This is a genomic window from Sphingomonas sp. KRR8, assembly GCF_023559245.1.
GTDB lineage: Bacteria > Pseudomonadota > Alphaproteobacteria > Sphingomonadales > Sphingomonadaceae > Sphingomicrobium.
In genome coordinates this window covers 1,125,378-1,179,679 of record NZ_CP097462.1, presented here as the reverse complement: position 1 = coordinate 1,179,679, position 54,302 = coordinate 1,125,378, and the positions used below count along the sequence as shown (strand labels likewise).

The window sequence follows — 54,302 nt, the reverse complement described above, 5'->3', positions numbered from 1 at the left end:
AGGTCTGCGCCACGGATGGCGCTGGATCATATCCGAACGTCGACATCGTGATCGCAAACAGAGGTGACGAAACGCAGCAAATCGAGGAGCTGCATGCGGTAGTTCGAGATCAGCGTGGCCATATGCTCGAGCGGCGCATTCTGTGGCAGCAAAGCCTCGGCTTGTTATCAGGTGGTGGTCAGCTGAAGCCTAAATCGACGAACATCATCTATAACCCCTTCAGCTTTGCAGGTGACGTGGTCGGCAAGACTTTGACCTTCGAGGTGTTGCTGGCGGGAAAACGCGTGCCTCAGTCGGTCAGTACCGTGCCCGCGCGGTGCAGGAACAGCTACGTGCTGAAATTCCCAATTGCCGGCCGCGCGCTCATCTACGACGGCTACGATCAACTGTCCCACCATCGGCGCGGAGCTTATGATGACGACTGGTCTAAGCAGATGGGCATCCGCGACAACTTCCAACGCTTCGGCCTGGACATTGTTGTTGTCGACGAGACCGGCCGATACTTTTCAGGGGATGGCAGCCGGATGGACCAGTGGTTCGGCTGGGGAAAGCCGGTTCGCGCCGCCGCAAGTGGCGAGGTAGTTGCGGTTCACGATGGGCAGCCTGATAACGTCGTTATTGGTACGGTTGACCATTGGCTCGACCGCCCCTCGCGAAGCAATCCGATGTCCAGCTACGGGAACTACGTGCTGCTGCGGCACGCTCCTAGGGAGTTTACTCTCGTCGGGCACCTGAAGAACGGCAGCGTAGTTGTAAGACCCGGGGAGTTCATCCACACTGGCCAGCGATTAGGCGCGATGGGCAACTCTGGCGCCTCCGGCGGTGTGCATACACACTTCGAACGACGCTCTGCTTTCGGCTTGGCGGGCGTGACCACCAAGCCAGCTTACTTTACCGAATTGACGCAGGTCGGACGGGCGCCGGCAAAGTATCCCGTCGTCGTCGGGACGGGAGATGTTGTGGTTGCTCGCTAGAGGCACATCGCCTGACTTCCGGATCTGGCATACATGTAACTCGTATGTCTGCTTTCGACCCATTGCGGACATTCCTTCAGGAGCCGCGTTTTGCATGGCTGCATTCGTGAGCGAGGCGGGTCAGCGTGTCTCTGGCTCGCGGAAGCTGCTCGATCTTGGTCGTGAGTGCTTCGACACGCGCTAGGGTGAGCTGACGAGCCCGGGCTGCGATCTCCGCTTCCATCAGGCTCCAGAAGTTCTCTGATCTCCTCGAGAGTGAAGCCGGCCGCTTGCGCCTTCCGGATGAATTTGAACCTGCGAACGTCCTCACCACCCTAACGCCGGATACCTTGCTCCCGCGTTGGCTCGCTCAATAGACCTCTGCGCTGATAGAAGCTGATTGTCTCAACGCTGACGGCTCCAGCCGAAGCGAGTTTGCCCATCGTGAGCCAAGAAAGTCCTTGAGCCCGTACCATGGTACGGACCCTATATAGGCGCTGAGTTGATTACAACGGAGAGCGACATGTCTGACATGGCCAATCATCCCACCGCCACGAAGAGGGCTGTGCTCTACCGCATGGTGATGCCAACCCACACCTGCCCGTACGGCCTCAAGGCGAAGGACCTGCTTAAGCGCTCGGGCTACGAGGTAGAGGATCATCACCTGACGACGCGTGAGGAAACGGACGCGTTCAAGAGTGAGCACAACGTCCCGACGACTCCGCAGGTCTTCATCGGGGGCGAACGGGTAGGAGGTTATGATGACCTCAGGCGGTTCCTAGGCAAGCGACTAACGGACCCGAAGGCTACCACCTACCGGCCTGTAGTCGCTCTCTTCACCATGACAGCCCTCATGGCCATGGCGGCGAGCTATGCGGTGACAGGTGACGTGCTTTCGGCGCGTACCGTTCAGTGGTTCATCGCCATGTCAATGACGGTCCTTGCATTGCTCAAGCTGCAGAACGTCGAAACGTTCGCGACCATGTTCCTGAACTACGACCTGCTGGCAAAGCGGTGGGTGCGCTACAGCTACATCTATCCCTTCGCAGAAGGCGCGGCTGGCGTGTTGATGGTAGCCGGAGCGCTAACCTGGCTCGCTGTGCCGGTTGCTTTATTCATCGGCACTGTGGGAGCCATCTCCGTCTTCAAGGCAGTATATATCGACAAGCGTGAGCTGAAATGTGCGTGCGTCGGCGGTTCGAGTAACGTGCCACTTGGCTTCATTTCGCTGATCGAGAACCTGATGATGATCGGAATGGCGATCTGGATGGTGGCGATGTGAAGGGTTATGTGGGGCCGGTGCAAACGCTCGCTGCCAAATTGCTGCTTCTATTAGCGGTGCTGCTTATGCCGCTTGGCATGGCGTCGGCGGCTGCAACGGTGCCAGCTACCGATCACCAAGCTGCGATGGCCGGCATGGTGATGCAGCATTGTCCCGAACAGACGAACAAACGACATGGTAGCGATACCTTAGCGCCTTGCTCAATGGCCTGTGCTTCGGCCTTGCCCGCCCAAGATGCGGCCCACGGTGAGGCCCCCCGCACTGCCCGCCAGGTAGCATACCAAGTCGCGCGTTTGGCTCTGAGGGGGATTGAGATCGAGACCTCTACCCCTCCTCCAAAGACTGCCTGAGCTTCGAACGACCCAACGAAACTCAGGAGAACGACAATGATCACTTTGGTTATCGCCGCAGCCGCTGCTGCTGCTCAGCCCTCAACTCCCGCGCATTCGATGTCGGGCATGCACGCACAGCATGCACAGCATCGTGCCGCAGCCCCCAAGGACTGCTGCAAGGATTGCTGCAAAGACATGGCCAAGAAGCACTAAGGCCACGCAGTCCGCTAGTTGAGAAACCAGGGCAGGGGCGGCGCGCAATCGCGTCGCTCCTGTTTGGAGATGCACCGTGAGAATGAGTTTGCTTGTCGCCGTCAGCGCCTTCGCGCTGACGCCAGCCGCCGCGCATGCGCAGCACATGAACATGCCTGGCATGACGATGCCGATGCCTTCGAAGGCGTCCGCCAAAAAGGCGGCTCCCAAGAAGGTGACTACCAAGAAGAAGCCCGCAGCTAAGTCGACGGCTGGGACTAGGAAGCGTACTGCCAAGGCGACTGTCGGGGGAAGGTCGGCTCCCAAGAGTTCGGCGACCCCTTCAAGCCACGAGCCCATGGCTCACGGCATGACCATGCCGTTGGATCATCGTTCGATGCAGATGTCGCTGCCGACTCAAGAAGGCGCAGCGACATCGCCCGAACACTCAGCGATGCAGCACAGCATGACGATGCCCCCGCCGGCTGGTTCGAGCAGCGAGATGACCATGCCAATGGATCACGGGCAGATGGACCACTCGCAGATGGATCACGGCTCCATGGCTCAGATGAGCATGCCAATGAACGGGCACGGTCATCACATGGCGATGAACGGTGCGTTCGGCTCCTATCCGATGGAACGGGAAAGCTCAGGCACGGCGTGGCAACCCGATACGTCCGAGCACGAAGGTATGATGGCTATGTCGGGAGACTGGACGCTCATGGCTCATGGCGTGCTCAATCTTGTTGCCGATCATCAGGGTGGCCCTCGCGGCGCCGACAAGGTGTTTCCCTCAGGCATGCTCATGGGCATGGCGCGCCGTCCGCTCGGCAATGGAACGCTGCAGTTCAAGGCGATGCTCAGTCCTGACCCCGTGATGGGCCCGAGGGGCTATCCCTTGCTGCTCGCCAGCGGAGAGACGGCCAATGGCCGCGACCGGCTGATCGATCGGCAGCATCCCCATGACCTCTTCATGGAGTTGTCGGCGTCAGCGTCGCAGAACATCGGCCCGAAAAGCAGCGTCTTCGTCTACGCCGGACTTCCAGGCGAGCCGGCGTTTGGACCGCCGGCCTTCATGCATCGCGAGGCCATCATGGACTCGCCTGAGGCTCCGATCACGCATCACTGGCTTGACTCGACGCACATCAGCTTCGGCGTTCTAACGGCTGGCATAGTGCTAGACCGCTTCAAGGTTGAGGCCAGCCGCTTCAATGGCAGGGAGCCCGACGAGCACCGCTGGAACATTGAAACAGATCCGCTGGATTCGACCGCGGTTCGGGCATCTTGGAACCCCACTCGTACCTTGGCTCTCCAAGGCAGTTGGGGTCACTTCGTGGACCCTGAGGAGCTTGAGCCCGGCGTGAACCAGAAGAGGTGGTCGGCAAGCGCCTTGTGGGCGGATGAAGTCGCTCCCGGTTGGAAGCTTGCCGGCACTCTGGCCTGGGGTCGAAAGACTGCGCACGGGCATAGCGACGACGGCTTTGCTGCAGAGGCCTCTCTGAAGCGCCGGCAATGGACTGTCTTCGGCCGCGCTGAGCTGACGGAAAACCGTGAGCTGATCGATGTCGAGGATGGCCCTTCCTATCGGGTGGGCAAAGCCTCCCTAGGCGCCGTTCGCGACTTCAGGATCGCTGACCATCTCTCGTTCGGCGTTGGCGGGCTGGCCTCCGTTAACTTTGTCCCTGATGCCCTCGCACCTCTGTACGGCGGGCATCATCCGCTCGGTGCAATGGGCTTTGTCCGACTGAAGCTCAACTGAGGATAGAGCGATGGCACTGCTAAAGCGACATTTCCCGAGCGCTGCTTTCGTGGCGCTCTTTCTGATCCTCATGGCTGCGTTCGGCGGTATCTTCATCTATGCCGGTATCTACAACATCGGAGCTGACGCGCCGCACTCTCAGCTTGTCTATGGCTTGCTGAGGCAGTTACGGGAGCGTGCCATCGCGCGCCAATCGAGCGACATCGTTGCACCCAAGGATCTAGCAACGCCGGCTCGGATCGAAGCGGGGGCTGGCCTCTACCAGGAGATGTGCACGAGCTGCCATCTCGGGCCAGGCGTTGAGCCGTCGGAGCTGAGCCAAGGCCTTTACCCGGCAGCTCCAAACCTAACGACGACTGCCGCACGCTCAGCTGCTCAGCAGTTCTGGATCATCAAGCATGGGGTGAAGCTCAGTGCCATGCCTGCTTGGGGCAAGACCCACAATGATGAGCTGATCTGGGACATGGTGGCTTTCATCCGGCAGCTACCCAAGATGTCTCCGAAACAATACAGGGCGGCGATCGCGAGTGCTCCCGCTGATCACGACGAGATCATGACTGCTCATGGCATGGATACCGAAGCTCCTGTCGCTGGTCCGGATCACGCGCGTCAGGCAGGTCATGGCGAGCACGAGCAAGAGCACGAGCACGAGCACTCAGCGGAGCAAGTACACTGAAGCGGAACGTCCGCTTCCGACCCATTGCGGACATTTGCTCCACCTTGCAGTGTGCGCACGAAATGAGGAGGCGTGATGATCCTGCCGCTTTTGTTCGCCGCACTTGCAACCGGGCCGACCGATTGTCCGCCAAAGATGAAGGGCGTCGTGTGCTTCCACCAGGCACACATTCATTGCCCGCCCAACATGACGCTGACGCCAGCCGGATGTTGGGACGGACATCGATTGTTCGTTTACCGTTACACGACGAAGCGGACAACTTCAGCCGTGGTTGGAGTTCGTCACCGCTCTTAGAGCCACGCCTCGGCAATGAGGGCACCCGTATCGTGATGTCCGCTTTCCACCCATAGCGGTCGTCGGGTTTGAAGGCCGGGTGACTGTGACCACGCGCCTTGAACTGGCCGTTAGCAGAAGGTCGGTTCTCAAGCCTTGAAGCGCAGGAGCTGACCTTCGTTGAGTTGATGGTTCATGTCGTTGATCGACCGCTCCCGACGCTCCGCTACACGCCGGTCATGGGCATAGCCGTCCTTGAGGAACCATAGCTCTCGCGATCCGCTTGGCACAGATGAAACCTACCGCAGCTCTTTGTGCCATCATGGGGATGGTTGCCGGCTGCAGCGCCCCGTCGGACGAGCCGGCCATTGCGGAGTCTCGTTCCATTGGGCAAGCGCCCAACAGCGCGGAAGACATCGAAACTAATATGAACGTTGCGGCTTCGACAGAGAATGTCGTCACGCCTGCCGTTGCCCGTGTGGAGCCGAGGCTCGCACTCGATCCCGAAGGCCTGCGTTGGTTCATGCCGCAAAACGGCAGTGCTCGTCCGCTTCCATTCGGCTCCGAGCAAGCCGAAGTTCTCAATTCTATTGAGCGCGTCCGTGGCAAGGCCGCAATGGGCACGAACGTAGATTGCGGCGCAGGTCCGGTTCAGTATGCCAGTTGGGCGGACGGCCTTAGCCTCGTGTTCAGGGATGGGAAATTCTCTGGATGGGGGATCGACAGCCGCGCCCGGCGCGCAATCGTCACCGCAGACGGCATCGGCATCGGCACCACACGCGCCGAGCTGGAGGACGCAATCGGTCCGCCGGTGGTCGTCCGCCAGAGTAGCCTTGGCAACGAATTTACTGCCGGAGACTATCACGGCCTGTTCGGCGGGACACAGGCTAATGCCCGCATCACGGACATGTGGGCCGGCGTGAGCTGCGTTGCTCGCTGATGTCCTGCTGATGCACCGTTGTATGATACCGGTGTTCAGCCAGGTCGAAGGCTCCGACTAATAAGATCAATCGGCGGACTATCCTTTGTAGTCCGGCCACAAGAAAGCGTTTGGTCAGCGGACGCTGAATTGTCCGCTTCCGTCCCGTTTCGCTGCGGGCTTGGCAGTCCCGCAGCGTGCATCCGTCAGCACTCGAGGCCCGCAAAACGAGAAACGAGAGCCCCCCAAAAGGCCCCATGTAGCGCGAGACCTCGCGAGAGCGTGAGAGACGATCGCGGAGGCTTCTACTAGAGCGAAACGGAGGCCATTGAGACCCTCCGAAACCACCAGAAGCAAAGGGTTGGAGCGGGTAGCGGGAATCGAACCCGCGCGTTCAGCATGGGAAGCTGACAGGCTACCATTACATCATACCCGCCCATCGTGGGGCCAAGCGCCGAGCGGCCGATTGCCACAGCGGAGCGCATAAGAAAAGGGGCGCCGCGGTCTCCCGCGGCGCCCCTGTTTCCTGTCCGCCCGAGCGAACCCGTCGGTCGGCCTAGAGGCCGACGTTCAGGGTCGCCAGGAAGGTGCGCGGTCCACCGATCGAGAAGTTCGGATTGTCGCCCTGACGGATTTGCGTCGAGATGTTGCCGTAGTAGAACTTGTCCGTGAGATTGGTCACGTTCAGCTGCAGGTAGGTCTTCTTGAAGCCCAGCGGCGCGGCCGAGAGGCGGACGTCAGCGTCGACCAGCGTGTAGGCCGGGGTGCGGACATCGTTCACGTCGGTGGCGAAGCGCGAGCCAACCCGCTTGGCCTGGATGCCGGCCGAGACCCAGCCGAAGTCGACCTCGGCGCGGCTGCCGACCTGCCACTTCGGGGTTTCGGTGACGAACTTGCCGGCGGTGGGGGCGCAGGTCGTGACCGGACCCGAGGCGACCGTCGGGGCAACGCCGTTGCAGTAGAACAGGCCGCTGGGCAGCGCCGTTCCGGCAGCGACGGTGCCGATCAGCACGTCCTGCTTCAGCTTGGCGTTGGTGTAGCTCGCCATGCCGATCAGCGACAGCCAGCGGGTCGCCTTGCCGGCAATGCTGGCGTCGAAGCCGTAGCTCTTCACCTTGCCGACGTTGCGGTCGATGCTGATGCCCTGCTCCTGGTCGAAGGAGGTGACGATCCGGTTCTTGTAGTCGATCTTCCACGCGCTGACCTGCGCCTGGATACGGCTGTTGGTGTAGCGGGCACCGAGGTCGAACGCGTTGGTCGACTCCGGCTGCACATTCACCACCGGCGCGCGGTAAAGGTTGTCGGTACGCGGCGACGAGAAGCCCTTGGCATAGCTGCCGAAGACGCTGACCGCCGGGGTGAAGTTGTAGGTGAAACCCATGTTCGGCAGGATCTTGCCGTACTTGTAGCGGGCTTTGAACGGCGCGTAGACGAAGGTGTACTTGCGCGCGAGCGTGCCAGTCGCCTGCGACGGGATCACGTCACCCGGGTTCACGTAGATCGGGATGGTGAAGTCCGGGGTTCCAGCCGGCTGAGCCGTGATCGTGGTGCCGCGCGCCAGGATGTTCTGGCTGGTGCAGTAGGCAAAGCCATCCGTCGCCTGGATCGGGCAGAAGGTCTGGATGTTGCGGATGAAGAAGGGACGGCGGATGCCGACCTCGACCCGCAGCTTACGATCGAAGAAGCGACCGATATACTGACCCGAGATCTGGTGCAGGATGGCATAGCTCAGGCGGTCACGCTGCTGGAACTTGAAGCCCGAAGCGTCGACCACCTGGCCGGCCTCGCGGCCGCCGAACGGGCTCAGCGGGAAGCCGTTGGCGTCGAGGAAGCCCCACTCACCGGTCTGGCGGTGACGGGCACGGTCGTAGGTGTAAGCGACACGGATGCGCTGGTCGCGGTTGACCTCCCACAGCAGCGAGCTGGTCAGACCGAGGCGGTGCGTGTTGGTGTTGTTCGGCGTGAAGAAGCGGATCGTGTCCGGCTGGGTCGCGGTGCCGCCGAAGTTGCCGTCGCCATTATAGTCGACGCCACCAAGCGTGGTCGCGCCACGAACGCGCTGGCTGGTCTCCGCAATGGTGGTCGAACCGCCGCCGTTGGCCAGCACATACTGATAGCTCGGGTCGACGGTCAGTAGCAGGCCCTGACCAAGCGTGAAGCGAGACGAGCCACGGATGTTGCCGGTGTTCGACGGGTTGATACGCACGCCGTAGAAGTTCGAGCAGCTCGCCGAGTTCAGCGGGTTGTTGGCCGTCGAGCCGTCAATCGCCGGCGCATTGGTGCCCGTGCCGTTCGGACCGGTGCCGCCATTGTCGTTCTGCTGGCCGGGGCCGGGGATCGTGCGATTGCAGCTGGCGAGGTTTTCGAACGCGTTCGGACCACGGCCAAGCAGCGCGTCCTCAACCGCGCCCGACGGCACCAGCAGGGTGAACGGGGTGGTGGAGGTCGGGGCCGCCGGCAGGACAGTGCCGTTCACTGCGCTGTAGATGCCGCGCAGGTCGGTCAGCGACGGGTTGCGATAGAAGTTGTTGCGGTTCTCGTTGTAGTGGCCGGCGAGCGAGATGAAGTCGCCGTTGTTGCCCAGGTCCTGGTAGATGCGGGCGTTGAACTGCTTCTTCTTGATCTGGCCCGGGCCCTTGAACTTGTCGTTGATCGCGCGGCTGGCGCTGATGAACGCGCGGGTGCCCCACGGACCGAACTCACCCGTGTCGAACTCGGCGAACACGCGGCGGTAGTTGAAGTCGCCTACCGAGCCGACCAGGCGCACGCCCATCTTCCGGCTGGGAACGATGGTGCGATAGTTGATGGTGCCGCCGGCGGCCGAAGCGGTCGGCGAGTCGACGTCGGTGACGCCGAGGCCAACGTTGATCTGCTCCACCAGTTCGGGATCGAGCTGCTGGTTGGAGAAGATGGCGTAGTTGCCGCTGTCGTTGAGCGGAACGCCGTCGAAGGTCACGCTGATGCGGTTGCCGTCGAAGCCGCGGATGCGGATGTTACCGCCCGAGCTGCCGTACGGGTCGGAGTTGGTGAAGTTGACGCCGGGGACGAGGTTCAGCGAGTTCAGAAGCGTGTTGCCCGGAACCTGGCGGCTGATGAACTCCTGGTTCACCTGCGCCTTGGCCTTGGTCGTGTCGGGAACGGTGACGCCGTCCACCTGCCGCACGCGCGTGCCGGTGACCGTGATCGTGTTCTCTTCTTCGGTCGCGATCGTACCGGTCGACTGGGCGTAAGCGGCGGTCGGAAAGGCGACCAGCGCGCAGGTGGTGAGCAGCAGCTTTTTCACGAAGAGCATCCCCGAAGATGAATTTGAAAGTCGTCTCGCATCAGCGAGTGCAAGGGGGCCGCTAGGGAAGGTTTAAGACAGCGGGGTGACTTCCAGCAGGAAGCCACCGCATTGCCCTAACACTGTTGCTTTTGAACAACGTCCCCAGCCGCCCCCCGGCGACTCGTGCGCGTCCTACAGCAGTCGTTTATGACTCAATCAAGACTGCGGAGCGTCCAGGCGGCGCCCAAGCCACACGAAAAAGTAGATGAGTGGCGGAACGAGCACAATCGACAGCGTGACCTTGGCGAGCATCTGCCCCAGCAGCAGCTCACCGATCGGAAACACCCCGTAGAAGGCGATCCCGATGAAGATCAGCGTGTCGACGATCTGGCTGAGGCCGGACGCGACGGCCGAGCGCAGCCACAGCAGGCGTGACCCTTCCTGGCCCTTGAGGCGCGTGAAGATGGTAACGTTGAGCAGGGTCGACAGTCCGTAGGCAACGATCCCGCCAAGCCAGATGCGCGGCGTGCCGTTCATCATCGTTTCGAACGCGGACAGGCGAGCCGGGTCCATCGCTGGCGCGGCCGGGACGTTGAGCACCAGAATGGTGAGGGCCAAGCTGACCAGCAGTGGGATGAAGCCCCACAGCACCAGGCGGTTGGCGGTTTCGCGGCCGTGCAGTTCGGCGATGGACGAGCTGGTCACGACCAGCAGCAGGAAGGCGAAGATGCCTGCCTCGACCGCGAGCGGGCCGAGCGCCACCTGCTTGTTGCCGAGCACGCCCGCGATGCAGACCATTCCGCCGTAGAAGATGGAGAGCAAGAAGAGCGAACGGGGGATCGCCGGCGTGGCTGGCGCGGGTTGGGTCACGGGTTCCATGGCGCGGGAGGCGTAACGGCTCCGCCGCCGTACGCAAGGGCAGGCGCGTTCGTCAGTGGTCGTGACGCTCGTGCGCGCAAGGATCGACGGCGTGTTGGCCGGCCACTTCGATCTGGATGGTGGTGTGGTGGATGTCGGCGACCGCGGTGAGGCTGTCGCGCGCTGCCTCCAGCAACTGGTCGCGGTCAGTGGCAGCATGGACGGCAAGCTGCACGGTCAGTGCGGTCTCGGTGGTGCTCAACGGCCAGATGTGGAGATGGTGCACGGATTCGACACCCGGCAGACCGGCGAGGGCGGCCCGGACCTTTGCCGGTTCGATCTTCTTCGGGACCCCGGCCAATGTCAGCAGCACGGATTCCTTGAGCAGGCCCCAGGTCCCCCACAGGATGACGGCGGCCACCAGCAGCGATGCCGCCGGGTCGATCCAGCGCTGGCCGGTCAGCAGGATCAGCAGGCCGGCGACGACCACCGCGGCCGAGACCGCCGCATCGGCCGCCATGTGGAGATAGGCGCCGCGGATGTTGATGTCGTGGTCGCGGCCGCTGGCGAACAGCCAGGCGGTGATGGCGTTGACCGCGATGCCCGCGGCGGCGACCCACATCACGACTCCGCCGTTGGCGCTTTCGGGCTCGAACAGGCGGCGGCCTGCCTCCGCGAAGATCGCGCCAACGGCGAGCAGGAGCAGCAGGGCGTTGAGCAGGGCCGCAAGAATCGACGCCTTCTTGAGACCGAAGCTGTAGCGTTCGGAGGCGCGACGCCGGGCCAGCACCGACGCTCCCCAGGCGATCAGCAGACCAAGGACGTCCGACAGGTTGTGCCCGGCGTCAGCCAGCAGCGCCATCGAGTTGGCGAGGATTCCATAGCCCGTTTCAACCAGGACGAAGCCGAGGTTGAGCAGGATTCCGATCAGGAACGCCCGCCCGAAATCGATCGGGCCGTGCTGATGGTCATCGTCATGATGGTGGTGCGCGCCGGACATCGGGCCTTGCATAGAGGGGCGGACGCTTCGCACAACCTTCCGGCACATTAACTAAGTTCGGCAATCTCTCGCTAACCCAGCCTGCTTACTCCGCATTGACGGGGGCCGTGTCGCGTCGCGAGGTGAAGCATGAATGCCTTCGGAAAAGCATCGGGTGGAGGACGCCGCACGGCGAGCCGCGAAAATGCGCCGTTGCTTGTTCTGATCAGCACGCTGACCCGGACGCTGGAGGCGGTGCTTGTGGACCTGTCGGCCACGGGCGCCAGGCTCACCGGCTGCGAACTGCCGCCGGTCGGCGAAGAGCTTTATTTTTCTGTGCTGAAGCTGAAAACGGTGGCCGTGGTACGCTGGCGCAGCGCGACCGAATGCGGCCTTCAATTCTACGAGCCCTTGCCTCAGGCCGAGGTGACGGAAGTCCGCCGCGCCGTCGCCAAGGGCGCCGGCCTTGATCCAGCGGTCAAGGCCGCGCTCGACGACTGGGTGCTTGGGCTGGCACGTTGATTGTCGACCCCTAACAGGGTTCAAAAAAGCGCGCCATTCAGCGCTAAGTGAACGCCAGCCAGACTCCTGATTAAGATATGTTCAGAGCCAGCGGTTCGTTGCTGCAGCGAATCCAACCTGAGCGTAGGAACGGCGTCGCTGCCGATACAAGCGGCGGCAAAGCTCGGGAGAAGAACATGCGGATCATTCTCGCACTTACCGCCGCCGGCCTCATGTCCACTGGGGCCATCGCGGCTGGCGCGCCCGCCACGCCAGCCCCTGCCAAGGCGGCGGCGCCGGCCAAAGCGGCGCCCGCCAAGGCGCCCGCCAAGAAAGCTGCGCCGCGCCCACTGAGCGGAGCGGCGGCCGCTTCGCACGCGGCCAAGGTCGCCGCGACGCGCTCCTCGGTCGTCACGACCAAGACGGCGACCGGCAAGACGGTGCGCTATGATTGCCGCAAGGCCGGCAATCAGAACAAGAAAGCCTGCGGCAAGTAAGCAGGCTGGGCGGGCGGAGCGCGATCGCTCCGCCCGCGCCATCGCGGTGAGCGGACGAGCAACCGCAACAGCTTATCGGCATCCGGCTTTCTTGACCCTTTTGTGTCAGCCGCTTAACCGCGCCGGCCAATGCCTTCCCACCGCTTCGACGTGCTCGCCATGGGCGACGCCATCGTGGACGTCATCGCGACCTGCGATGACGACTTCCTGCGCACGCACGACTTGCCGAAGGGATCGATGCAGCTGCTCGAGCCCGAGGCCGCGGACCAGCTCTATGCGGCGATGGGCAGCGCCAGGGAAACCAGCGGGGGTTCAGCCGCGAACAGCATGGCCGGGCTGGCGGCGATGGGCGCCCGCGCCGCGTTCATCGGGCAGGTCGCCGGGGATCAGCTCGGCAGCATCTTCGCCCATGACATGCGGGCGCTCGGAGTGGCGTTCGACACGCCGCCAATCGATGCCGGGCTGCCCACCGGGCGCTGCCTGATCCTGGTCACGCCCGACGCGCAGCGGACGATGAACACCTGTCCCGGCGCCTCGCACCGGCTGGCGCCGGACGCGCTGGACGAGGCGCTGATCCGGGACTCGGCGGTGCTGATGCTCGAAGGCTACCTCTTCGGTCCGGAGTTACCGCGCGCGGCCCAGCTCAGGGCAGTGGAGATCGCCCATGCCGCCGGCAACCAGGTGGCATTCACCCTGTCCGAGAGCGTCTGCCTTGCCGGGCGCAAGGACGGCTTCATGGGCCTGATCGAGAGCGGCGGCGTCGACCTTTTGTTCGCCAACCAGGACGAGGTCTGCCAGCTGACCGGCGCCGCGGACCTGGACGGTGCGCTGGCCAGCCTGGGCCGGCATGTGCCGACGCTGATCGTCACCCGCGGCGCGGCCGGAGCGACCGCGGTGGAAGCGGGTGAGCGGACCGACCATCCGGCCGTGCCGGTGCAGCAGCTGGTCGATACCACCGGAGCCGGCGACCTGTTTGCCGCGGGCGTGCTTGCGGCGCGCACGAAGGGCTATGGAATCGACCGGCAGTTGCTGACGGGCGCGATTGCGGCGGCCGAAGTGATCAGCCATTTCGGCGCGCGCCCGCTCGCCGACCTCAAGGAGCTCGTGAAGCTGTGATCCGCCGAGTGGCCGTTTATTGCGGCAGCGCCATGGGCGCCGATCCCGCCTTCGCTGACATGGCCCGTGACCTTGCCGCCGAGATGGTCCAGCGCGGCCTCGGCCTGGTCTATGGCGGCGGCCGGCTCGGGCTGATGGGCATCGTTGCCGACGCGGTTCTGGCCGGCGGCGGCGAGGTGCATGGGGTCATTCCGCAGGCGCTGGTCGACAAGGAAGTGGCCCACACCGGCTGCACCACGCTGCACACGGTGGCCGGAATGCACGAGCGCAAGGCCAAGATGACCGAGCTGTGCGACGGCTTTGTCGCGCTTCCGGGCGGCATCGGCACGTTGGACGAACTGTTCGAGGCGTGGACCTGGAATGCTCTTGGTTACCACGCCAAGCCGTTCTGCCTGCTCGACGTGCATGGCTTCTGGTCGGGGCTGTCGGGCTTCATGGACCATGTCTCGGCCAGCGGGTTCCTGAGCACGGGCCGGCGGGCGCAGCTGCTGGAGGCGACGGCGCCGGCGGAAGCGCTCGACAAGCTGGACGAAGCCGCGCGAAACGCTACGCAGGGCATGGTCTGGTAAGAGCCGGGGGAGGGCTCGCACGAAAATGAATCACCTGTCTGGCCTGCTCGGCGTGGGCGCGATCCTGCTGCTCGCCTTCCTGCTGTCGAGCGACAAGCGCGCGATCCGCCCGCGCGTCGTCGGCGCCGCCTTTGCGCTGCAGGCCGCGATCGCCTTCCTGGTGCTCTATACCCCGTGGGGGCGCGAGGGCATCCTGGGCATGAGCCGGGGCGTGTCCAACCTCCTCGGCTACGCCAACCAGGGTACGGAATTTCTGTTCGGTCCGTCGGCGACCAACCCGCTGGCCAAGACCTTCGCGCTTGGCGCCTTGCCCGTGATCATCTTCTTCGCGGCGCTGGTCTCAATCCTTTACTATCTCGGCATTATGCAGCGGGTGGTGCGCTGGGTCGGCGGCGCGATCGGCTGGATCACTGGCATCGGCCGGGTCGAGGCGCTGGGCAGTGCCGCCAACATCTTCGTCGGCCAGTCGGAAAGCCCGCTGGTCGTGCGGCCCTACCTCGCCGCGCTTCCCCCGGCCAAGATCTTCACCCTGATGACCGTCGGAATGGCCGGCGTAGCGGGCACGATCCTGGCTGCCTACGCCAGCCTGCTCGGACCGCAATATCTGCCGTTCCTGCTGGCGGCCGCCTTCATGTCGGCGCCCGGCGGCATCCTGATGGCCAAGATCATCATGCCGGATCCGGTCGAGCCGGTGGCGGCGCCGACGCCCGAGCTGGCGGTTGCGGAGGCAGGGCCGCCGCACGAGACGATCGAGATCGCCGAGACGTTCGAAGAGGGCGAGAAGCCGGCCAACATCATCATGGCCGCCGCGCAGGGCGCTCAGACTGGCGTCAAGCTGGCGGTGGCCGTCGGCGCGATGGTGCTGGCGTTCGTGGCGCTGGTGGCGCTAGCCAATGGGCTACTGGGCGGCGTCGGCGGCTGGTTCGGCGTTCCGGACCTCAGCTTCCAGCGATTGGTCGGTTACGTCTTCCAGCCGTTCATGTATCTGATCGGCGTGCCGTGGAACGAGGCGGGCGTCGCCGGCGGTCTATTCGGCACCAAGATCGTCCTGAACGAATTCGTCGCCTTCATCGATCTGGGCAACTCCGGCGGTCCGGCCGCGGCGCTATCGGCGCGCAGCCGGGCGATCGTCACCTTCGCGCTGTGCGGATTCGCCAACTTCTCAAGCATCGCCATTCAGATGGCGGTGACCGGCGGGTTGGCGCCAAACCAGCGGCCGGTGATTGCCCGACTGGGGATACGGGCGCTGATCGCCGGAAGCCTCGCCAATCTGATGAGCGCGGCACTGGCCGGGATCATGATGGCTTGATTTCAATCATTTGAAGCCGGGCCTGCTTGGGATTAAGGCCAGGCAATGAGCACTGACCTTTTAACCGCCGACAAGATCGCCTCCGTTTCTCTCGCCGAAGCGGACCGCGACCGTGACGCCTTCGCGCAAGCCCTTGGCCGCAGCTTCGAGGAGTATGGCTTCGCCATCCTTGCCGACCACGGCATCCCCGACGAACTGATCGCGCGTGCGGAGGAGAAGGCCAAGGCGTTCTTCGCCCTGCCGGAGGAGGTGAAGCGCAAATATGCGCTCAGCCATGGCGGCGCCCGCGGATACACGCCGTTCGGCATCGAGACCGCCAAGGGCCACAAGGCGCACGACCTCAAGGAATTCTGGCACGTCGGGCGCGAACTGGCGGCCGGGCACAAGTTCCGCGACGTCATGGACGACAACGTCTGGCCGACCGAGGTGCCGGGCTTCAAGGAGACCTTCCTCGAGCTCTACGACACGTTCGACCGAACCGGCCTGACCGTCCTGTCGGCGATCGCCCGCTACCTCGGCATCGACGAGGACTATTTCCGCGACACGGTGCGCGATGGAAACAGCGTGCTGCGCCTGCTTCACTATCCGCCGCAGACGGAGCCGACCGGCGAGCATATCCGCGCCGGCGCGCACGAGGATATCAACACCATCACCCTGCTGCTCGGCGCCGAGGAAGCGGGCCTGGAGCTACAGACCCGCGATGGCCGCTGGATCCCGGTCAGCCCGCGCCCGGGCGAGCTGGTGATCAACATCGGCGACATGCTTCAGCGGCTGACCAACGGCAAGCTTCGCTCGACCCCGCACCGGGTGGTCAATCCATCGCCGGACCGTGCGAGCAATGCGCGTTACTCCATGCCCTTCTTCCTGCATTTCCGCCCCGACTATATGATCGAGGCGCTGCCCGGCACGGTGCCGGCGGGCGAGGAGCCGAAGTGGCCGCCGATCAGCAGCCACGACTACCTCCTGGAACGCCTGCGCGAGATCAAGCTGGCCTGACGGTTCAGGTCCTGGCGGCGATTCGAGCCTCGTGCTCCGCGCGGCCGAAGGGAAAGCGCAGGTAGGCGAGGGCGGCGCACGTCGCGAGCAGCGCGCCCAGACCCAGATAGATGAGCGTGAGACGGTCGAGGACCGGCACCGGCACGCTGCCCGGGTGCGCCTGCTTCGGGAAACCGGCCGCGGCGAGGAGGACTCCGGCAAGGAAGATGCCGAGGCCGCTAGTGCACTTCTGGACGAAAAAGCCACCGGCGAAGAACAGCCCTTCGTTGCGGCGGCCGGTGGTTGCTTCGCTGTCCTCGACGACGTCGGCCAGCATGGCGCTGCCGAGGATGAAGGTGCTGACGCCGCACCCGGTGCTGAGGATCAGTGACCCCAGTACCATGACCAGGCTGGCGGTGGTCGCCGGCTCCGGAAACCAGCCGATCAGCCGCAGCAGATAGGGCGTGGCTGCCGCGGCGTAGGCCGCAATCGCCATCAGCGCCGCGCCCCTGGCCTTGCCCAGGCGGAGACTGAGAGGCTTGGCGATGGTGAAGGCGACCAGCACGCCGGCGAACAGGGCCACGGCGACGAACAGGAACTCGGCGCCCTTGAACAGCCAGACGTAGCTGTAGAAATAGTTGGACAGCGCGTAGTTGAGGCCCTGGTTGGTGTAGGAACACAGCCCGCCCAGCAGCAGGATCATGAAGCCGCGATTGCGTCCGGCGCTCAGCATCTCCTGGAAGGCGGCTCCTACCCCCGGCGCGACCGCGCCGGCCTGCAGCAGCCGCGGAATTTCGCGGTGCGTGGCAAGCGCGCTCACGAGAATGGCAACGCCCATCGCCAGCGCCCCGGTCAGCGCCATGCCGTGATATCCGGGCCGATAGAGCAGTCCGTTGGGGAAGCCTGGGCGCGGGGCCAGGAAAAGCACGTAGGCGGAGGCCAGCATCAACAGTCCGCCGGCCCAGCCGAACAGATAACGGTAGGCCATGATCCGCGTGCGCTCGTCATAGTCGCTGCTCAACTCCGGCGTGAGCGCAACCGACGGCACTTCGTAGCAGCTGACCGCCGCGCGAACCCCGATGGCGGCCACGAACAGCCAGACGAGCAGTCCGCCCTGGCCTAGCGCCGCGGGCGGGGACCAGAGCAGCATCCAGCCGATCATGATCGGCAGCGCGGCCGCATACATCCAGGGGTGGCGCCGCCCCCAGCGCGAGCGCGTGCGGTCGCTGAGGATGCCGACCATCGGGTCGATGAAGGCATCGAGCACCAGCGCCGCCATGATCACCAGCCCGACGGACGCCGACGGGAGCCCGAGAACCTGATTGTAGAATAAGAGCAGGAAGGTGCCGAAGCCGCTGTCCTTGACCCCGTAGGCGACGGCGCCGAGCCCGTAGGCAAGCAAGACGCCGCGGCCCAGCCGGCGATCGGCGGGTGCCTGCAACGAACGGACGCGCTCCATTGGGTGATGGTGTCGCAAGGCGTTCCGGGGCGCAAGGGGAGGGCAACTGGCCCGGTCCCCGTCCCGTGGCGGCACAGATCGTAACCTGTGCGAACGAGTCGTTACCGGCGTGGTTACGCCGTCTTTACGCCGGATCCTTACGGCTCGCCTCTGATCTAGTGCCAGACGCGCGTGAAGAGGGGTTCAGGAACGGGAATGGCGGCCATGAGTGTGTTGAAAAGCGATGCGGTCCGGGCGCCAATCACCCCGCCAGCGAGCGCCCCGGCCAATGCGCATGCCGCCCGGCTTGCGGCGGCCGGCAGCGCCGGTCACCCGTTCGCGGCCGAGTTGTTGGGCACGCACGGGGTTCCCTCCGGGCGTGATCTCGACGATTGCGTGCACCTGCTCGCCAGCATCTACGGGCGCCAGCCCAGCCCCATCGACCTTGCCCTGCTGCGCGCGCCGGCCGGCCCGGTCCGCAGCTGGCTGAGCGGCGCGGCCGACGCCTTTGAGCGCGAGCGGCTGTTCCTGCTGCGTTTGTCGGCCCTGGTCGGCCCGGCCCCGTCGACCCCCGGTCATGCCGAGACAGAGGCGGCGATGCTTGCCCAGCGTCACGCCCTCGAGACGCTGGCCCAGTCGGAGCGGCAGGGCTGCGCGCTCGGCACCGCGACGGCGCTGGTCAGCGACTGGCGCGCGATCCGCTCCATGCTTGATCAGGCCGCACGGCGCGTCGGCTGCGACGTGCCGCCCGGCGCCTTGCCGGACGAGACTTCGATCGCCGACGTCATTGGAGCGGCGTCGACGTCGGCCAGCACCGATCGTGCGATCCGGTTCGGGGCCGAGCAGCTGTTGCTCCAGCACCGCGCCTTTTTCGACCTGCTGGAAGCGCGCGCCGACGCGCGCGAAGGCTTCTAAACCGACCTGCTTGGCCCTAGGAAGCGCGTCATGCGCTTCGAAGGTACCTCTGAATACGTCGCCACGCCCGACCTCAAGGTCGCCGTCAACGCTGCCGCCACCTTGCGCCGCCCGCTGCTCGTCAAGGGCGAGCCAGGGACGGGCAAGACCGTGCTGGCGGAGGAGATCGCCAAGGCGCTGGGTGCGCCGCTGATCACCTGGAGCATCAAGTCGAGCACCAAGGCGGCGCAGGGCCTGTACGAATATGACGCGGTGGCCCGGCTGCGCGACGGCCAGCTCGGCGACCCGCGGGTGCATGATATCAAGAACTACATCCGGCCCGGCAAATTGTGGGAGGCCTTCACCTCACCGCAGCTGCCGGTGCTGCTGATCGACGAGATCGACAAGGCCGACATCGAGTTTCCCAATGACCTGCTGACCGAACTCGATCGGATGGAGTTCTTCGTCTACGAGACCGGCGAGACCGTGAAGGCGGCGGAGCGCCCGATCGTGGTCATCACCTCGAACAACGAGAAGGAACTGCCCGACGCCTTTCTGCGGCGGTGCTTCTTCCATTATATTTCCTTCCCCGACCGGGCCACGATGGAGCGGATCGTCGACGTGCACTTTCCCGGCATCCAGAAGATCCTGGTCGGGAAAGCGCTGGAGATTTTCTACGACGTCCGGGACGTGCCGGGGCTGAAGAAGAAGCCTTCGACCAGTGAGCTGCTCGACTGGCTCAAGCTGCTGCTGCACGAAGACATGCCCCTCGACGTGCTGCAGGACAGGGACCCGACCAAGGCGATTCCGCCGCTGCACGGCGCGCTGCTCAAGAACGAGCAGGACGTAATGCTGTTCGAGCGGCTGGCGTTCATGGCGCGCCGCAAGGGGTAGTGACGGCTGCTCCTGCCTTGCGCAGGAGCCGGGCGTCTACTTCGTGCTCCAGACGGCGAGTTCGTTGCCGCCCGGATCGATGAAGTGGAAGCGGCGGCCGCCCGGAAAGGCGAAGATCGGCCGGGCGATCACGCCGTTGGCATCGATCACCGACTGGAACGCCGCCTCAAGGTCGTCGACGCGGATAACCGGAAGCGGGCTGGCGAGTGCATCGTCGGGCTGGCCGTTCAACCCGACGTCGGTCGTGCCGGTTCCGGTTGCGCTGTAATCGGGACCATAGTCGGTGAAGGTCCAGCCGAACGCTCTGGTGTAAAAGGCACGCGTCAGTTCGTGGGCCGTCACCGACGGCAATTCAACATAATCGATGCGGGCGTCCTGCATGGCGTCAGTAACGCCGGATCAGGCCGGCGAGGCGGCCCTGGATCCGCACTCGATTCTCCTCATAGCGCTGCGGCGAATAGGCGCCGTTCGCGGGATCAAGGCGGACCATCTTGCCTTCGCGACGGAAGGTCTTGAGGGTCGCTTCCTCGCCATCGATCAGCGCCACGACGATCTCTCCCTCGCGCGCTTGGTCGACCTTGCGGATGAGTGCGAAGTCGCCATCGAGAATGCCTTCGTCGACCATCGAGTCGCCGGAGACCTCCAGCGCATAATGCTCGCCCGGGCCGAGGAGGGCGGCGGGAACAGCGAATTGCTCGGTGCCTTGCAGCGCCTCGATCGGAGTGCCGGCGGCGATCCGGCCGTGCAGGGGAATCTCGATCGTGTCGTTGGCCGGGATACGGACCGGCTTGAGCTCGGGCGCTTTCGCCTCTGTCGCGGCACTGGCCCCACCGGGCTGGTCGGGCATCCGCAGCACCTCGAGGGCGCGGGCGCGATTGGGCAGCCGGCGGATGAACGCCCGTTCTTCAAGTGCGGAGATGAGCCGGTGAACGCCCGACTTGCTCTTGAGCTCGAGCGCTTCGCGCATCTCGTCGAACGAGGGCGAGACACCCGTCTCGCTCACCCGTTCGTGGATGTACTGCAATAGTTCGCGCTGCTTGACCGTCAGCATGCCCGAGGCTCCATCGTGAACAGACAGAGAACGCTTACGGAACGAGGACCTTGCTTGTCAACAGCATATGTCCAGAAAGCGGCTGAGGAGGGCGTGACCATGTTCGCTGGCGACACTCTCCGGGTGGAATTGCACTCCGTGGGCTGGAGCGTTCCGATGCGCGACCGCCTGGATCACGCCGTCCGGTGAATGCGCCGTCGCTTCCAGCTCATCCGGCAGAGTGCCGAGCGCAAGCGAGTGGTAGCGCGTGACGGTGAGTGGGGACGGCAGCCCCTCGAACAGACCGGTGCCGACGTGGCTGACGGGCTCGGCCTTGCCGTGCACTGGCGCGACCCGAATGACCTCCGCTCCGCAGGCGAGGCCAATCGCCTGCAGCCCGAGGCAGACCCCGAGTAGCGGCCTCCGCGCATCGATGCAGGCGCGGGCTAGCGGAACGGAGATGCCGGCATCCTCCGGCCGGCCAGGTCCGGGGCAAAGCAGGATCCCATCGGCGGTGCGCTGCATGGCGTCGGCGACGCTCACGCCATCGCTCTGCACCACGTCGACGGCGCCGCCGAGGGTCAGCAGATAGTCGACCAGCGTGAAGCTGAAGCTGTCGTGATTATCGACCACCAGCAGCCGCACGGCGCGGCGCATGGGCTCAGCCGCCGACGAGCAGACGCTTGCGGGCCTCGGCGATCGCGGCTTCGTTGCGGCTGACGCCAAGCTCCTTCTGCGCGGCGTCGAGGAACTGCACGGCGATCTCTTCGCCCGTCTGCCGGCTCAGGTCGCTTTGCGTCTGGGTAATCAGCCCCGGCTGGCCAAGCGCATCGCCCGGCGTCGTCTTGGCGAGCTGGACGATGAAGAAGCCCTGACCCTGCGGGGCGGCGACCATCCGGCTCTTGCCCGGGGTCAGGCTGAACAGCATCTGCAACGGCGCCGGGACTTGGCCCTGCAGCTGCGCGAGCTGGATCCGCCGCACCTTGAGCGGGGCAGGAGCGGGCGCACCAGTGATACCCTGCTCCTTGATCGCCTGGGCCAGCGGCATTCCGCGAGTGACCTTGGCGAGCACCGCGGTTGCGGCGGCCTTGGCACCATCCTCGGCGCGCTTGGCGAGGAAATCAGCGGCCACTCGATCCCGGATCTGCGCCAGCGGCGCCGGCGTGGCCGGGGTCACCTGACCAAGTGCCAGGACGGCATAGCCCGCATCATTGGCAAGCGTCTCCACCAGCGGATCGTCGCCCGCCTGCATCGAGAAGGCGTCCTTAAGCAGCTGGGTCTTGTACTCGGGCGGAAGCTGGAAAGTCGGCTGCGCCATCGATTGACCATTGGCGACCAGCGGCGGGGTCTGGGTGACCGGCAGCTTGTTGGCCTGGGCGACCTCGTCGAAGGTGCGGTTCTCGCTGATCCCGTCCTCGACCTTGGCGACCAGGTCGGTCAGCGCGCTCTTGCGCTTGTCGACGGCGAGCTTGGCGATGATCTCGGGCCGCGCCTCGGCCAGGCTCTTGCCCGGCTTGCGGTCGATCCGTTCCACCTTGATCACATCGTAGCCGGTGCTCGACTTGATCGGGCCGACCACCGCACCGGCGGGCGCGGCGAAGACGGCCGCGGCGACCTGGGGTCCGGCCAGCGTAGTCAGGTCCGCCCGGCTCTGCGGCCCCAGGCTGACGTCGGCGGCGGAAAAGCCGGCCGGCTGGGCAGCGGCGGCAAAGGTGCCACCCGCCTTGGCTCGAGCGGCCACCTGGTTCGCCTGGTTCTGGTCGGCGATCGAGGCGCGGCTCAGCACCCGGCTCTCACCGCCCGCATAGGTCGCGGCATTCTGCTGATAGTAAGCGGCGATTTCCTGGTCGGTGGGCTGCACGCCGGCGACCGTCTCCGGGCTGATGCGGGCGATGCGCAGCACGCGCTGCTCCGGCACGACGTAGCGATTGCGGTTCTGGGCGTAGAAGGCCTGAAGCTCGGCATCGGTCGGCGCCGCGCCGGCCTTGAATGCCGCGCTTGGGATCACCGCCACCTGGCCTTCGCGCTCCTCAAGCAGCATCGAGGCGTAGGGACGGGCGACGCCCAGCGGCATGCGCATGTTGGCAGCGACCGGCGCCAGCAGCATCCGCTGCAGGAGCAGCACGACCACCTCGTCACGGAGCTGCGCGTCCGTCAGCCGCTGCTGCTGGAGGAACTGGGCATAGGACGCCTCGCTGAACCTGCCGTCGAGCCCGCGCGTGGCGGGGATCTTCACGATTTCGGCGTCGATGGCCTTCTTGGGTGGCATCATGCCATGCGCGATCGCATAGGCCTTGAGCGTCTTGGCCTGGATGAGGCCGTTGACGATCTGCTCGAACTGCGGGGCGAGGTCGGCGTAGGTGGCGTCGGGCTTCTGCTGGCGCAGCTGCGCCAACTGGCGCTGCATGGTCTGCGACAGCTCGGCCTCCGTGACCTGCTCCTTGCCGACCTTGGCGAGCACGCCCTGGTTGAACCCGCCGCTTCCGAACGACTTGAAGTTGTTCACGTCGGCTACAGCGAAGCTGGCGAGCATGATGACCAGGAACAGGATGCCGATGGCGGCGCCGCCCTTGGACTTCGAGAGACGGCGGAAGAAGGACAGCATGAAGGGCGTGGCTCGCGTTGGCGGGAATGGAATTGCCGAGCGCTTTAGAGAGCGGATGGCTTCCCTTCAATATGGCGGGCTTGCTAGGCGCCACGGCGAACAGGGAAGGGAACAGGAATGTCGCGTCGCAAGCTGGTCGCCGGAAACTGGAAGATGCACGGCACCTCGGCCGACCTGGGTGAAGTGCGCGGCATTGCCGAGGCGGCCCGGCGGCTGGACGGGCAGGTGGATGTCGCCCTGTGCGTGCCCGCCACGCTGATCCACCGCGCGGCCGAGGGGGTGCCTGGCTTCGCCATCGGCGCGCAGGACATCCATATGGCGGACAAGGGTGCTCATACGGGCGACATCTGCGCGGCCATGCTTCACGACGCGGGAGCGAGGCTGACCATCGTCGGCCATAGCGAGCGGCGGGATGCGCACCGCGAGGACGACACGACCGTCCGTGCCAAGGCGGAGGCGGCGCTTCGATCGGGGCTGAAGGTCATCCTGTGCGTGGGCGAGAGCGACGCGGAGCGCGACGCGGGGCGAGCGCTCGAAGTGGTGACCGCGCAGCTTCGGGCCAGCCTGCCGTCGGAGGGCGCCACGGCGGTCAATTTCGCCGTCGCCTATGAGCCCATCTGGGCGATCGGGACTGGCAAGGTGCCCGTGACCCATGACATTGCGGAGATGCACGCCGCGCTGCGCGCGACACTCGTCGAGGCGCTCGGCGAGGAGGGAGCGGGCGTGCGGCTGCTTTATGGCGGCTCGGTCAAGGCCAGCAATGCGGCGGAGATCTTTGCCGTCGAGGACGTGGACGGCGCCTTGGTCGGCGGTGCGAGTCTGACGGCCGCCGACTTCGTGCCGATCGTGGAGGCGGCCGCGGCTTAGCCGTGCCAACCCTTACCGGAGCAGGACGAGCAGCCTGCGTTGAAAGTCGGACCATCCGCCGCTAAGTGCCGGCGCGAACCTTCTTCTCCCGAAAGTCAGACCAACCCCCATGTTCACCTTCCTCCTCATCCTCGAAGCGCTGGTTGCACTGGCCCTGTGCACGGTGATCCTGATGCAGCGTTCGGAAGGCGGCGGGCTGGGCGTGGGCGGCAGTTCGGCGGGACTGATGACCGCGCGCGGCGCGGCCGACTTCCTGACCCGGGCGACGGGCATTCTCGGCGCTATGTTCGTGGTCCTGTGCATCGCTCTCGCGGCCTATTCTGGCACCCGTACCAACGGCCAGACGATCGACGCATCGGTCGCGAATCAGGCGGCGCCGATCAGCCCGCTTGAGCCGGGTGGAACCCCGCTGTCGGGTCCGCCGGCCGGTCCCAACACCTCGCCGCCGAACAACGCCGCGCCGGGCAGCCGCGCGCCGGCGATGCAGCCTGCTCAGCCGAGCAACGGTTCGGTCCCGCTCGCTCAGTAAGCGCTCGCGGCCAACAATATTTGCATGCAGCGGCGTGAAGTCGCTTGCCTAGACGCGGCATCAATCCCTAAGGCTCGACTCCCATGGCGCGGTTTATTTTCGTTACCGGCGGCGTGGTCTCCAGCCTCGGCAAGGGTCTCCTTTCGGCAAGTCTCGCAGCACTGCTGCAGGCGCGCGGCTTCAAGTGCCGCATTCGCAAGTTCGACCCCTATCTGAACGTCGATCCGGGGACCATGAGCCCCTATCAGCACGGCGAGGTGTACGTCACCGATGACGGGGCCGAGACCGATCTCGATCTTGGCCACTACGAGCGCTTCACCGGCGTCTCCGCCCGGCAGTCGGACAACATCACGACCGGCCGGATCTATCGCGACATCATCGTTCGCGAACGGCGCGGCGATTATCTCGGCGCGACCGTGCAGGTCATTCCGCACGTCACCAATGCCATCAAGGAATTCGCGGTCGCGGAGACCGACGACGTCGACTTCGTCATCTGCGAGATCGGCGGCACGGTCGGTGATATCGAGAGCCTGCCGTTCATCGAGGCCCTGCGCCAGCTGCGGAACGATCTTGGCCGCGGCAACACGGTCAGTGTCCACACCACCCTGGTGCCCTGGATCAAGGCCGCCGGTGAGCTCAAGACCAAGCCGACCCAGCATAGCGTGCGGGAGATCAGCAGCCTGGGCGTCCAGCCTGACGTGTTGCTGTGCCGTACCGAGATGCCGATCCCCGACAGCGACAAGGCCAAGATCGCGCAATTCTGCAACGTGCCCAAGTCGGCGGTGATCGAGGCGCTCGACGCCCGCTCCATCTACGACGTGCCGCTGGCCTATCATCGCGAAGGCCTCGACGACGAAGTGCTCGCCGCATTCGGGATCACCGACGCGCCGCGGCCCGAGCTGTCGCGCTGGGACGAGATCATGGACCGGCTCGACAATCCCGAGGGCGAGGTGACGATCGGCGTGGTCGGCAAGTATGTCGGACTGCCGGACGCCTACAAATCGCTCCGTGAGGCACTGGTTCACGGCGGCATCGCGAACAGGGTGAAGGTCAACATCAAGTGGCTGGACGCCGAGCTGTTCGAGAAAGGCGAGGACCTTGCTGGTGAGCTCGAGCCGATGCATGCCATCCTGGTCCCCGGCGGCTTTGGCGAACGCGGGTCCGAGGGCAAGATCGCGTCGGTCAAGTTCGCGCGCGAACGCAATGTGCCCTTCTTCGGCATCTGCCTCGGCATGCAGATGGCCTGTATCGAGGGCGCGCGGAACACCGCTGGCATCGCCGCGGCGAGCACCACCGAGTTCGGCGAGACCCCGGAGCCGGTGGTCGGCCTGATCACCGAATGGATGAGCCCCGAAGGCCTGCAGGCGCGCGCGGCCGGCGGCGACCTTGGCGGGACCATGCGGCTTGGCGCTTATGAGGCGAGCCTCGGCGGCAACAGCCGGGTGGCGCAGATCTATGGCGGCACCACCATCTCCGAGCGGCATCGCCACCGCTATGAGGTCAACGCCGCCTACATGCCGGTGTTGGAGAAGGGCGGGCTGGTGTTCAGCGGCATGTCACCCGACGGCCGGCTGCCCGAGATCGTCGAACGGCCGGACCATCCGTGGTTCATCGGCGTGCAGTTCCACCCGGAGCTGAAGAGCCGGCCGTTCGCGCCGCACCCGCTGTTCGCCAGCTTCATCGAAGCCGCGGTGAAGCAGTCGCGGCTGGTCTAGGCCGCGCACGGAACAGGCCTGCGAGGCGACGGTTTCACCTCCACAACAAGGAGGGATCGTCCCATGCTCGCCACCATCGCCATCATCCTCATCGTCCTGTGGCTCGCCGGTTTCCTGGTGTTCCACGTCACGAGCGGCCTCATCCACATCCTGCTGATCATCGGCATCATCGTGCTGGTGCTGCACTTCGTGCGCGGGCGCCGGACGGTCTAGCGCAAGCATTGCCAGCAGGCTTCTCAGCCGCCAAATGAGCGGCATGAGCGACACTGTTTCCAGCCGCATGATCGTCCTCGGTTCAGGCCCCGCCGGCCTGACCGCGGCGATCTATGCCGCCCGTGCCGGGCTGCAGCCCATCGTCATCCAGGGCATCCAGCCGGGTGGCCAGCTGACCACAACCACGGACGTCGAGAATTATCCCGGCTTCCGCGACGTCATCCAGGGCCCCTGGCTGATGGAGGAGATGCAGGCGCAGGCGGAGCATGTCGGCACACGCATGGTGTGGGACCACATCGAAAGCGTCGACCTCAGCCGCCCGCCGTTCCGGCTCAAGGGCGACAGCGGCACGACCTATGTCGCCGACACGCTGGTCATCGCGACCGGGGCGCAGGCCAAGTGGCTCGGCCTGCCGTCCGAAGAGCATATGAAGGGCAAGGGCGCGAGCGCCTGCGCGACCTGTGACGGCTTCTTCTATCGGGGCAAGAAGGTGGCCGTCATCGGCGGCGGCAACACCGCGGTCGAGGAAGCGCTCTACCTCACCAACCACTCGCAGGACGTGACGCTGATTCACCGGCGCGATTCGCTCCGCGCCGAGAAGATCCTGCAGGACCGGCTGTTCGCCAATCCGCATATCAAGATCATCTGGAACGCCGAGGTCGAGGAGTTCCTTGCCGCCGGTGAGCCCGAGACGCTGGTCGGGCTGCGGCTCAAGGACCGGGTCACCGGCGCCGCCCAGGAGTTGAGTGTCGACGGTGCGTTCGTCGCCATCGGCCACAAGCCCGCGACCGAACTGTTCCAGGGCAAGCTGGCTCTCGACGAGGACGGCTATATCGCGGTCGATGTCGGCTCCACCCGCACCAGCGTGCCCGGCGTGTTCGCCTGCGGCGACGTGATGGACAAGATCTACCGCCAGGCGGTCACGGCCGCCGGAACGGGCTGCATGGCGGCGCTGGATGCGGAGAAGTATCTGGCGGCGCAGGAATATCAGGCGCTGGCGGCGGAATAGCCGTCAGCCAGCCATCCGCTCCACGAACCGCCGCAAGGCACCGTAGGTGGTGAAGTCCTCCGCCTCGACGTCGTCGTCCTCGACGGTAACGTCGAACCGCTCCTCGATTCCGGTCAGCAGGTTGGCCACCGCCATCGAGTCGAACTCGGGCAGGGCGCCGAACAGCTCGGTGCCCTCGTCGAACCCGGCCACCCGCGCGGCAGGAATGCCCAATACGTCGCCGAGCAGCGCGCGCAGCGCGAGATCGGTGTCGCCGGAGGACGCGGGAACAGGCTGGGCGGTCATGGCCGCGCCGCCTAGGGGAAGCTTGGCGGCACCGCAAGCCAACGGCTAAGCGCGGGGCATGGCACTTCCTGACGCCACCGTCCGGCCACTCGACCACCTGCTGCTGTGCGGTGATCCGGCCTCGCCCGCGCTAGTCGCGGACGGACGCTCTCTGAGCTTCTCCGAGCTGGAGGTGATGGTGGCGCGAACCGCCGCGCGGTTGCAGGCGTTGGGATTGCAGGCTGGCGACCGGGTGGCGAGCTGGATGGGCAAGACGATGCTTGCCTGCGTCCTGCCGCTTGCGACCGCGCGCGCGGGCCTTGTGCATGTGCCGATCAACCCCGTGCTGCGCCGTGCCCAGGCCGAGCATATCCTGGCTGACAGCGGGGCGGCGCTGCTGATCGCCAACCGCCCGCGGCTGGAGAGCCTGGGTCCGACCGGCGCGAGAACACTGGCGCTGGAGGATTGGGAGGAGGGGAGCGACGCGCTTCCGCCGTCATCGCGCGATCCGAACGAACTCGCCGCCTTGCTCTACACCTCCGGCTCGACTGGGCGGCCGAAGGGCGTGATGCTGAGCCATGCCAACCTGTGGCTCGGCGCGGTGAGCGTCGCGCATTACCTTGGCCTGCAGGCGGACAACCGGACCTTGTGCGTGCTGCCGCTGGCCTTCGACTATGGGCAAAATCAGTTGCTTTCGACCTGGGTCGCGGGCGGGTGCGCGGTGGCCTTCGACTATCTTCTACCGCGTGAGGTGGTGAAGGCCGTTGCAAGGGAGGGCATCACGACTCTGGCCGGCGTGCCGCCACTGTGGCTGCAGCTTGCCGAGCAAAAGTGGGGCGAGGCGGGCGTCACATTGCGCACCCTCACCAATTCAGGCGGGCACCTGCCCGAGCCGCTGGTGCGGCGCTTGCGCGAGCTGTTTCCGCAGGCGAGGCTGCACCTGATGTACGGCCTCACCGAAGCCTTCCGTTCTGCCAGCCTCGATCCGGCGCAAGTCGACACGCACCCGGATGCGGTGGGCACCGCCATTCCCTTTGCCGAACTGCGCATCGTGCGGCCGGACGGCAGCCCCGCCGATGCGGACGAGGAAGGTGAACTGGTGCACTCCGGTCCATTGGTCGCACAAGGCTATTGGAAGGACCCTCAGCGCACCGCCCAACGCTTTCGGGCCGGTGAGGTATGGAGCGGCGATCGCGCGGTGATCGGCGCCGACGGCCTGCTCCGAATCCGCGGACGCGACGACGCGATGATCAAGGTCAGCGGCAACCGTGTCAGCCCGACCGAGGTCGAGGAAGCCGCGCTCGCCAGCGGCGTCGTCGCGGACTGCGCCGCCTTCGGCGTTCCCGACGAGCGGCTCGGCCAGGCGATCGTGCTGGTCGCCGTGGCGAAGGGGGAGAGCGCTGACGAGCGCCTTCGCGCCTGGTTCAGCGCCGAACTCCCGCCTTACCTGCGCCCAAGTCGCATCCTCTGGCGCGACGCGCTGCCGCTGTCACCCAATGGGAAGACCGACCGCGCCGTGCTCAAGGCCGAGCTCACGGCATGAAGGCGATGGGTCCACTTCCGCCCGAATGGCAGGCAGATCTTCGCTTTGCCGCGCACACGCCGGAGGACCTCGCCGCGCAGAGCGGTGGAACGCCGCTGTTCGTCTACGACCGAGCCGTGATCCGCGCCCGCATTGCCCAGTTCCGCTCCGCCTTTCCGGGCATCGCGCTGCATTATGCCATCAAGGCCAACCCGTTCGGCCCGCTGCTTGCCTTCATGAGCAGCGAAGTGGACGGTTTCGATCTCGCCTCCGCCGGGGAGCTCCAGAAGCTGCAGGCGGCCGGTGCCGGCGACCGGCCGGTCAGCTTCGCCGGGCCGGGCAAGACGGGCGCCGACATGTCCGCCGGTCTCGCCGCCGCAGTGACGTTCAACCTCGAGAGCGAGGAGGAGTGGACGAGCCTGCGCCGGATTGCGGCGCGCGACAGCGTCCGCCCGCGCGTGGCCGTCCGCGTGAATCCGCCCTTCGGCCTAAAAGGCTCCGGCATGAAGATGGGCGGGCTCGCCAGCCCGTTCGGCGTCGACCACGACCGCGTGCCTGCGCTCGTCCGCCGGATCATCGACGAAGGGGGGGACTGGCGCGGGCTGCATGTCTACGCCGGTTCGCAGTCATTGAGCGCCGACGCGATCATCGACGGTCAGCGCGCAACGGTGGCACTCGCGGCCGAGATCGCCGCCGAAGTCGGTGTGACCCCGCCTGAGGTCAATCTCGGCGGCGGCTTCGGAATTCCCTATTTCGCGGGCGACCAGCCGCTCGACATCGTGGCGGTAGGCGCGGCACTAAAGCAAACGCTCGACCAACGCCCCGCCATCCTGCGCGACACGAACTTCGTCATCGAACTCGGCCGCTGGCTGGTGGGAGAGGCGGGCGTCTACCTGACCCGGGTGGTCGATCGAAAGGTCAGCCGCGGCAGAACCTTTCTCGTCACCGACGGCGGGCTGCAGCACATGCTCGCCGCCAGCGGCAACTTCGGCCAGCTGCTGCGCCGCAACTATCCGGTGGCGGTCGCCAACAGGTTCGGCGCCGAGGCGGAGGAGGAGGTCACCGTTGTCGGCTGCCTCTGCACCCCGCTGGACCTCCTCGCGGACGAAATCACGCTGCCACGCGCCGAGGTCGGCGACCTGATCGCCATCTTCTGCGCCGGCGCCTACGGTCTGACAGCGAGCCCGCAAGGCTTCCTGTCGATGCCCGCTGCGAGGGAAGTGCTGGTCTAGGCCGGGTAGGCCGCCTCGACGAAGTAAAGCCCCTCGGCGGGAGCGTTCAGCCCGAGCGCTCCGCGGTCACGAGCCTCAAGCGCAGCCTTCATGTCATCGGCGGTCCACTGGCCCTGGCCGACCAGCGCCAGGCAGCCGACCATTGAGCGGACCTGGTGATGAAGGAAGCTGCGGGCCGCGGCGTGGACGTGCACCTCCTCGCCGATTCGCTCAACGTCCAGCCGGTCCAAGGTTTTGAGCGGGCTGTCGGATTGGCAGTTCACCGATCGGAAGGTGGTGAAATCATGATGGCCGACGAGGTGCGCGGCTGCTTCCTGCATCGCAGCAAGGTCCAGCGGCAATCCGATGCGCCAAGCCTTTCCGCGGTCCAGCGTCAACGGCGCGCGGCGGTTCGCGATACGGTAAAGGTAACGCCGCCCAGTGCAGCTGAACCGTGCGTGCCAGTCGCCGGCCACCGCTTCCGCGTCGAGCACCGCCACCGGGTCCGGCCGCAGCAAGGCGTTCAGCCCTTCGCGGAGGCGATGCGCTGCCAGATCCTTGGCCACATCGATGTGCGCCGCCATCCCCAAGGCATGGACGCCCGCATCCGTCCGTCCGGCCGCGTGGGCGGTGACCTGCTCGCCCGTCATGGCCTTGGCGGCGCGCTCCAGCGCCGCTTGCACGGACGGCCCATGATCCTGGCGCTGCCAGCCCATGAACGGGGCGCCGTCCCACTCCAGGATCAGCTTCCAGCGGGTCACGCCAGCCGCGTGCCTGCCGAAATGGCGAAGCCGCGCAGCAGCTCGTCCGGACGCATCGGTCCACGTCCCGCGCGCTGTACCAGGGTGGGCCGAATCGCTCCTTCACCGCAGGCGACCGTCAGCATGTCGTCCAGCACCTCGCCCGGAGCATAGCTGCCGGCATCGGCCAGTTGAGCGGCGAGCAGCTTCACCCGCTCGCCATTCACTTCGAACCAAGCGCCCGGAGCTGGTGCGAAGGCCCGCACCTGCCGTTCGATCTCTACTGCTGGCCTCGACCAGTCGATCCGCGCCTCGGTCTTGTCGATCTTGGCGGCGTAGGTGACGCCGTCGCCGGGCTGCGGCTCGGGTGGGAAATTGGCTGGGTCGGCCAGCACGTCGACCAGCAGGCTGGCGCCAAGCCGCGCGAGGTCGTCGGTGAGGTCACCGGCATTGCGGTCGCCGATCGGCAGCTCTGCGACTGCCAGCATCGGGCCCGTGTCGAGCCCCGCTTCCATCTGCATGATGGTGACGCCGGTCACTTCGTCACCCGCCAGGATGGCGCGGTGGATCGGAGCGGCGCCTCGCCAGCGGGGCAAAAGGGAAGCGTGGACGTTGATGCAGCCCCGGTTGGGCGCGTCGAGGATCGGTTGCGGCAGGATGAGGCCGTAGGCCGCGACCACGGCCACATCCGCCCGAAGCGCGGCAAAGGCATCCTGCTCCTCAGGGCTGCGCAGGCGTGCCGGCGTGCGCACTTCCAGTCCCAATTCGTCCGCCCGCGCGTGGACGGCCGTCTTCTGCACCTTCTTGCCGCGCTGCGCCGGCCGCGGCGGCTGGCAATAGACGGCGACGACCTCGTGCCCCGCTCCGATCAGCGCGTTCAGCGTCGGTACCGCGAAGCCCGGCGATCCCATGAAGATGACCCGCATGGGCCGCGCTATGGCCTAGCAGCCGCAAAATTCCTACATCGCTTCGCATGGCATCGCAGGAGATCGAAGCACTTGCGGGCGCGCTCGCCCGACTTCCCGGCCTTGGTCCCCGCTCGGCGCGGCGCGCGGTCCTGCACCTGATGAAGAAGCGCGAGGGCGCGCTGATGCCGCTGCTGGCGGCGCTGCAGACGGTGGCGGAGCGGCTGTCCACCTGCTCGGTGTGCGGGAATGTCGACACCGCCGATCCGTGCAGCATCTGCCGCGATCCGCGGCGAGATACCGCCAGCCTGTGCGTGGTCGAGGAGGTGGCGGACCTGTGGGCGCTCGACCGTTCGCGACTGTTTCCGGGGCGCTACCACGTGCTGGGCGGCCGACTGTCCGCGCTTGATGGAGTTCGACCGGAGGATCTGGCGATCGAAGGGCTGATCCGCCGGGTTTCCGGGGGCGGGGTCGACGAGGTGGTGCTCGCCATGAACGCCACGCTGGAAGGCCAGACCACCGCCCATTACCTGGCCGAGCGGCTCGAGAAGTACCCGCTGCGCCTGACGCAGCTGGCGCATGGCCTGCCTGTAGGCGGCGAACTCGACTATCTGGACGAGGGTACGCTGGCGCAGGCACTGAGGGCTCGGCGGCCGGTCGCTTGATGCGCTGACGGCTTGCCTCTACCTGCGCCCCCATGTCCCTCCTGCCCATCATCGAGATTCCCGATCCCATCCTCCGGGCGCCTTCCGCGCCGGTGGAGCGGGTCGATGACGACCTGCTCGGCCTGATCGCGAGCATGTTCGAAACCATGTACGACGCGCCCGGCATCGGGCTTGCCGCCGTGCAGGTCGCCGTTCCGCGCCGCCTGGTGGTGATCGACCTGCAGGATCCTGACCCGGACGCGGAAATCGCCGAAGGAGAGGAGCCCAAGCCCGTCCGGCGGCCGCACGTCTTCATCAATCCGAAGATCCTGCACCGTTCGGACGCGACCAAGCTCTATACCGAGGGCTGCCTGTCCATCCCCGAGCAATATGCCGAGATCGAACGGCCGGACCTGATCCGGCTGCAGTGGCTCGATGAGCAGGGGCGCGAGCAGGAGGGCGAGTTCGACGGCCTCATGTCCGTCTGCCTCCAGCATGAGGTCGATCACCTCGATGGCGTGCTGTTCATCGACTATCTGTCGCGACTGAAGCGCGACATGATCGTCAAGAAAGTCGTGAAAGCGCGCGGCACTCGAGGCGCCGCCGCCCTCTAGGCCTCAGGCGAGCGACTGCGCCGCATTGCGGCAGTCGGCGGCGCATTCACGGCAGATCTGAGCGCAGAGCTTGCAATGCTCATGGTCGTGACGCTCGCATTCGGCGGCACACTGCTCGCACATGCGGGCGCACAGTTCGAGCAACTCGCGCAGGATGAGATTGTCGTCCCCGGTCCGCCGCAGGCCCAGCCGGGCAGTCGCCTCGCAGATGTCGGAGCAGTCGAGACAGAGGCGGATGCACTGGGTCATGTCCATCGGCTCGGCCATGCAGCTGTCGGCACAGCTGAGGCACATCTTCGCGCAGTACATCAGGTGGTGCACCGCGTCGCCGAGCGCCTGGTTGTGATGCTGCGCGCTGGCCGGATGCAGGCCGATCATCTTGCGAATGGACATGAGTTCTCCTTCTTCTGGGGCAAGCGCCACAGTGACGTGAAGGTTCCGCTTGAGCAAGCCACGGCCGCGGCGTAGGGTTCTTGCTCTGTTCTAAGGGGCGTTGGGCATGGAAATGCTGGTGATCGTAGGGGCTGCCATCCTGGCGCTGCTGGTGGGCGTGGCGCTCGGCTGGGTGCTGGGCCAGAAGCCGATTGCCGGACTTCAGGGCGAGCTCAGCGGCCTTCGCGAACATCGGATCACTGCGGAACGGGAGCTGGCCCTGGTCAGCGATCAGGCGCGGCGACTGCCTCAGACCGAGGAGATGCTCCGGGCGGTCACCGGCGAGCGGGATGAGGCACGGCAGCAGCTGGCCAGCGTGACTCCGCTGGCCGAACGGGCCGCCGCTCAGGAGCTCGAACTTGCCAGCCTTCGGGCGGAGAAGGAGCAGCTTGCCGCCGCCAAGGCCGCGTTCGAACGCGGCGAGGCCGAGCGTGCCGACGCCTTCTCCAAGCAGCTGGCGCAGATCAAGGACCTGGAGACGAAGCTGGAAACCCGCTTCGGTGAGCTGGCTGGCAAGGCGGTCGAAACCGCGCACGACGCTTTCCTCAAGCGGGCGAGCGAGCGCCTGGGTACCGAAAGCAAGGAGCATCAGGCGAAGCTCCAGCACCTGCTCCAGCCGGTGGAGACCACCCTCAAGCGCTATGAAGAAGGGCTCGCCCGTGTCGAGAAGGAGCGGGTCGACCAGTATGCGGGCTTGCGTGAAGCGGTGGAGCTGGTGCGCGCGGGGCAGGGGCAGGTGCGCGACGAAGCGCGGCGGCTGGTCACCGCGCTGACCTCCAGCCCCAAGCAGCGCGGCCGGTGGGGCGAGCAGAGCCTGCGCAACGTGCTGGTGCAGGCGGGCCTGGTCGAGAACATCGACTTCCACATGGAAGTATCGGTCGAGACCGACGACGGGCGGCAGCGTCCGGACGCGATCGTCAACCTGCCGCAGGGCCGCAAGCTGATCGTCGACGCGAAATGCTCGCTGAACGCCTATCTCGATGCCTGCGATGAAGTGGACGATGAGAAGCGCAGCGCCTGCTTCCGCCTCCACCTCGCGTCGATTGTCCGGCACGCGCAGCAGCTCGGCTCCAAGGCCTATTGGACCCAGTGGGGCGAGGCGGCGGACTATGTCGTCATGTACATTCCCGGCGAGCACTTCCTGTCGGCGGCGCTCGAGCAGGATCCCGAGTTGTGGGAGAAAGCGTTCAAGGATCGTGTCCTGCTGGCGACCCCGACCAATCTCGTCGCCATCGCCCGAACGGTGGCGAGCGTCTGGCGGCAGGAGAAGCTGAGCGAGCAGGCAGGCGAGATCGCGGCGCTCGGCAAGGAGCTCCACTCGCGACTCGCGACCATGGCCGAGCATGTCGGTCGCATGGGCAAGAACCTCGCCACCGCCAACGCCGCCTACAATCAAATGGTCGGAAGCTTCGAAAGCCAGGTGTTCACCCAGGCCCGCCGGTTCGAGACGCTGGGTGCGGGCAGCAACAAGGAGATCGCTGCGGCGCCGATGCTGGAAGTCAGTCCGCGGCCGCTGACGAAGCTTGCTGGCCCCGCATCCGACCTGCCCGAAGCGGCGGAGTAAGCCTCAGCTCTGACGCCTGAGGCGGATCGATCCGACGCTGTTGCTCAATTCGAGGTCGAGGTTGGGCAGGGTTCGCAGGGTCACGGGCTGGGCGAGGATGCGGCCGGCCTGATCTTCGAATCGCATGTCCGGGCAGGCCATGCGCGTGGACATCAGGGGGCCAGCGGTCAGGCCGCTTGGGCTTGCCTGATAGGTGCCGTTCAGTCGGTTGCAGCCGAACTGGCCGCTCAGCCGGTCGCGGCTAAAGCTGAGGGTGAAGCGCGGGCCGCCGCCGGTTCGCCGGCCGTTCACGGCAAGCACGTTCCAGCTGGTGCCTTCCAACCGGCTCTCGCTGGCAACCGGATCACCGCCACATCCCTCGAACGAGCGGCCATCGACGCGGAGTTGCACCTTGTCCGGATAAATGCGGTCACTCATCCCGTCGCTACACTGGGTGTGGACGATGTTCACGCCCATCCGTGGCGTCTGGTAGATCTCGCCCGCGAAACCGATGATCACGCGCGGCTGCGGGACGACAATGCGCTGGCCGGGCCTCGCCGCCTCCGTGAAGATCATGTCGCGACCGTTAAGGGTCAGGCTCCAGAATGGCTCCGTCCCGACCGCGCGGTAGATGCCGGGCGCTGGGGCCGGGCCAGCGGCGGCGGGTGGAAGGGGAGCGCAGCCGGCCATGGCAAGACCGAGCGCAAGCGAGAGAGCGGCGAGTCGTTCCATGGGCGTTCCTATGGAGTGCGCCAGCTTGCTGTCACCTGAAAGGCCATCACCGCCGCCGCAATGGCCGCATTGAGGCTGTCCGCTCGGCCAGCCATCGGAATTTTCACCAGCAGGTCACATTGCTCTTCGTAGGCGGCGGGCAGGCCCTGGCTCTCGTTTCCGATCAGGAGGAAGCAGGGCCGCTGGTAGGTCGCGGCGAGATAATCCGTGTCGGTGCGCAGCGACGTGCCGACCAGCTGACCCGGCCCCTGTCGAAGCCAGGCGATGAATTCCGCCCAGGGCGCCTGCACCACCTTCTGGGTGAAGGTCGCGCCCATGGAGGCGCGCACGGCTTCGACCGAATAAGGATCGGCGCTGTCGTCAACGAGGATCAGCCCGCCCGCGCCGACCGCGTCGCCGGTGCGCAGGATGGTCCCGATGTTCCCCGGATCGCGCAACCGCTCGGCGACGAACCACAGGCCGGCGGCCGAGCGGTCGAGATCGGCAAGGGTAACGTGCGGTTGGCGGTAGGCCGCGAGCAGCGCTTGCGGATTGTCCTTGCCGCTCATCTTGGAAAGGATGTCGGCGCTGGTCTCGATCGCGTCACCGCCGGCTGCCTCCGTCGCGGCCACGATCTCGGCGGCCAGCGGATGCAGCGGCTGCCCGCCCGCAAAGACGATCGTCTCCGGCAGCAGGCCGCTGTCCCGCGCCTCGGCGATGATGCGAAGGCCTTCGGCCAGGAACAGGCCGCTCTCCCGCCGAGCCTTCTTGTCGCGAAGGCTCCGGAGCTGCTTGACGGTCTCGTTGGAGAAAGAGGTGATCAGGCGGGGCATGGCGGTGGCGGCGGCGGGAGGGCTACTCCTCTCCGAACTTGTCCTCGACCAGGCCCACCAGCTGCGCCAGCGCCTGGTCGGCGCCGTCGCCGCTGGCGCGGATCTCGATCGTGTCGCCCATCGCGGCGCCAAGCATCATCAGGCCCATGATCGACGTGCCGCACACGGCGTGGCCGTCCTTTGCGACTTCGATCTCGGCGGCAAGCTGGGCCGCCATGTTGACGAACTTGGCGCTGGCGCGGGCGTGCAGGCCCCGCTTGTTCTCGATCAGAACCAGCTTGGTCAGCGCGTTCAAGCCGCCGCCTCGCCAAGGATTTCGGAAGCGACGGAGATGTACTTGCGCCCGGCCTCGCGGGCCGCGGCGACCGCCGCGCGAACACTCATGGCCTTGCGTGCGCCTTCCAGGCGAATCAGCATCGGCAGGTTGACGCCGGCGATCACCTCGATCTTCTCGCTCTTCATCAGGCTGATCGCGAGATTGGACGGAGTGCCGCCGAACAGGTCGGTGAGGATGATCACCCCCGAACCCCGGTCGACCTTCTGGATGGCGTCGGCGATGTCGCGGCGGCGGGCTTCCATGTCGTCGTCGGCGTCGATGCACACCGACTCGATCGCCTCCTGGGGGCCAACGACATGCTCAAGAGCGGTGACGAACTCGGCCGCGAGCCGGCCGTGGGTCACCAAGACTAAACCGATCATTTCGTTTCTGTGTCTCGTTCAGATGCTTGCCGCCGGTTCCTGACCGGATTCACCCTCGATGGAATCGCTGGGGTTCAGCGACAGATCGCGATGCCGGATATTCGGCGAAAAGCCGCGAGCACGCAACCGCTCGCCCATTCCAACCGCCGCAGCCACCGATCGGTGTCTCCCGCCGGTACAGCCAAAGGCCACTTCGACATAGCTTTTGCCGGCTGGCCCGAAGCGCGGGATGAGGTCGGCGAGCAGTTCCTCGACCCGGTCCATGAAGGTGTCGAAGCCCTCCTGGCGAGCGACGAACTCCTGCACAGGCTCGTCACGGCCGGTCAGCGATCGGAGTCCGTCCACCCAATGCGGGTTGGGCAGGAAACGGAGATCGAAGACATAATCGGCGGTCCGGCTGATCCCCCGTGCGAAGCCGAAGCTCATGATGGTCAGCACCGGCTCGTCGCTTTCGCCGCCATAGCGCCGGCGCAGCTCGTCACGCAGGTCGGCGGGGGTGAAGTCGGTGGTGTCGATGACCGAGTCGGCGGCGATCCGCAGGGAGGCGGTAAGGCTGCGCTCCCGGGCGATGCCGTCTTCGGCTGGCCGGTCGGGGGCCAGCGGATGGCGGCGCCGCGTTTCGTCGTAGCGGCGGTTGAGCTCGGCCCCTGATGCGTCGAGGTAGAGGATCTCCGGCACTACTCCGGCGATCGAATGGAGCAGCTCGGGCAGGCGTTGGGGATCGAAGCCACGGCTGCGCGAGTCCATCCCGATCGCGACATGGGCATCCCGGCGTGCCCGGTCGGCACCGTGCACGAACTCGTGAAGCAGGGCGGTCGGCAGGTTGTCGACAGTATCCCAGCCCATGTCCTCGAGGGCGTCGAGCACGCTCGACTTGCCGGCCCCGGACATCCCGGTGACCAGCAGCAGACGCGGCAATTTCCTGGGCCTGCTCATGAGGACGCCACCCGTTCGAGTGCCAGCGCGACCTTCGCCGCGGCGCTGGCGGTCATCGCTTCGACGCTGATCAAGGGGACAGCCAGGCCGAGCATCCGTCGTTCGCGCGAGTCGTCGGGAAGGCGCTGAATCTCCCCGGCAAGCTCGACCGCCAGCCGCACGGGAACGTAATCGACATGGTCCATCTCGACGATTCCGATGCCGCGCACCTCGAACTTGCCGGCGATGGTGCTGGGTGCGGACGCGCGCAGCGTTGCTCCGCTGCGGTGGACGATGGTCTGATCATCGCTGACCAGCTGCCAGCCGCGATCGATCAGCCGAAGCGCAAGGTCGGACTTGCCGCTGCCCGACGGGCCGCAGATCAGCACCGCCCGACCGTCACTGGCGACCGTGGTGGCGTGGATTGTCTCACTCGACAGGCGCAGGTTCATCGTGGCGCTTCCGGGGTTTCCGGAGCGGCCGGCAAGCGGATGGTGAAACGGGCGCCCGAAGGCGCATCATCGCGGTCGGCCACGTGGATCTCCCCGTCGTGTCCTGCCACGATTGCCTTGGCGATGGCCAGACCGAGGCCGGAGTGCCGGCCAAAGCCGCCGCTCTCGGGGCGAACCGAGTGGAAGCGGTTGAAGATCGCCTCCCGCGCTTCGGCCGGCACGCCGGGGCCTTCATCGTCGATTCGGATACGTACATCGTCGCCAAGGCGCGCAACCGCGATTTCGACCAGACCGCCATCGGGCGAGAAACTGACCGCATTGTCGATGAGATTGTCGATCGCGCGGGCCAGCCGGCTCGGTTCCCCCATCACCAGCGCGCTTCGGCGGCGGGGTCGGGCAAAGGCGATCCGGACCGAGCCTTTCAGACGGCGTTCTTCCCAGCTGGCGACGAGCTGGCCGACGAGGTCACCAAGGTCGACCGGCTCGAACCGCGCGCGCGCCAGCTCGGCATCGGTGCGCGCCGCTTCGCCGATGTCACCGATCAGCCGGTCGAGGCGACGGACGTCCTGCCGGACGATGTCCAGCAGCTGGTGCTTGAGCGAGGGGTCCTCGATTCGCTCCAGCCCGTCCACTGCGCTGCGTAGCGAGGCGAGGGGATTCTTGAGCTCGTGCGTGACGTCGGCGGCGAACGCCTCGATATTCTCGATCCGCTGGCGCAGCGCCTGGCTCATGTCGCTGACCGAGCGGGCGAGCAGGCCGAGCTCATCATTGCGGCTGGGCAGGCGAGGGATCTTCACTTCACGCGACCGGCCGAGGCGGACCCGGTGCGCTGCCAGCGCCAGCCGCCGGAGCGGGCGGGCGATGGTCCGCGCCAGAAACAGGGACAGCAGAACGGACGAGACCATGGCGAAGAGGAGTCCAAGGCCAAGCTTCCGCCGCTCCGCCCTGACCGTCGTGGTGAAATTGCGGTCGTTATAGGTGACCAGCATGATCCCCTTGTCCGGCGCCGGGCTGGCGACCGAGATGACCGGAGTGAGGTCGGGTGCCTTGCGGAAGACCGTGACCATCTTCCCAGTGGAGGCGGCTTGCCGGGCTTCGGGCCAGGCCTGGGCGACGTCCACCGCCGGCTCAACGAAATCGTCGCGCGCCGCAACCCCGGTGATGGCATCGAAGCCGCGGTCCATCGCGCGGGCGATCGCCTTGGTCCAAGGCTGTTCGTTGGGATCGCGCAACCGGTAGGTCGGGCCTGTTGAAGCCCAGCTGTCGAGCGCCAACCGTCCGCTGGCGTCATAGAGCCGGAAACGACTGTTGCTGGCCCGGCCGACCCGCGTGAGGAAGGCGGACTCCATCGGAGTGGGCATGCTGCCGAGAGCGGCAACGGCCATGCTCGCCTCCCGGCGGACCTGGAATTCCCGCTCGTCCTCCAGTCGGTTGCGGAAGCTGTCGAGGAACAAGATGGCGAGCGCGGCCAGGAGCAGCGTGATCACGTTGACGCCAAGGATCCGGCGCCGCAGCGACCAGCCGCGGCTCCAGCCCAGCCTCAGCCCGCGCTCGACCGGATCGTCGTCGAGCGGGTGAGGCTCGGCTTCACTCGTCGCCGAAGCGGTAACCGACGCCATAAAGGGTTTCGATCGCATCGAAGTCGCTGTCGACACTGCGGAACTTGCGGCGCACGCGCTTGATATGGCTGTCGATTGTCCGGTCGTCGACATAAACGTCGTCCTGGTAGGCCACATCCAGTAGCTGGTTACGGCTTTTCACGACTCCGGGCCGCTGGGCGAGCGCTTCCAGGATCAGGAATTCGGTAACCGTCAGGGTTACGGGCCGGCCGTCCCACAACACCTTGTGGCGGGCCGGGTCCATCACCAGCCGGCCCCGTTCGAGCAGAGGTTGTTCTTCCTCGTCCGGGGCGGCCGCGTCAACGTCGGAACCGGTGGTCAAGCGGACCATGTCGGCGCGGCGCAGGATCGCTCGGATCCGGGCGATCAGCAGCCGTTGGCTGAACGGCTTGGCGATGTAGTCGTCCGCACCCATCGCGAGACCGAGCGCTTCGTCCTGCTCCTCATCCTTGGAGGTCAGGAAGATGACCGGCATCAGGGCCGCAGGGCCGCCTTCCCGCAGGTGGCGGAGCAATTCCATGCCGTCCATGCCGGGCATCTTGATGTCGAATACGCCGAGGTCGGCCGGGTTCTCCGACAGGGCTTTCAGGGCCGTCGGCGCTTCCGAATAGACCCGGGTGACGAACCCTTCGGACTGAAGGGCGATCGACACCGAGGTGAGGATGTTGCGGTCGTCGTCGACCAACGCGATGACCTGGCTCATGCCCGGTGTCCCCTGGTTAGGGCCGGTCCTAATGAGCGTGTCCAATCGAGACAAGCCGCCCCGAAGCCGTTTTGACCGGGCAACCTTTTCCGGACTATAGCGCTTTACGCATACGTATGCGGCGGCAGCTCCCAAGGGGGTGCACGCCGCCGTTTGCGCATCTGGCTTTCAAGTGACCCGCGTCCGGGCCATCATTCTTAGGGGATTTCATCAGTGGCGAACCGCGTACCGCAGCACGGGCTGGACCAGCAGGGCATCAGGACGGATGCCGAGCTCTTCTGGAATTTGAGCACCGCGCCGCTGGTTGAGCAAGCCGTCAGCCGGGGCGAAGGCCTGCTGGCGAAGGACGGGCCGATCGTCGTCAAGACGGGCCGCCACACCGGCCGCTCGGCCCAGGACCGCTTCGTCGTGCGCGACGAGACCACCGAAAACGTGGTCTGGTGGGGCAAGTCGAACAAGCCGATGGACCCGGCCAAGTTCGACCAGCTGCACGCCGATTTCCTGCGCGCCCTGGCCGACAAGCCGACCCTGTTCGTCGCAGACCTCTACGGCGGTTCGCAGCCGGAGCACCGGGTCAACGTTCGCGTGATCAACGAATATGCCTGGCACAACCTGTTCATCCGCACGATGCTGGTGCGGCCGGAAGTCGCCGAGCTGGCCTCGTTCGTTCCCGACTACACCATCATCGACCTGCCGAGCTTCCGGGCCGACCCGGACAAGCACGGCTGCCGCACGGAAACGGTGATCGCGGTCAACCTGACCAAGAAGCTGATCCTCATCGGTGGCACCGAATATGGCGGCGAGATGAAGAAGAGCGTCTTCGGCCTGCTCAACTTCCTGCTGCCAGAGCAGGGGATCATGCCGATGCACTGCTCGGCCAACATCGGCCCGAACAACGATACCGCCATCTTCTTTGGCCTGTCCGGCACCGGCAAGACAACCCTGTCGGCCGACCCGAACCGCACGCTGATCGGCGATGACGAGCATGGCTGGTCGGACACCGCGGTCTTCAACTTCGAGGGCGGCTGCTATGCCAAGATGATCCGCCTCTCGGCCGAGGCAGAGCCCGAGATCTTCGCCACCACCAAGCGCTTCGGCACGGTGCTCGAGAATGTGGTCATGGACCCGGAGACGCGCGAGCTCGACCTCGACGACAACAGCCTCGCCGAGAACAGCCGCGGCGCCTATCCGATCGACTTCATTCCCAATGCCTCCGAGCAGAACATGGGGCCGCTGCCCAAGAACATCGTGATGCTGACCGCCGACGCGTTCGGCGTGCTGCCCCCGATCGCGCGGCTGACGCCGGACCAGGCGATGTTCCACTTCCTGTCGGGCTACACCGCCAAGGTTGCGGGCACCGAGATCGGCGTGACCGAGCCGGAGGCGACCTTCTCGACCTGCTTCGGCGCGCCCTTCATGCCGCGCCACCCATCGGTCTATGGCAACCTTCTCAAGGAGCGGATCGCCAAGGGCGGGGTGAGCTGCTGGCTGGTCAACACCGGCTGGACCGGCGGAAAATACGGCGAGGGCAAGCGCATGCCGATCAAGGCGACGCGAGCCCTGTTGAACGCCGCTCTCGACGGCAGCCTCAACAATGCGGAGTTCCGCAAGGACCCCTATTTCGGCTTTGAAGTGCCGGTGTCGGTGCCGGGCGTCGACACCGCCATTCTCGACCCCCGTTCGACCTGGTCCGATCCGCAGGCCTACGACGCGATGGCGGCCAAGCTGGTCGACCTCTTCTGCGAGAATTTCGAGCAGTTCGCCGATCACGTCGAGGAAGGCGTGCGCGCCTGCCAGCCGAAGGTCGCCCAGGCCGCCTAAGCCATCTCGTCACTGCAAGCGTAGCGAAGCAATCCAGTTCACTTCTTCGATCGGAAGAGCACTGGATTGCTTCGTCGCTACACTCCTCGCAACGACGAGTCAGCGAACGGCAACTCCATCGCCGCCAGCTTTTCCTCATAAGGCACCAGCGCGCCCTTCGAGCGAAGGAAACGGTGGCGCACGATCTCGGCCTGCTGCTCCAGCCCGTAGCGGTCAAAGCGCTTGGCCGGGTCCGGCACATAGCTGTAGCGGCAGAAGGGGTGGCGCATCAGCGGCAGGTACCAGCGCCCGCCTTTCTGCGTCTGCCAGACGTGCGTCAGCTCATGCACCAGCAGGCCCTGCAGGTTGAGAGGCCCCTTGGCGAAGTCGTCGAGCCAGTGCGGATCGTCGGGGTGGAAGTGAATGTTGCCGGTCGGCGACATCACGATTCCCCGCGGCTGGAACGGCCACCATTTGCCGCGGATCAGCTTCACCCGCTCCGGATCGAGGGCCTCCCCGAAGGTCAGATGCGCCAGTTCTTTCTCGCCGGGGGTGAGGGGACGCTGCTCCATCCGCTTCATGTAAGGAGATGGGCCGCGGGGTGGAAGGCGAGGCTTGCCGCCGCTTGCAGCCGCCGCTAACGCATCGGGCAAATACCAACGGGAAGGAAAGACCCTACCATGAGCGAGACCGCCGAGCGGGTGAAGAAGATCGTCGTCGAGCACCTCGGCGTCGAAGCCGACAAGGTGACCGAGGAAGCAAGCTTCATCGACGACCTGGGTGCCGACAGCCTCGACATCGTCGAGCTGGTGATGGCCTTCGAGGAAGAGTTTGGGGTCGAGATCCCCGACGATGCGGCCGAGAAGATCACCACGGTCAAGGACGCGATCGACTATATCGATCAGCACCAGGGCTAAGCCAAACTACTCTCTTTGCCCGTCTTCCTCATGAAGGCAGGACAGGGTTTCGACAGGCTCATCCCTTGCGGGTATGAGCCTGTCTTGCATTCGGAGGAACGTCGATGCGGCGTGTGGTCGTAACTGGTCTGGGTCTCGTCACGCCTTTGGGGGCGGATGTCGAGACGACGTGGAAGAACATCCTTGCGTCCAAGAGCGGCGCTGGGCCGATCACCCACTTCGACACCTCCGACCAGAAGTGCCACATCGCCTGCGAGGTGAAGCCGGCGGGCCATGAATATGGCTTCGATCCCAGCAAGCGGGTCGATCACAAGGTCCAGCGCCAGGTGGATCCGTTCATCGTGTTCGGGATCGACGCGGCGGGCCAGGCGATCGAGGACGCTGGCCTCCTCGACATGCCGGAAGAAATGAAGCTGCGCGCCGGCGTGTCGATCGGCAGCGGCATCGGCGGCCTTCCGGGCATCGAGAGCGAGAGCCTGGTGCTGCATGAAAAGGGGCCGGGCCGCGTTTCTCCGCACTTCGTCCACGGCCGGCTCATCAACCTCATCTCCGGCCAGGTCTCCATCAAGTACGGGCTGATGGGTCCGAACCACGCGGTGGTCACCGCTTGCTCCACGGGCGCGCACTCGATCGGCGACGCCGCTCGGATGATCCGCGACGACGATGCCGACATCATGCTGGCGGGCGGCGCGGAAGCGACCATCTGCCCGATCGGAGTGGCCGGCTTTGCCCAGGCCCGCGCGCTCAACATGACCTTCAACGACCGGCCGGAGCAGGCCAGCCGGCCCTACGACAAGAATCGCGATGGTTTCGTCATGGGCGAAGGCGCCGGTGTCGTGGTGCTCGAGGAATATGAGCATGCCAAGGCGCGCGGCGCCAAGATCTACGCCGAGGTGGTCGGCTATGGCCTGTCGGGCGACGCTTATCACGTCACCGCTCCGCACCCGGAGGGCAAGGGCGCCGAGCTTGCGATGCGCATGGCGCTGAAGAAGGCCGGCATGGAGCCGTCGGACATCGATTACATCAATGCCCACGGAACCTCTACCATGGCCGACACGATCGAGCTCGCCGCCGCCAAGCGGGTGTTCGGCGACGACCTGTCCGGCGCGTCGATGAGCAGCACCAAATCGGCGATCGGCCATCTGCTCGGCGGCGCCGGCGCGGTCGAGAGCGTGTTCTGCATCCTCGCCATCCGCGATCAGATCGTGCCGCCCACGCTCAACCTCGACGATCCCGACGAGGGAACCGAGGGCGTCGACCTGGTGCCGCACAAGGCCAAGCAGCGGAAGGTTCGCGCGGCGCTCAACAACAGCTTCGGCTTCGGCGGGACGAACGCCTCGCTGATCGTGAAAGCGGTCGACTGAGCCGACTGGACCCTGCCTCAGGGCGGGGTAGAAGGCGGCCATGCTCAAGCGCATCCTGATCGCCGTCCCGCTGGTCGCCATTCTGGGCGGGCTGGCGCTGCTTTACGCGCTTTGGTGGGGTGGCGGCGCAGCCACCTCGCAGAGCATCATCGTCGAGGAAGGCGCCACGCTGACCCGCCTCTGTCCGGGGCTGGCGAGGAAGCAGCTGATCCCGGGTACCTGCGGCACTTATCTCGCGATGGCGCGGCTGCTCGGGTCCAAGGACTCGATCCAGGCGGGCGAATTCGAAGTACCCGCGCATACCGGCGGCGCCAGGCTGCTTGAACTGCTGCAGCACGGGCGGCCGCTCTCCCGACTGGTGACTGTGCCCGAAGGCACGCCTTCGATCTTGGTCGAGGAGAAGCTTGCGGCGGTGCCCTATCTGACCGGCGCGGTGCCATCGCTGGCCGAGGGATCGGTGCTGCCAGACAGCTACAGCTTTCAGCGCGGTGAGCCGCGCGGCGCCGTCGCGGCGCGCATGACCGCCGCAATGAGCAAGGAGCTTGCCGCGCTCTGGGCCAAGCGGAAGGGCGATTGCCCTGTCGCCACGCCTGAGCAGGCCGTAACCCTCGCCTCCATCGTCGAGAAGGAGACCGGCAAGCCGGCCGAGCGCCGCCGGGTCGCGGGCGTCTACTGCAACCGGCTCAAGATCGGGATGAAGCTCGATGCCGACCCGACCGTCATCTACCCGGTGACGAAGGGCAAGCCCCTCGGTCGCCGCATCCTCCGCTCGGAACTCGACGCCGACAATGGCTACAATACCTACCGCCGTGCCGGTCTGCCGGAAGGGCCGATCGCCAACCCCGGCAAGGCAAGCCTCGCGGCGGTGCTCGATCCCGAGCCCAACGACTTCCTCTACTTCGTCGCGGACGGCACCGGCGGCCACGTGTTCGCCAAGACCCTCGCCGAGCACGATGCCAACGTCGCCAAGTGGCGCGCCATCCGAAAGGCACGCGGAGAGATGTAACGACCTGCCGGTGCAGGCGGACGCATCGGAAACCTAGTTGTCGGTCGCCTGCACCCAGAACATCTCGCGGCTCATCAGCGCGAAGCTCAGCGCACATCCGCTTCCCAGCCACAGCGCGGCAAAGCCGAGCGATCCGCCGGCCAAGGCGCCGGCGGTGGCTCCCCCAAGGAAGCTTCCCCACAGCAGGAGCGGCCCGGCCAGATCACTGTCGCGGATGCCCGCCAGCCGGTCGGCAAGCGCCTGGCCGATCTTGACGACGCTGCCCGTCATGTAGGTCAGCCCGACCCGGACCCGACCCTGATGCTCCAGGGCGGTATTCTCCATTCCCATGGCCAGTGCGGTGATCGACAGCGATGCGAGCAGGAAGCCTTCCATGCCAAGCAGGGCGGCACCCGCGAGGCAGGCACCAACGAGCGACATGATGACCGGCACCCGGTTGGCTTCGCGCTGGCGGCCGATGAGAGAGCCGGCCGTCACGCCCAATATGAAGGAAGATATGAGGCCGAGCGCTCCCAGCGCGTCCGTCAGCGAGCTTGCGATTCCGACCCCCAGCCGGGTCGAATTGCCGCTCATGAAGGACACGAAAAAGCCCTTCGACTGAACGAAGCCGACCGCGTCGACAAAACCCGCGAGCGCGGTGAGCGCGGCAACGAACAGCTTCTCGGTAGGGCGAAAGCGCTCCATGGGCCCAGTTACGATTGAATGGGCGTGGATCGCAATGCGTGAGCCCGCAGGGCTACCGGACCGCCTCGCTGCGCACGTACCCCACCAGCCCCTCGGCATAGCCCCAGGCCCATCCGCGGCTGTTGTCCAGCATCTGGAGCTCGGCGCCCTGCGGAAGCTGTGAGAGCAGCTCGGAATCGTCGGAAGGCCCGGCGAGGAACGGGGCCGAGGCACTGAGCTTCCGCGTGAGCGGCTCGGCGAAGTGGGAGGCGATCACCGTCCCGACCAGCGCGACGTCGGCCAGATCCTGGCGGTAGGCGTGGGTGCGCGGGTCCGGAAGGTTCGACGGCCCGGCCAGCGGCCAGCCGCCGGGCGGTGCGCTAGTGGCTGTGGGCGAGCTGGCTGAGCGCTGGGCGGTTTCCGCGGCGCTCGGGCTCACCTTCGGCCCGTTCTCCGCCGCGTTCGCCGGAGCCCCGGATGTTGCGCTTAAAGCCTTCAAGGAAATCTGCCCCGACCTGCGTACGGACGACGAACACGTTACGGCGGTCGTCTTGATCACGTTCGCGGCGCAGATAGCTTAGGGCGCCCAAGGTATTCAAGGCGCGCGTGACGACGGGCTTGCTGACGCCCAGCACCTTGGCCAGACCGCGCACCGTGTGGGGACCGGGCGTCAGATAGACGATCATGAGAAGCGCCATCTGCCGATTGGTCAAATCGGGCTCCCCGGACCGCACATAACCGACCAGGGCGCGCATCCACCCGCTCAGCGATACCTCGCTCATTGGATTGGAAACTCCTGAACCATAAGGCTTGGCTCAGTTAACGGGCTGGCTAGCGAAATGTTGCGTTAGTGACAGGACTTCTTGTCGAAAAAAGACGCGAGTAATTCGGCTTAGCCCTTAAAACGAACTTTCAAGGCCGCGTGGACTGCCCGAAGACCAAGCGCTTCTCCGCCCTTGGGCCGGCCCGGCTTGGCCGCCGGTCGCCAGGCGAAGGTGTCGAGATGCGCCCAAGGCACGCCCTCCGGCACGAAGCGGCGGAGGAACAAAGCGGCGGTGACGGCGCCCGCCATTCCGCCCTCGGCGCTGTTGGCCATGTCGGCGAGGTCCGACTTGAGCATCTCGTCATAGCCGTCCCACAGCGGCATCCGCCACAGGGGGTCCTGCACGTCGCCGGCCGCGGTCGCCAGCTCGGCGGCGAGCGTGTCGTCGTTGACGAATGTGGCCGGCAGGTCGGGGCCGAGCGCCACCCGCGCCGCACCGGTCAGGGTTGCGAAATCGACGATCAGCGATGGGTTCTCCTCGCCCGCACGAGTCAGGGCATCACCAAGAATCAGGCGACCTTCGGCGTCGGTATTGTCGATTTCGACCGTCTGGCCTGACCGGCTCACGAGAACGTCGCCTGGGCGGAAGGCGTCGCCCGCCACTGCATTCTCCACCGCAGGGATGAGGAGGTGGAGGCGCACCGGCCAGCGCTCGGTCGTGATCAGGCGGGCGAGGGCCAAAGCGTGGGCCGCGCCACCCATGTCCTTCTTCATCAGCCGCATGCCGCTGGCGGGCTTGAGGTCGAGGCCCCCGCTGTCGAAGCAGACGCCCTTGCCGATGACCGCCAGGCGAGGCGCGTCGGGCTTGCCCCAGGTGAGTTCGATCAAGCGCGGCGCTCGGGCGGCGGTTGCCGCCCGGCCGACGGCGGCGATCATCGGATAGCCCCGGGTAAGCTCGTCGCCGCTGGTCACGGTAAGGGTCGCGCCGACTTCGTCCGCCAGCGCGCGGGCGGCGGCTTCCAGCTCGGCCGGGCCCATGTCGCCGGCCGGAGTGTCCACCAGGTCGCGCACCAGTGCCGTGGCCCCGGCCAGGCGGACGGCCTCGTCCACGCGGGCCACGTCGCGGGCCAGCAGGACCCGCGCGCCCTTCGGGTCGGAAGGCTTGCTCTTGAACCGTTCGAACTTGTGCTGTGCGAGCAGCCAGCCAAGGCCGGCCGGCCCGAGCGGCGCCTCGTCAGCCAGCCGGTAGGTGCCGGCGGGAAGCTTGGCGGCCGCCCCGGCAAGATCCCACGGGCCGAGCGCCCCCGGGTCGCTGACGCCGGCCAACACATCGAAGCTGCCCGCCGCGTCCTTTCCGGGCAGGATCAGCAACTGCCCGGCCTTGCCCTCGAACCCTGCCGCCTCCACCAGCGGCAGCCGTTGCCCCCCCTGCCGCCGCAACCAGTCGGCCAGCTGGTCGGGGCCGATGAGGTGGATGGCGCGCGCGTCTTCGTTGCGGTCGGGGCGGAGCAGGGCGGCGAAGTCGGTCATGATCGACCCCTAGCGAGGGCGCGGGCGCGGGTGAAGCCAGGGAAACGGAGCAACCGGCCCACGCTTGCCAATCCGCCCGTCGTCTCTATCCCTTTCGCAATGACGGGGGACGAGCATGCGTGAAGAAGGCTTCCGGCCGCCGCCCATCACTCCTGGCGGGCTGCGCGCGCGGCAGATGCTGCTGGTTGGGCTGGTCCTCGCCCTCGCTGCGTGGGTCGCTTACGAATTCCTTGTTCCCTTGGCCTGGGCCGCCGTCCTGGCGATCGCAGAATGGCCGCTGTTTGCCAGGGCGCGCAGGCGCTGGGGCGACCACGACCTGCTGCTGGCGGTGATGTTCGCGGCCCTGACGGCGCTGATCGTGCTGGTTCCGCTGTCCGTCGCCGGCGTCAGCCTGGCACAGGAGAGCCAGAGCGCCGCCGACTGGGTCGCCAAGGTGCAGCGGAGTGGGCTTGCACCGCCGCCCTGGCTGTCCTCGATCCCGGTGGCCGGGCAGCGGCTGCAATCCGCCTGGCAGCAGCATCTGGGCACGCCGCAAGGCGCCAATGCGCTGCTCGGGTCGCTCAGCGCCACGTCGGTGCTCGAATGGACGCGGTCGGTCGGCGGGATGCTTGCACGAGAGTTGGGGATGTTGCTGATCACGCTCATCGCGCTGGTCTCCCTGCTCAGCCGCGGCGAGCAGATCCGGTGTCATGCCGATAACATTGCGGACGGGCTGTTCGGCTCGTTCGGCAAGCACTTCCTCGGCCGGATGATCGAAGCGGTGCGCGGGGTGGTGAACGGCACCGCCATCGTGTCGTTCGGTGAGGGCGCGATAATCGGGGTCGGCTATTTCGTGGCCGGGGTGCCGCAGCCGCTGCTGTTCACCGTCTTCACCATCCTGCTCGCGCTGGTGCCGTTCGGGGCATGGGCAGCGTTCGGATTTGCCTCGCTCATCCTGATCGGGACGGGCGCGATCTGGGCAGGCATCCTGCTGTTCGCGTTCGGCGTGGCCGTCATGACTGTCGGCGACAATGTGGTGCAGCCCTCCGTCATCGGCAGCGCCGTGGAACTGCCGTTCCTGATGGCCATGATCGGCGCGTTCGGCGGCCTTGCGGAGATGGGCCTGGTGGGCCTGTTCGTCGGCCCGGTGATCATGGCCGCGCTGCTGCTTGTCTGGAGGGAGTGGATCAAGCCCCGCGCGGAGGAAAGCTCGGCCGAGGCTCGAGCCGCTTAAGCGCTGACGGCACCCTGCCGGACGTCATGCTCGCGGGACGCTTCCGCCGCGGGCACTCCGAACAGGTCATGCTCGTCCGATTCCTCAACAAGGACGCTGACCACGTCGCCGGGCGCGAAGTCGCCGGCGTCGCGCAGATGGACCTCGCCGTCGATCTCGGGCGCGTCGGCCTTGCTTCGCCCGGTGGCGCCGCCGGTTTCCTCGTCAACGGCGTCGATGATGACGTCGAGCGTGCGGCCGACCTTGGCGGCGAGCTTTTCGGCCGAGATGCGCGCGGTGAGCTCCATCACCCGGGCGTAGCGCTCTTCCTTGACCTCCGGGGCGACGTGGCCGGGCAGGTCGTTGGCGGGCGCGCCCTCGACTGGTTCGAAGCGGAAGGCCCCGACGCGGTCGAGGCGGGCTTCGGTGAGCCACTGCAGGAGGTATTCGAAATCCTCGTCCGTCTCGCCGGGGAAGCCGACCACGAAGCTGGAGCGGATGGCAATGTCGGGCACTTCGCGGCGCCACTGAACCAGTCGCTCGAGCACGCGCGCCTCGTTTGCCGGACGGCGCATGGCCTTCAGCACCTTCGGGGACGCGTGCTGGAAGGGAATGTCGAGGTAGGGCAGCACCAGCCCCTCGGCCATCAGCGGCATGATCCGGTCGACGTGCGGGTAGGGGTAGACATAGTGAAGCCGCACCCACGGCCGCTCACCGGTCGGTGTGCGTAGCTCGCCCAGCGCCGCGGCCAGGTCGGTCATGTGAGCGCGCACCTCCTGCCCCTTCCAGGGCCAGGCCTGGTGCTTGAGGTCAAGGCCGTAGGCGCTGGTGTCCTGGCTGATCACCAGCAGTTCGCGGGTGCCTGCGGCGAGCAGCTTCTCTGCTTCGCGCAGGATTGCGTCGGGGCGCCGGCTGACGAGGTCGCCGCGAATCTGGGGGATGATGCAGAAGGCGCAGCGGTGGTTGCAGCCCTCGGAAATCTTCAGGTAGCTGTAGTGGCGCGGGGTCAACTTGAGTCCGCCGAACGCCGCCGGATCCGCCTGGGGCACCAGGTCGAGATAAGGTGAGCGGGGCGCGGGCGCGGCCTCGTGCACGGCCTCGACCACCTGCTCATACTGGTGGGCGCCGGTGATCGCGAGCACCTGGGGGAAGCGGTCGCGGATGACCTCGGCCTCGCGGCCCATGCAGCCGGTGACGATGACGCGGCCGTTCTCGGCGATGGCCTCGCCGATCGCCTCCAGGCTTTCCTCCTTGGCGCTGTCGAGGAAGCCGCAGGTGTTGACCAGCACGACGTCGGCGCCGGCATAGTCGGGCGACATCTGGTAGCCGTCGGATCGCAGCTGCGAGAGGATCCGCTCACTGTCGACCAGATTCTTGGGACAGCCGAGCGAAACCATGCCCACGCGGGGCGGAGAGGGAAGACGAGTTGCCATGGGAGCGGGCGCCTGTAGCGGAAAAGTGAGGCGAAATCGAGACGTTGTCAGTTGCCGGGACCGTCGTCCGGTTCGGGCATGAGCCCGCGCGGGATAGTGCGCGGAATCCATTCGTTCTCGCCGTCGGTCCAGCTGTCGATCGCCCGTCCCGCGCGGTCGTGCGCGGGGGCGAAACGCAGCCGGCGCACGGCAGCGGCGCAGGTGGCGAGGTCCAGCCCGCGATTGCCCGAAGACTGGGTCACGCGGCAGTCGCTGAGGCGGCCGAAGCGGTCGACACGCATCCGGAAACCGACCGTTCCGTGCGGGCGCTGAGCAAGGAGTTCGCGGGGGACGTCGCGCCACTCAATGGAGCCGCTCAGATATTCGGGTCCGTCTTCCTCGCCGCCGCCACCTCCACCGCCAGTACCATTGCCGCTCAAGCCCGAGCCGAGCCCGTTACCGACCCCGCCGCGGCCGGTGCCCGGGCCGGGGACCGGGGCTGCGCCGGCGGCGGGCGCGGTGCCTTGGCCAGCGACGGGAGCAGCCGGCATCGGCGGCGGTGTCGGCACCACCACCACGGGCTTCGGCGCGACCACCGGCGTCGGCGTGTTGCGGATGTTCGGCGGAGCGGCCGCGCCTTCCGGATCCTTGGGCTTGCGGGTTCGCTTGGGCGCCTTTTCAGGCATCATCTGTACGACGGGCAGCGGCGGCGGCGGAGTGTCGTGCAGGTCAATCAGGGCCAGCGGCGCCTGCAATGGCGCTGGCACTGGCGTCACTCCAAGTCCGGTGAGCAGCGCCCAGCCCAGCGCCAGGTGCACCACCGCCACGATCGCGAGCGATCGGGCGGAATCGCGGCGGTCATGCAGGCTGCGGCGCATCGCGCACCCTATAGCGAGTCAGGCTGAACGGAGGATTGGCCAGGTGGCCTCATGCCCCCTCCGCCAGCATCCGCCCGGTCACCGCGACCGGGTTGACCACGCGGGTCGCGCCGGCGTTCTGGGCAATGTCCTCATTGTCCGCTTCCCGGATCGTCACCGCGATGGGCAGGCTGGGCGCCAGCTTGCGGGATGAAAGCACGATGAGGATGGAGGTGTCGTCCCGCCCGGCCGAGACGATCATCCGGGCCGCCGCCTCGATCCGTACCGCCCTGAGCAGTTCGTCACGGCTGGCGTCGCCCTGGATCACCGCCGCCCCAATCTCCCGCGCGGCGGCGCACGGCGCTTCGGCACAATCGATCACCACGAGCTGTTGCGGTTTGAGGCCAGCCTGGAGCAACTCGGCGGCGGTTGTGCTGCCATTCTTGCCGAAGCCGGCGATCACCACATGGCCGGACAGGCTCTCCTGAATGCGAGTCATTCGCCAGCGCTCCCACACGCGTTTGAGAAGAAGGTCGAGGGCGGTTCCCAAAAACAGCAGCCAGATGAACAGCCGGATCGGGGTCAGCAGGAACGCGTCGATCAGCCGCGCCCGCTCCGTCACCGGCACGATGTCGCCATAACCGACCGTGGTGATGGTGATCATGGTGAAATAAAGCGTGTCCGCAAAGGTCACGACCCCGTCGACATTGTCGCGCAGACCGTCGCGGTCGAACCACAACAAGCCAAAGGCTAGGACGATCAGGCCGATCGCCATGGCCGCCCGCCAGGCGAGCAGGCGCCAGGGGCTGGCGGTCCGGCGGCGGGTGAGGGCGGGTAGCGGGGCAGGCACGGCGGCGTAACGAGGCGCCTGCCCGCACGGTTGCGTCCCGCCGTTGGTCGAAAGCACTGTCGTTGGCGGGTTCGAGCCTTGCAAAGACCGCTTGGGGCAGGCCTATTGCTCGCCGGGCAGATCAGGGGGCCGCGTTGGCGTCGACGAACAATATAGCGGCATTGCAACTGGAATCGGTCAGCAAGCGCTTCGACCAGACGCTCGCGGTCGACGACCTCAGCTTCACCGTCGGGGAGGGGGAGACGTTCGGCTTCCTCGGCGGCAATGGCGCGGGCAAGACCACCTCCTTGCGCATGGTGCTGGACATCATCCGCCCGACCAGCGGCAGCATTTCGGTCCTGGGCCGTCCGCCGGGACGTGAGAATGCGCCGGTGATCGGCTTCCTGCCGGAGGAGCGCGGCCTCTACCGCCAGATGACCGCCATCGACACGATCGTCTATTTCGGCCGCCTCAAGGGAATGAAGGCCGGTGACGCGCGCCGGGAAGGGCTCG

General features: G+C 66.3%; 59 protein-coding genes and 1 tRNA gene (2 of these 60 cut by a window edge). 29 read left to right on the top strand and 31 right to left on the bottom strand.

Translation table 11 applies throughout. The features are described 5' to 3' along the window. On the top strand, window positions 1–974 hold the 3' portion of the coding sequence (locus M8312_RS05925; RefSeq protein WP_250119450.1) for a M23 family metallopeptidase. Its footprint begins 109 nt before the window's first position; only the last 974 of its 1,083 coding nucleotides appear in the window; its start codon lies off the left edge, out of view; its stop codon occupies window positions 972–974. Here M8312_RS05925 and M8312_RS14480 read toward each other — a convergent pair. Further along, window positions 971–1,258, bottom strand: coding sequence for a MerR family transcriptional regulator (locus M8312_RS14480; protein ID WP_349773300.1), 288 nt, complete (start codon window positions 1,256–1,258; stop codon window positions 971–973). The two genes, M8312_RS05925 and M8312_RS14480, sit on opposite strands and share 4 nt — an antisense overlap. A 227-nt stretch (window positions 1,259–1,485) precedes the next feature. On the opposite strand from M8312_RS14480, the gene M8312_RS05915 reads away from it, so the two are divergent. Then, window positions 1,486–2,235, top strand: a complete 750-nt coding sequence (locus M8312_RS05915) for a glutaredoxin family protein (protein ID WP_250119715.1) — start codon at window positions 1,486–1,488, stop codon at window positions 2,233–2,235. A 431-nt stretch (window positions 2,236–2,666) separates the two neighbouring features. Here the strand turns inward: M8312_RS05915 and M8312_RS05910 are convergent, their stop codons facing one another. Beyond that, window positions 2,667–3,005, bottom strand: coding sequence for a hypothetical protein (locus M8312_RS05910; RefSeq protein WP_250119449.1), 339 nt, complete (start codon window positions 3,003–3,005; stop codon window positions 2,667–2,669). Window positions 3,006–3,129: 124 nt separating this feature from the next. Here M8312_RS05910 and M8312_RS05905 point away from each other — a divergent pair, with 124 nt between their 5' ends. The 3 genes from M8312_RS05905 to M8312_RS05895 all read left to right on the top strand — a co-directional run bounded on the left by M8312_RS05905 (window position 3,130) and on the right by M8312_RS05895 (window position 6,407). Then, window positions 3,130–4,518: a hypothetical protein gene (locus M8312_RS05905; protein ID WP_250119448.1), complete on the top strand. Its 1,389-nt coding sequence runs from the start codon at window positions 3,130–3,132 to the stop codon at window positions 4,516–4,518. Between the two features lie 49 nt (window positions 4,519–4,567). Further along, on the top strand, window positions 4,568–5,194 hold the full coding sequence (locus M8312_RS05900) for a c-type cytochrome (RefSeq protein WP_250119447.1): 627 nt from the start codon (window positions 4,568–4,570) through the stop codon (window positions 5,192–5,194). A gap of 565 nt (window positions 5,195–5,759) precedes the next feature. Continuing rightward, window positions 5,760–6,407, top strand: coding sequence for a hypothetical protein (locus M8312_RS05895; protein WP_250119446.1), 648 nt, complete (start codon window positions 5,760–5,762; stop codon window positions 6,405–6,407). A 341-nt stretch (window positions 6,408–6,748) separates the two neighbouring features. Here M8312_RS05895 and M8312_RS05890 read toward each other — a convergent pair. The 4 genes from M8312_RS05890 to M8312_RS05875 all read right to left on the bottom strand — a co-directional run bounded on the left by M8312_RS05890 (window position 6,749) and on the right by M8312_RS05875 (window position 11,509). Next, window positions 6,749–6,822 (bottom strand) — tRNA-Gly (locus M8312_RS05890). A gap of 120 nt (window positions 6,823–6,942) precedes the next feature. Further along, entirely contained in the window at window positions 6,943–9,669 is a 2,727-nt protein-coding gene (locus tag M8312_RS05885) for a TonB-dependent receptor (protein ID WP_250119445.1), read from the bottom strand. A 198-nt stretch (window positions 9,670–9,867) separates the two neighbouring features. After that, window positions 9,868–10,530, bottom strand: coding sequence for a queuosine precursor transporter (locus M8312_RS05880; protein WP_250119444.1), 663 nt, complete (start codon window positions 10,528–10,530; stop codon window positions 9,868–9,870). 52 nt (window positions 10,531–10,582) lie between these two features. Beyond that, on the bottom strand, window positions 10,583–11,509 hold the full coding sequence (locus M8312_RS05875; protein ID WP_250119443.1) for a cation diffusion facilitator family transporter: 927 nt from the start codon (window positions 11,507–11,509) through the stop codon (window positions 10,583–10,585). A 129-nt stretch (window positions 11,510–11,638) separates the two neighbouring features. On the opposite strand from M8312_RS05875, the gene M8312_RS05870 reads away from it, so the two are divergent. From M8312_RS05870 to M8312_RS05845, 6 genes are all read left to right on the top strand, one after another. Continuing rightward, a complete protein-coding gene (locus tag M8312_RS05870) occupies window positions 11,639–12,010 on the top strand; it encodes a PilZ domain-containing protein (RefSeq protein ID WP_284070205.1) in 372 nt (123 codons plus the stop codon). Between the two features lie 176 nt (window positions 12,011–12,186). After that, on the top strand, window positions 12,187–12,486 hold the full coding sequence (locus M8312_RS05865) for a hypothetical protein (RefSeq protein WP_250119441.1): 300 nt from the start codon (window positions 12,187–12,189) through the stop codon (window positions 12,484–12,486). A 129-nt stretch (window positions 12,487–12,615) separates the two neighbouring features. Beyond that, entirely contained in the window at window positions 12,616–13,602 is a 987-nt protein-coding gene (locus M8312_RS05860) for an adenosine kinase (protein ID WP_250119440.1), read from the top strand. Next, window positions 13,602–14,171 carry an LOG family protein gene (locus tag M8312_RS05855; RefSeq protein WP_250119714.1) on the top strand — a complete coding sequence of 190 codons (570 nt, stop codon included), beginning with the start codon at window positions 13,602–13,604 and terminating at the stop codon, window positions 14,169–14,171. Before M8312_RS05860 ends, M8312_RS05855 begins: the two co-directional genes overlap by 1 nt. Before the next feature lie 25 nt (window positions 14,172–14,196). Continuing rightward, window positions 14,197–15,480 carry a NupC/NupG family nucleoside CNT transporter gene (locus M8312_RS05850; protein WP_250119439.1) on the top strand — a complete coding sequence of 428 codons (1,284 nt, stop codon included), beginning with the start codon at window positions 14,197–14,199 and terminating at the stop codon, window positions 15,478–15,480. A gap of 45 nt (window positions 15,481–15,525) precedes the next feature. Continuing rightward, complete coding sequence (locus M8312_RS05845) at window positions 15,526–16,476, top strand: isopenicillin N synthase family dioxygenase (protein ID WP_250119438.1); 951 nt, start codon at window positions 15,526–15,528, stop codon at window positions 16,474–16,476. Window positions 16,477–16,480: 4 nt separating this feature from the next. Here the strand turns inward: M8312_RS05845 and M8312_RS05840 are convergent, their stop codons facing one another. Then, entirely contained in the window at window positions 16,481–17,914 is a 1,434-nt protein-coding gene (locus M8312_RS05840; RefSeq protein WP_250119437.1) for an MFS transporter, read from the bottom strand. Window positions 17,915–18,109: 195 nt separating this feature from the next. On the opposite strand from M8312_RS05840, the gene M8312_RS05835 reads away from it, so the two are divergent. Then, the gene (locus M8312_RS05835; RefSeq protein ID WP_250119436.1) at window positions 18,110–18,808 is read left to right on the top strand and encodes a DUF6975 family protein; all 699 of its coding nucleotides are present in this window, start codon (window positions 18,110–18,112) and stop codon (window positions 18,806–18,808) included. Window positions 18,809–18,838: 30 nt separating this feature from the next. Continuing rightward, on the top strand, window positions 18,839–19,681 hold the full coding sequence (locus M8312_RS05830; RefSeq protein WP_250119435.1) for an AAA family ATPase: 843 nt from the start codon (window positions 18,839–18,841) through the stop codon (window positions 19,679–19,681). 36 nt (window positions 19,682–19,717) lie between these two features. Here M8312_RS05830 and M8312_RS05825 read toward each other — a convergent pair whose 3' ends face one another. Genes M8312_RS05825 through M8312_RS05810 form a run of 4 tightly spaced genes read right to left on the bottom strand, consistent with a single transcriptional unit; the run spans window position 19,718 to window position 23,316 of the window. Continuing rightward, complete coding sequence (locus M8312_RS05825) at window positions 19,718–20,062, bottom strand: VOC family protein (protein WP_250119434.1); 345 nt, start codon at window positions 20,060–20,062, stop codon at window positions 19,718–19,720. A gap of 4 nt (window positions 20,063–20,066) precedes the next feature. Continuing rightward, a complete protein-coding gene (lexA, locus tag M8312_RS05820) occupies window positions 20,067–20,732 on the bottom strand; it encodes a transcriptional repressor LexA (RefSeq protein ID WP_250119433.1) in 666 nt (221 codons plus the stop codon). A gap of 57 nt (window positions 20,733–20,789) precedes the next feature. Then, window positions 20,790–21,368, bottom strand: a complete 579-nt coding sequence (locus M8312_RS05815; RefSeq protein WP_250119432.1) for an anthranilate synthase component II — start codon at window positions 21,366–21,368, stop codon at window positions 20,790–20,792. A 4-nt stretch (window positions 21,369–21,372) separates the two neighbouring features. Further along, the gene (locus tag M8312_RS05810; protein WP_250119431.1) at window positions 21,373–23,316 is read right to left on the bottom strand and encodes a peptidyl-prolyl cis-trans isomerase; all 1,944 of its coding nucleotides are present in this window, start codon (window positions 23,314–23,316) and stop codon (window positions 21,373–21,375) included. Window positions 23,317–23,433: 117 nt separating this feature from the next. On the opposite strand from M8312_RS05810, the gene tpiA reads away from it, so the two are divergent. From tpiA to trxB, 5 genes are all read left to right on the top strand, one after another. After that, on the top strand, window positions 23,434–24,183 hold the full coding sequence (gene tpiA / locus M8312_RS05805; protein WP_250119430.1) for a triose-phosphate isomerase: 750 nt from the start codon (window positions 23,434–23,436) through the stop codon (window positions 24,181–24,183). Window positions 24,184–24,292: 109 nt separating this feature from the next. Further along, complete coding sequence (gene secG / locus M8312_RS05800; protein ID WP_250119429.1) at window positions 24,293–24,712, top strand: preprotein translocase subunit SecG; 420 nt, start codon at window positions 24,293–24,295, stop codon at window positions 24,710–24,712. Between the two features lie 83 nt (window positions 24,713–24,795). Further along, on the top strand, window positions 24,796–26,427 hold the full coding sequence (gene pyrG / locus M8312_RS05795; RefSeq protein ID WP_250119428.1) for a CTP synthase: 1,632 nt from the start codon (window positions 24,796–24,798) through the stop codon (window positions 26,425–26,427). A gap of 63 nt (window positions 26,428–26,490) precedes the next feature. Next, window positions 26,491–26,640, top strand: coding sequence for a lmo0937 family membrane protein (locus tag M8312_RS05790; protein WP_250119427.1), 150 nt, complete (start codon window positions 26,491–26,493; stop codon window positions 26,638–26,640). Between the two features lie 43 nt (window positions 26,641–26,683). Next, window positions 26,684–27,649 (top strand): thioredoxin-disulfide reductase, encoded by a 966-nt coding sequence (trxB, locus tag M8312_RS05785; RefSeq protein WP_250119426.1) that lies wholly within the window; start codon window positions 26,684–26,686, stop codon window positions 27,647–27,649. 3 nt (window positions 27,650–27,652) lie between these two features. On the opposite strand, the gene M8312_RS05780 is transcribed toward trxB, so the two are convergent. Beyond that, window positions 27,653–27,934 (bottom strand): acyl carrier protein, encoded by a 282-nt coding sequence (locus tag M8312_RS05780; protein WP_250119425.1) that lies wholly within the window; start codon window positions 27,932–27,934, stop codon window positions 27,653–27,655. 58 nt (window positions 27,935–27,992) lie between these two features. On the opposite strand from M8312_RS05780, the gene M8312_RS05775 reads away from it, so the two are divergent. Together M8312_RS05775 and M8312_RS05770 are read left to right on the top strand one after the other, a co-directional pair. Beyond that, the gene (locus M8312_RS05775) at window positions 27,993–29,456 is read left to right on the top strand and encodes an AMP-binding protein (protein ID WP_250119424.1); all 1,464 of its coding nucleotides are present in this window, start codon (window positions 27,993–27,995) and stop codon (window positions 29,454–29,456) included. Then, window positions 29,453–30,667 carry a pyridoxal-dependent decarboxylase, exosortase A system-associated gene (locus tag M8312_RS05770; RefSeq protein WP_250119423.1) on the top strand — a complete coding sequence of 405 codons (1,215 nt, stop codon included), beginning with the start codon at window positions 29,453–29,455 and terminating at the stop codon, window positions 30,665–30,667. Before M8312_RS05775 ends, M8312_RS05770 begins: the two co-directional genes overlap by 4 nt. Here M8312_RS05770 and truA read toward each other — a convergent pair. Both truA and fmt read right to left on the bottom strand, forming a co-directional pair. Next, on the bottom strand, window positions 30,664–31,407 hold the full coding sequence (truA, locus tag M8312_RS05765) for a tRNA pseudouridine(38-40) synthase TruA (protein WP_250119422.1): 744 nt from the start codon (window positions 31,405–31,407) through the stop codon (window positions 30,664–30,666). The two genes, M8312_RS05770 and truA, sit on opposite strands and share 4 nt — an antisense overlap. Next, window positions 31,404–32,312 carry a methionyl-tRNA formyltransferase gene (fmt, locus tag M8312_RS05760; RefSeq protein WP_250119421.1) on the bottom strand — a complete coding sequence of 303 codons (909 nt, stop codon included), beginning with the start codon at window positions 32,310–32,312 and terminating at the stop codon, window positions 31,404–31,406. Before fmt ends, truA begins: the two co-directional genes overlap by 4 nt. A 47-nt stretch (window positions 32,313–32,359) precedes the next feature. On the opposite strand from fmt, the gene recR reads away from it, so the two are divergent. Both recR and def read left to right on the top strand, forming a co-directional pair. Then, window positions 32,360–32,956: a recombination mediator RecR gene (recR, locus tag M8312_RS05755; RefSeq protein ID WP_250119420.1), complete on the top strand. Its 597-nt coding sequence runs from the start codon at window positions 32,360–32,362 to the stop codon at window positions 32,954–32,956. 32 nt (window positions 32,957–32,988) lie between these two features. Continuing rightward, window positions 32,989–33,549 (top strand): peptide deformylase, encoded by a 561-nt coding sequence (def, locus tag M8312_RS05750; RefSeq protein ID WP_250119419.1) that lies wholly within the window; start codon window positions 32,989–32,991, stop codon window positions 33,547–33,549. Window positions 33,550–33,552: 3 nt separating this feature from the next. Here the strand turns inward: def and M8312_RS05745 are convergent, their stop codons facing one another. After that, a complete protein-coding gene (locus M8312_RS05745) occupies window positions 33,553–33,942 on the bottom strand; it encodes a four-helix bundle copper-binding protein (protein WP_250119418.1) in 390 nt (129 codons plus the stop codon). Window positions 33,943–34,048: 106 nt separating this feature from the next. Between M8312_RS05745 and M8312_RS05740 the strand changes: the two genes are divergently transcribed. After that, window positions 34,049–35,545, top strand: a complete 1,497-nt coding sequence (locus M8312_RS05740; protein ID WP_250119417.1) for a DNA recombination protein RmuC — start codon at window positions 34,049–34,051, stop codon at window positions 35,543–35,545. 3 nt (window positions 35,546–35,548) lie between these two features. Here M8312_RS05740 and M8312_RS05735 read toward each other — a convergent pair whose 3' ends face one another. Genes M8312_RS05735 through M8312_RS05700 form a run of 8 tightly spaced genes read right to left on the bottom strand, consistent with a single transcriptional unit; the run spans window position 35,549 to window position 41,456 of the window. Beyond that, complete coding sequence (locus M8312_RS05735; RefSeq protein WP_250119416.1) at window positions 35,549–36,256, bottom strand: META domain-containing protein; 708 nt, start codon at window positions 36,254–36,256, stop codon at window positions 35,549–35,551. 8 nt (window positions 36,257–36,264) lie between these two features. After that, entirely contained in the window at window positions 36,265–37,068 is an 804-nt protein-coding gene (locus M8312_RS05730) for a TrmH family RNA methyltransferase (RefSeq protein ID WP_250119415.1), read from the bottom strand. Between the two features lie 22 nt (window positions 37,069–37,090). Continuing rightward, window positions 37,091–37,363, bottom strand: coding sequence for an HPr family phosphocarrier protein (locus tag M8312_RS05725; RefSeq protein WP_250119414.1), 273 nt, complete (start codon window positions 37,361–37,363; stop codon window positions 37,091–37,093). Next, a complete protein-coding gene (locus tag M8312_RS05720; RefSeq protein ID WP_250119413.1) occupies window positions 37,360–37,767 on the bottom strand; it encodes a PTS sugar transporter subunit IIA in 408 nt (135 codons plus the stop codon). Before M8312_RS05720 ends, M8312_RS05725 begins: the two co-directional genes overlap by 4 nt. 18 nt (window positions 37,768–37,785) lie before the next feature. Continuing rightward, window positions 37,786–38,703 (bottom strand): RNase adapter RapZ, encoded by a 918-nt coding sequence (gene rapZ / locus M8312_RS05715; protein WP_250119412.1) that lies wholly within the window; start codon window positions 38,701–38,703, stop codon window positions 37,786–37,788. Then, window positions 38,700–39,134 carry an HPr kinase/phosphorylase gene (locus tag M8312_RS05710; protein WP_250119411.1) on the bottom strand — a complete coding sequence of 145 codons (435 nt, stop codon included), beginning with the start codon at window positions 39,132–39,134 and terminating at the stop codon, window positions 38,700–38,702. Before M8312_RS05710 ends, rapZ begins: the two co-directional genes overlap by 4 nt. Beyond that, window positions 39,131–40,753: a sensor histidine kinase gene (locus M8312_RS05705; RefSeq protein ID WP_250119410.1), complete on the bottom strand. Its 1,623-nt coding sequence runs from the start codon at window positions 40,751–40,753 to the stop codon at window positions 39,131–39,133. The genes M8312_RS05710 and M8312_RS05705 overlap by 4 nt, the downstream gene beginning before the upstream one ends. Further along, window positions 40,722–41,456 carry a response regulator transcription factor gene (locus M8312_RS05700; RefSeq protein WP_250119409.1) on the bottom strand — a complete coding sequence of 245 codons (735 nt, stop codon included), beginning with the start codon at window positions 41,454–41,456 and terminating at the stop codon, window positions 40,722–40,724. Before M8312_RS05700 ends, M8312_RS05705 begins: the two co-directional genes overlap by 32 nt. A 213-nt stretch (window positions 41,457–41,669) precedes the next feature. Between M8312_RS05700 and M8312_RS05695 the strand changes: the two genes are divergently transcribed. Continuing rightward, a complete protein-coding gene (locus tag M8312_RS05695) occupies window positions 41,670–43,277 on the top strand; it encodes a phosphoenolpyruvate carboxykinase (protein WP_250119408.1) in 1,608 nt (535 codons plus the stop codon). 77 nt (window positions 43,278–43,354) lie between these two features. On the opposite strand, the gene M8312_RS05690 is transcribed toward M8312_RS05695, so the two are convergent. Then, window positions 43,355–43,828, bottom strand: coding sequence for a vgr related protein (locus M8312_RS05690; protein ID WP_502957452.1), 474 nt, complete (start codon window positions 43,826–43,828; stop codon window positions 43,355–43,357). Between the two features lie 108 nt (window positions 43,829–43,936). Here M8312_RS05690 and M8312_RS05685 point away from each other — a divergent pair, with 108 nt between their 5' ends. The 3 genes from M8312_RS05685 (at window position 43,937) to mltG (ending at window position 46,543) form a co-directional block, all read left to right on the top strand. Then, complete coding sequence (locus M8312_RS05685) at window positions 43,937–44,173, top strand: acyl carrier protein (protein WP_250119406.1); 237 nt, start codon at window positions 43,937–43,939, stop codon at window positions 44,171–44,173. A gap of 104 nt (window positions 44,174–44,277) precedes the next feature. After that, window positions 44,278–45,537: a beta-ketoacyl-ACP synthase II gene (fabF, locus tag M8312_RS05680; protein ID WP_250119405.1), complete on the top strand. Its 1,260-nt coding sequence runs from the start codon at window positions 44,278–44,280 to the stop codon at window positions 45,535–45,537. Between the two features lie 40 nt (window positions 45,538–45,577). Further along, a complete protein-coding gene (gene mltG / locus M8312_RS05675; protein WP_250119404.1) occupies window positions 45,578–46,543 on the top strand; it encodes an endolytic transglycosylase MltG in 966 nt (321 codons plus the stop codon). A gap of 33 nt (window positions 46,544–46,576) precedes the next feature. On the opposite strand, the gene M8312_RS05670 is transcribed toward mltG, so the two are convergent. From M8312_RS05670 to M8312_RS05655, 4 genes are all read right to left on the bottom strand, one after another. Beyond that, window positions 46,577–47,227, bottom strand: a complete 651-nt coding sequence (locus tag M8312_RS05670) for a YoaK family protein (protein ID WP_250119403.1) — start codon at window positions 47,225–47,227, stop codon at window positions 46,577–46,579. A 52-nt stretch (window positions 47,228–47,279) separates the two neighbouring features. Beyond that, a complete protein-coding gene (locus M8312_RS05665) occupies window positions 47,280–47,645 on the bottom strand; it encodes a hypothetical protein (protein WP_250119402.1) in 366 nt (121 codons plus the stop codon). Continuing rightward, window positions 47,587–47,988: a MarR family winged helix-turn-helix transcriptional regulator gene (locus tag M8312_RS05660; RefSeq protein WP_250119401.1), complete on the bottom strand. Its 402-nt coding sequence runs from the start codon at window positions 47,986–47,988 to the stop codon at window positions 47,587–47,589. The genes M8312_RS05665 and M8312_RS05660 overlap by 59 nt, the downstream gene beginning before the upstream one ends. 110 nt (window positions 47,989–48,098) lie before the next feature. Next, complete coding sequence (locus M8312_RS05655; protein WP_250119400.1) at window positions 48,099–49,499, bottom strand: leucyl aminopeptidase family protein; 1,401 nt, start codon at window positions 49,497–49,499, stop codon at window positions 48,099–48,101. Window positions 49,500–49,614: 115 nt separating this feature from the next. Between M8312_RS05655 and M8312_RS05650 the strand changes: the two genes are divergently transcribed. After that, the gene (locus tag M8312_RS05650) at window positions 49,615–50,712 is read left to right on the top strand and encodes an AI-2E family transporter (RefSeq protein WP_250119399.1); all 1,098 of its coding nucleotides are present in this window, start codon (window positions 49,615–49,617) and stop codon (window positions 50,710–50,712) included. On the opposite strand, the gene rimO is transcribed toward M8312_RS05650, so the two are convergent. From rimO to M8312_RS05635, 3 genes are read right to left on the bottom strand one after another with little or no spacing between them, the layout of a single operon-like run. Further along, window positions 50,709–52,124: a 30S ribosomal protein S12 methylthiotransferase RimO gene (gene rimO, locus M8312_RS05645; RefSeq protein WP_250119398.1), complete on the bottom strand. Its 1,416-nt coding sequence runs from the start codon at window positions 52,122–52,124 to the stop codon at window positions 50,709–50,711. The genes M8312_RS05650 and rimO overlap by 4 nt on opposite strands. A 47-nt stretch (window positions 52,125–52,171) precedes the next feature. Beyond that, window positions 52,172–52,981, bottom strand: a complete 810-nt coding sequence (locus M8312_RS05640) for an energy transducer TonB (protein ID WP_250119397.1) — start codon at window positions 52,979–52,981, stop codon at window positions 52,172–52,174. A gap of 49 nt (window positions 52,982–53,030) precedes the next feature. Continuing rightward, on the bottom strand, window positions 53,031–53,867 hold the full coding sequence (locus tag M8312_RS05635) for a potassium channel family protein (protein WP_250119396.1): 837 nt from the start codon (window positions 53,865–53,867) through the stop codon (window positions 53,031–53,033). Between the two features lie 77 nt (window positions 53,868–53,944). Between M8312_RS05635 and M8312_RS05630 the strand changes: the two genes are divergently transcribed. Beyond that, window positions 53,945–54,302, top strand: the 5' end (the start) of a protein-coding gene (locus M8312_RS05630; RefSeq protein ID WP_250119395.1) for an ABC transporter ATP-binding protein. The gene runs 578 nt beyond the window's last position; the window shows 358 of its 936 coding nt (coding positions 1–358); the start codon lies at window positions 53,945–53,947; its stop codon lies off the right edge, out of view.

Excerpts from the sequence above, each read along its gene's own strand:
- M8312_RS05915 (WP_250119715.1), top strand. The coding sequence starts at position 1,486 with ATGGCCAATCATCCCACCGCCACGAAGAGGGCTGTGCTCTACCGCATG.
- M8312_RS05905 (WP_250119448.1), top strand. The coding sequence starts at position 3,130 with ATGACCATGCCGTTGGATCATCGTTCGATGCAGATGTCGCTGCCGACT.
- M8312_RS05895 (WP_250119446.1), top strand. The coding sequence starts at position 5,760 with ATGAAACCTACCGCAGCTCTTTGTGCCATCATGGGGATGGTTGCCGGC.
- M8312_RS05880 (WP_250119444.1), bottom strand. The coding sequence starts at position 10,530 with ATGGAACCCGTGACCCAACCCGCGCCAGCCACGCCGGCGATCCCCCGT.
- M8312_RS05875 (WP_250119443.1), bottom strand. The coding sequence starts at position 11,509 with ATGTCCGGCGCGCACCACCATCATGACGATGACCATCAGCACGGCCCG.
- M8312_RS05870 (WP_284070205.1), top strand. The coding sequence starts at position 11,639 with ATGAATGCCTTCGGAAAAGCATCGGGTGGAGGACGCCGCACGGCGAGC.
- M8312_RS05865 (WP_250119441.1), top strand. The coding sequence starts at position 12,187 with ATGCGGATCATTCTCGCACTTACCGCCGCCGGCCTCATGTCCACTGGG.
- M8312_RS05860 (WP_250119440.1), top strand. The coding sequence starts at position 12,616 with ATGCCTTCCCACCGCTTCGACGTGCTCGCCATGGGCGACGCCATCGTG.
- M8312_RS05850 (WP_250119439.1), top strand. The coding sequence starts at position 14,197 with ATGAATCACCTGTCTGGCCTGCTCGGCGTGGGCGCGATCCTGCTGCTC.
- M8312_RS05845 (WP_250119438.1), top strand. The coding sequence starts at position 15,526 with ATGAGCACTGACCTTTTAACCGCCGACAAGATCGCCTCCGTTTCTCTC.
- M8312_RS05840 (WP_250119437.1), bottom strand. The coding sequence starts at position 17,914 with ATGGAGCGCGTCCGTTCGTTGCAGGCACCCGCCGATCGCCGGCTGGGC.
- M8312_RS05835 (WP_250119436.1), top strand. The coding sequence starts at position 18,110 with ATGGCGGCCATGAGTGTGTTGAAAAGCGATGCGGTCCGGGCGCCAATC.
- M8312_RS05830 (WP_250119435.1), top strand. The coding sequence starts at position 18,839 with ATGCGCTTCGAAGGTACCTCTGAATACGTCGCCACGCCCGACCTCAAG.
- M8312_RS05825 (WP_250119434.1), bottom strand. The coding sequence starts at position 20,062 with ATGCAGGACGCCCGCATCGATTATGTTGAATTGCCGTCGGTGACGGCC.
- lexA (WP_250119433.1), bottom strand. The coding sequence starts at position 20,732 with ATGCTGACGGTCAAGCAGCGCGAACTATTGCAGTACATCCACGAACGG.
- M8312_RS05815 (WP_250119432.1), bottom strand. The coding sequence starts at position 21,368 with ATGCGCCGCGCCGTGCGGCTGCTGGTGGTCGATAATCACGACAGCTTC.
- M8312_RS05810 (WP_250119431.1), bottom strand. The coding sequence starts at position 23,316 with ATGCTGTCCTTCTTCCGCCGTCTCTCGAAGTCCAAGGGCGGCGCCGCC.
- tpiA (WP_250119430.1), top strand. The coding sequence starts at position 23,434 with ATGTCGCGTCGCAAGCTGGTCGCCGGAAACTGGAAGATGCACGGCACC.
- secG (WP_250119429.1), top strand. The coding sequence starts at position 24,293 with ATGTTCACCTTCCTCCTCATCCTCGAAGCGCTGGTTGCACTGGCCCTG.
- pyrG (WP_250119428.1), top strand. The coding sequence starts at position 24,796 with ATGGCGCGGTTTATTTTCGTTACCGGCGGCGTGGTCTCCAGCCTCGGC.
- M8312_RS05790 (WP_250119427.1), top strand. The coding sequence starts at position 26,491 with ATGCTCGCCACCATCGCCATCATCCTCATCGTCCTGTGGCTCGCCGGT.
- trxB (WP_250119426.1), top strand. The coding sequence starts at position 26,684 with ATGAGCGACACTGTTTCCAGCCGCATGATCGTCCTCGGTTCAGGCCCC.
- M8312_RS05780 (WP_250119425.1), bottom strand. The coding sequence starts at position 27,934 with ATGACCGCCCAGCCTGTTCCCGCGTCCTCCGGCGACACCGATCTCGCG.
- M8312_RS05775 (WP_250119424.1), top strand. The coding sequence starts at position 27,993 with ATGGCACTTCCTGACGCCACCGTCCGGCCACTCGACCACCTGCTGCTG.
- M8312_RS05770 (WP_250119423.1), top strand. The coding sequence starts at position 29,453 with ATGAAGGCGATGGGTCCACTTCCGCCCGAATGGCAGGCAGATCTTCGC.
- fmt (WP_250119421.1), bottom strand. The coding sequence starts at position 32,312 with ATGCGGGTCATCTTCATGGGATCGCCGGGCTTCGCGGTACCGACGCTG.
- recR (WP_250119420.1), top strand. The coding sequence starts at position 32,360 with ATGGCATCGCAGGAGATCGAAGCACTTGCGGGCGCGCTCGCCCGACTT.
- def (WP_250119419.1), top strand. The coding sequence starts at position 32,989 with ATGTCCCTCCTGCCCATCATCGAGATTCCCGATCCCATCCTCCGGGCG.
- M8312_RS05745 (WP_250119418.1), bottom strand. The coding sequence starts at position 33,942 with ATGTCCATTCGCAAGATGATCGGCCTGCATCCGGCCAGCGCGCAGCAT.
- M8312_RS05740 (WP_250119417.1), top strand. The coding sequence starts at position 34,049 with ATGGAAATGCTGGTGATCGTAGGGGCTGCCATCCTGGCGCTGCTGGTG.
- M8312_RS05735 (WP_250119416.1), bottom strand. The coding sequence starts at position 36,256 with ATGGAACGACTCGCCGCTCTCTCGCTTGCGCTCGGTCTTGCCATGGCC.
- M8312_RS05730 (WP_250119415.1), bottom strand. The coding sequence starts at position 37,068 with ATGCCCCGCCTGATCACCTCTTTCTCCAACGAGACCGTCAAGCAGCTC.
- M8312_RS05720 (WP_250119413.1), bottom strand. The coding sequence starts at position 37,767 with ATGATCGGTTTAGTCTTGGTGACCCACGGCCGGCTCGCGGCCGAGTTC.
- rapZ (WP_250119412.1), bottom strand. The coding sequence starts at position 38,703 with ATGAGCAGGCCCAGGAAATTGCCGCGTCTGCTGCTGGTCACCGGGATG.
- M8312_RS05710 (WP_250119411.1), bottom strand. The coding sequence starts at position 39,134 with ATGAACCTGCGCCTGTCGAGTGAGACAATCCACGCCACCACGGTCGCC.
- M8312_RS05705 (WP_250119410.1), bottom strand. The coding sequence starts at position 40,753 with ATGGCGTCGGTTACCGCTTCGGCGACGAGTGAAGCCGAGCCTCACCCG.
- M8312_RS05700 (WP_250119409.1), bottom strand. The coding sequence starts at position 41,456 with ATGAGCCAGGTCATCGCGTTGGTCGACGACGACCGCAACATCCTCACC.
- M8312_RS05690 (WP_502957452.1), bottom strand. The coding sequence starts at position 43,828 with ATGGAGCAGCGTCCCCTCACCCCCGGCGAGAAAGAACTGGCGCATCTG.
- M8312_RS05685 (WP_250119406.1), top strand. The coding sequence starts at position 43,937 with ATGAGCGAGACCGCCGAGCGGGTGAAGAAGATCGTCGTCGAGCACCTC.
- fabF (WP_250119405.1), top strand. The coding sequence starts at position 44,278 with ATGCGGCGTGTGGTCGTAACTGGTCTGGGTCTCGTCACGCCTTTGGGG.
- mltG (WP_250119404.1), top strand. The coding sequence starts at position 45,578 with ATGCTCAAGCGCATCCTGATCGCCGTCCCGCTGGTCGCCATTCTGGGC.
- M8312_RS05670 (WP_250119403.1), bottom strand. The coding sequence starts at position 47,227 with ATGGAGCGCTTTCGCCCTACCGAGAAGCTGTTCGTTGCCGCGCTCACC.
- M8312_RS05660 (WP_250119401.1), bottom strand. The coding sequence starts at position 47,988 with ATGAGCGAGGTATCGCTGAGCGGGTGGATGCGCGCCCTGGTCGGTTAT.
- M8312_RS05655 (WP_250119400.1), bottom strand. The coding sequence starts at position 49,499 with ATGACCGACTTCGCCGCCCTGCTCCGCCCCGACCGCAACGAAGACGCG.
- M8312_RS05650 (WP_250119399.1), top strand. The coding sequence starts at position 49,615 with ATGCGTGAAGAAGGCTTCCGGCCGCCGCCCATCACTCCTGGCGGGCTG.
- rimO (WP_250119398.1), bottom strand. The coding sequence starts at position 52,124 with ATGGCAACTCGTCTTCCCTCTCCGCCCCGCGTGGGCATGGTTTCGCTC.
- M8312_RS05640 (WP_250119397.1), bottom strand. The coding sequence starts at position 52,981 with ATGCGCCGCAGCCTGCATGACCGCCGCGATTCCGCCCGATCGCTCGCG.